Here is a 44383-nt window from a genome sequence, read left to right as displayed (position 1 = left end):
CCTGCACCGCCCCGGGCTCGTGGCGGGCGGCGCCGCCCGGGACCACGGCGGTGCGCGCCCTACCGGTCGCGCAGTTCCCGGCGGAGGATCTTGCCGGTGACCGTCTTGGGCAGTTCGTCGACGACGACCACGCTGCGCGGGTACTTGTAGGCGGCCATGCGCTGCTTGCAGTGCGCGATGAGCTCCTCCTCGGTGGCCGTGGCACCAGGGCGGAGGCTGACGAACGCCTTGACCGTCTCGCCGCGCTTCTCGTCGGGCACGCCGACGACCGCGGACTCCCGGACGGCGGGGTGCTCGGCCAGCACGTCCTCGACCTCGCGCGGCCACACCTTGTAGCCCGACGCGTTGATCATGTCCTTCTTGCGGTCGACGATGAACACCCAGCCGTCGGGGTTCATGAACCCGACGTCGCCGCTCTTGAGCGCACCGCCGGGCAGGTTCGCCGCCGTCTCCTCGGGCTTGCCCCAGTAGCCGGCGACGACCTGCGGCCCTTCCGCGACGATCTCCCCGATCTCGCCGAGCGGCAGGTCGCGGCCGTCGTCGTCCTGGATGCGGACGACCGTGTTCGGCGCCGGGACCCCGACCGACAGCGCCCCCGAGGTCGGGTCGACCGGTGAGGCCGAGCCGAACGGCGTCACCGTCATCGGCGACGTCGTCTCGGTCAGCCCGTAGGCGTTGTGCACCTGCTTGCCGGTGGCGGCGAGGAAGCCCTGCTCCGCCGTGGGGCTGATCGCCGCACCGCCGGAGTAGATGGACGTGAACGACGTGAAGGCATCGCGGCTGAACCCCGGCGCGTTGAGCAGCGCGCTGAACGCGGTGATGGCACCGATGGTGAACGTCGGGCGGTGCTCGGCGAACGCGTCGAGCACCACCTGCGGCTCGAACCGGTAGGCCAGGACCAGCGGCGCCGGTGCCAGCAGGCTCACCGCGATGTGCCCGATCAGCCCGGTGATGTGGAACAGCGGGGCGACGCCGAAGATGGCGCCGCCGTCCTGCCCGGCGTGCACCCAGTCGCGGTAGACCTGCGCGGTGAACACCACGTTCCGGTGGGTGTTCATCGCCCCCTTGGGCACGCCGGTGGTGCCCGACGTGTAGGTCAGGAAGGCGACGTCGTCGGCCCGGAGGCCGACCGGCGGCGGGACCTCGCCGCGGTGGGCCGCGATGAGCTCCAGGAGGTCGGTCGTCCCCTCGTGCCGCTGCCGGGTCGTGCCGGCGAACAGCCGCTCGTCGTCGCGGGTCTGGAACTCCAGCTCGCTGGTGGTCAGCACCAGGCGCACGTCGGTGTCGGGCACCACCTCGCGGGCCACCTGGTCGTAGAGGGTCTCCAGCGACAGCAGCACCGCGGCCCCGGAGTCCTTGAGCAGGTAGGACAGCTCGCGCTGCCGGCTCATCGGGTTGATCGAGACCATGGTGCCGCCGGCCTTCCAGGCGGCCACCATCGCGATGACGAACTGGGGCACGTTCTGCAGGTAGACCGCGAGCCGGTCACCGGGGCCGAACCCGTGCGCGAGCAGGCCGGTGGCCAGCCCGTCGCTGAGCTCGTCGAGCTCCTGCCGGGTGATCATGCCGTCGAAGTACCGCAGCGCCACCGCGCCCGGGTCGCGCGTGACCCCGGCACGGAACATCTCCAGGGCGGTCTCGAACTCGATGGTGTAGTCGGCGGGCTGGTCCCCGTAGAGCTTCAGCCAGGGCCGCTCGTCGTAGGCGCTCATGCCGGCCGGCCTACTTGATGACGACGGGGTTGACCGGCGTGCCCGCCGCCTTCGCCACCTTGAGCGGAGCGGCGACGTAGAGGAAGGCGTACCGCCCGTCCTCCGCGCAGTCGGCCGCCAGCTGCTCCAGGTCGGCGATCTCGGTCAGGGTGACGCCGAGGTTGCGCATCAGGGCGCTGTGCAGCACCAGGGCGACGCCGGTGTTCGGGTCGAAGGTGACCTCGTTGGCGATCGTGTCGGTGACCAGGTTGGGGATCTCCATGTCCTGGAACCACTGCACGAGCTCGGGGGAGTAGACCAGCCCGGGCTCGTTGAAGCCCTCGTAGAACGCCTCGCCCTGCTCGTGGAACAGCTGCAGGAAGTTGGTGCGGATGACCAGGATGTCCCGCTTCTGGATCGGGGTGCCCTGGGCCTCCGCGCAGGCGACGAGGTCCTCGTGGGTGAAGGTCTCGCCCTTGTCGAGGGTGGTCCTGCCGCGGAAGCGGGCCATGTCGAGCAGCACCGCCCGGCCGACGACGCCGCGCTGGGCGATCGGCTCCACGCTGGCCTTCTCCAGGCCGCCGACGGTGGTGCGGGCGTCGTAGCCGTTGTAGATCTTGCCGTCGTACCAGAGGTGGCCGAGGGCGTCGTACTGCGTCGAACCCTGCAGGTAGGCGTCGATCTTGTCGTCGGCGTAGTGCAGGCCGCCGGGGTACTCGGCCCCCTTGCCGCCCTCGTCCCAGTCGCTCTCGTCCAGCACCTGGGTCCGGACGGCGGGGGTGCGGCCCGGCCACACCGGGTCGCCCTTGGGGTCGCCGATGAGGCGCTGCAGCGTGAAGACCTTGCCCGAGCTGACCAGCTTGACGGCGGCGAGCACCTGCTCCGGGCCGAGGTAGTTCAGCGCGCCGACCTCGTCGTCGGGCCCCCACTTGCCCCAGTTGGTGGGCGCGTCCTTGAGGAGCTCACCGAGGTAGGGCGCGGTCGCGGGGGTGTCGGTCACAGAGGCCTCCAGGGCTGGTCGAGGGCCCGTCCGTCGACGGGCGGGGCGATGTCCTGGACTATTCGCCGGTGTGGTGTCGACCACAACCACCGTGCAACATTCGCTGCAACCGATCAGCGCCCCCGACCACCCCGAGCAGCCCAGGGAGATCCCATGACCAGCACCGTGCCCGGCAACCCGGAGTCGGTGTTCACCTACGGCGCGCCGCAGCTGAAGTTCGGCAGCGGCGCCTCCGACGAGATCGGCTACGACCTCAGCCGCTACGGCGTGCGCCGGGTGCTGGTCGTCACCGACCCCGGCGTCGCGGCCACCGGCCATCCCCAGCGGGTGGCCGAGCAGATGGACAAGTTCGGCATCGAGGCGCGCGTCTACGACGGCGTCCACGTCGAGCCGACCGACCTCAGCCTGATCGCGGCGATCGACGAGGCCCGCGCCTCGGGGCCGTGGGACGCGTTCGTCGCCGTCGGTGGCGGATCGAGCATCGACACCGCGAAGGCGATCAACCTGCTCACCACCAACCCCGGTGAGCTGATGGACTACGTCAACGTCCCGGTCGGCAAGGGACAGGCGCCGCCGGAGCCGCTCAAGCCGCTGGTCGCCGTCCCGACGACGACCGGCACCGGGGCGGAGAGCACGACGATCTGCGTGATGGACGTGATCTCGGCCCGGGTGAAGACCGGCATCAGCCACGCGCGCCTCCGGCCGACCCTGGCTGTCATCGACCCCGACCTCACCCGCAGCCAGCCCTCGGGCGTCACCGCGGCGTCGGGCATGGACATCCTGTGCCACGCGCTGGAGAGCTACACCGCCCGCTGGTACACCACCTACGACCACAAGTCGCCCGAGCAGCGGGTGCCCTACTGCGGCTCCAACCCCATCTCGGACATGTGGTCGGAGAAGGCGCTCACCCTGCTCGCCGGGTCCTTCCGCACCGCCGTCCGCAACGGCGACGACGTCCAGGCCCGGTCGGACATGGCGATGGCGGCCACTTTCGCCGGCATGGGCTTCGGCAACGCCGGCGTGCACATCCCGCACGCCAACGCCTATCCCATCGCCGGGCAGGTCAAGGGCTTCCACCCCAAGGACTACCCGGGCGACGAGGCGATGGTGCCGCACGGGATGTCGGTGGCCCTCACCGCGCCGGAGGCCTTCCGGTTCACCTTCGAGGCCTCCCCGGAGCGGCACGTCCGGGCGGCCGAGCTGCTCGCGCCGGGCGCCGAGCGCCCCTCGGACCTGGCGGAGTTCCTGCCCACCGTGCTCGCCGACCTGATGCGGGACATCGACATCCCCAACGGCGTCGGCGCGGTCGGCTTCGCCGAGGGCGACATCCCCGACCTCGTCGACGGCGCGATGAAGCAGCAGCGGCTGCTGGCCACCTGTCCCCGCGCGGTCACCGAGGACGACCTCGCCGGCATCTTCCGGCGGTCGATGGCCCTCTGGTGAGCGGGCTCAGCGGGGGGCGATGACCGTCTTCGTCACCTGCCCGGTGGCGACCAGCTGGCCGTCGACCGTGGCTTCGGCCCGCATGAAGGCCACGGCGCGGCCGCGGCGCAGCACGGTGCCGACGACGTCGACGGTGGCCCCGGCGCGCACCGGCCGCAGCAGCGACGCGGCGACGTCGTGGGTGACCGCGTGCTCGCCCTCGCCGAGGCCGGGCAGCAGGGCCACGAACGAGGCGACGTCGAGCAGCGCGTAGACGATGCCGCCGTGCAGCATCCCGGCCGGGTTCTGCGCGGCCGGGCCGACGGGGAACCGGATGCCGGCCGAGGGGTCGGCCTCGTCGCGCAGCTCCACCTCGAGGAACCGGTGCAGGGGGATGTCGAGCACCGCCTGGATGCGGGGATCACGAGCGCTGTCGGAGGGCACGGGCGGAACTCCTCGGGGTGGGGCGCGGCAGGCTAGCGGCCGGGGCCGGGGGCCGTCGGCGACGCTGTGGAGACCTCCGATCGTCCACAGGCCCCTCCGCGCGGCTCCCGGCGGGTGCCCGCGCCGCCATACGCTCGCCGCCGGTCCGGGAGTCGGAGAGGCGGTGGTGGGCCGTGTACGGAGATCCGGCGGCCCTGGACGCGCTGGCCGACGAGCTGTCCGGGCGGGCCCGGCAGGTCCGCGCCGCGGCCGACGAGCACCGGCGCGACGGGGACCGGGCCCGCTGGGTGTCGGACGCGGCCACCGCCTACCGCCGGCAGCTGGCGGCCGACTGCGCGGCGGTCGACGCCGCGGCCGAGGGGGTGGACGCCGCCGCCGAGCTGCTGCGCCGGCACGCCGACGAGGTCCGCGAGCGGCTCGCGGCCATCGCCCGCGCCGAGCGCGAGGTCCGCGCCTGGCTCGCGGAGCAGGCCGCCCACGGCGGCGAGCTGCTCGAGGAGGTGGGCGGCGTGCTCGGCGAGCTGCCGGAGGCCGGGGCCGACGCGTGGCGGCAGGCGTCGTCGCGGCTGAGCCGGCTGGGTCTGTGGTGACCGGGACCGTGCGCATCACCGTGCGCACCGGGACGGCGCCCCCGGCCCCGTCCGCACCGCCGCGGCGCCTGGTCCTGACCGCCGCGGAGTGGGCCGTGCTGGTCGAGGGCCGGCCGGGTGACCTGCCGCCGGCGTTCCGTCCGCACCCGGTCGGGCTCGCGGAGCGGGACGCCGCCGTCGCCGCGCTGACCGGGCGCGGGGTGCTGCGCTCTCCGGGCGGCGCGGCCGAGCCGGTGCCCGCCGTCGCGGCCGACCTGGCCGTGCTGCACCACCCGCTGCTCACCGTGCGGCTGGCGGTCGACGGCCGGGGCGGGGCGCGGCACGGCTGGTTCGCCGTCGGGGCCGGGGGAGTGGTGGTCGTGCTGACCCTGCCCGACGGCGGCGTCGAGCTCTCCCTCGCACCGGCCGCGCGCCTCGGGGCGGAGCTGTCCCGGGCGGTCCCGGAGGCCGCCGTCGTCACCGGGTCGGCCACCGAGGGCGGCTCTCCGCCGGCCGAGGTGCTGCCGGCCGGGGTGCTGCCGCTGCACCTGCTGGACGGCGCAGTCGCGGGAGGACAGCCGCCGACCCCGGAGGAGGCGGCGCTGGCCGACGAGCTCCTGCGGCGCACCGCCGGGTCGCTGCGCTGCCTGGTGCTGGGGCGGACCGGGAGCTCGCTCGGGGCCGGGCAGGTGTCGTGGCTGGCCACGGACGGGGGCTGGGCCACCCTGCGGCCCCGCCCCGCGACCGCGTCGCCGCGGCTCGTCGAGGTGGTGCCGGTGCGGCCGGCCGACCTCGGGGTGGAGATCGCACCGACGGTGGCCGCGCTCCTGGCGGCCGGGTCGTGACCGCACCGGGGATCACGGTGAGCGGCGGGGCCGGCGGCATCGAGGCCGACCTGACCGACCTGGCGACCCTCGCCCGCGGCAGCACCGGCCTGGCCGAGGAGCTCGCGCTCACCAGCGCCCGCTGCCACCCGGTGCTCATCGACCCGGACCTGCTGGCCTCCGCGGCGCTCGATCCGGTCGGGGTGGCCCGGATCGAGGCCGCGCTCATCGAGGCGCTGGACGGGCCGGACGGGCTGACCGTGCTCGCCGCCCGGTTCGCCGCCCGGGCGGTGGGTCTGCAGGCGGCGGCCGGCGCCTACGAGGCGGCCGACCGCGCACTGGCCGAGCTGGCCGACGACCTGGAGTGGGCTGCCGGCTTCTTCTGGCCCGCCACGGTCGGGGGGCTGCTCGTCAGGGGGGTCGCCCGGGTGGCCGCCGACCCCACCGGTGCCGCCGTCGACGTCGCCGTCCTGCTCGCGGACCCCGAGCGCTGGCTGACCGAGCACCCCGGCCTGGTCGACGACGTCATGGGCGCCGTGCCCGGGGTCGGCAGCCACGTCGGCGTGCTGACCGGCGGGCTGGCCGGAGGGTGGCTCGGCGGGGGCGACGTCGGCGTCGCGGCCCGTCGGCTCGGCCGGTTGTGGCCGGACGGGAGCCCGGTGGTGACACCGCTGCCCGCCGAGGTCTCCGGCCCGGCGGTGGTCGCGCCGCGGGGGGTCGACGACCTGCTGGGTTCGCTGGAGGTCCGCGCCCGCCGTTCGGGCTCCGGGCCGGACACGATCGCCGTCCGGGTGGTCACCCGCGCGGACGGCAGCACCGCCTACGTCGTCGACATCCCGGGCACCGCCGATTGGAACGCCCCGCTCGGGCCGGTGAACCCGGAGACCCACGACCTGGGCACCAACGTCCGGGTGCTGGGCGGCGAGGCCACCACCCGCCAGCGGGCGATCGCCGAGGCGCTCCGGCGGTCGGGGGCCGGGCCCACGGACCCGGTGATGCTCGTCGGCCACAGCCAGGGCGGGATGGTCGCCGCCCAGGCGGCTGCCGACGCCGGCACGGCCGACTTCGACTTCGACGTGCGCACCGTGGTCACCGCCGGCTCGCCCATCGCGCGCGCCGACGTGCCGCCGTCGGTGCAGGTGCTGGCGCTGGAGAACGTGCACGACGTCGTCCCGCAGCTCGACAGCCGTGCCAACGACGACAGCCCGAACATCACCACGGTCACCTTCGCGGGGCAGCACGGCAGCATCGGGGACAACCACGGCATCGGGACGGCGTACCGGCCGGCGGCCCGGGCCGTCGACGCGGGCGACGATCCCTCGCTGGCCGCCTTCCGGGCCGCCGCGGCGCCCTTCCTCGTCCGGCCGGGCGAGGAGGCGGCGGTGGTCGCGCACGTCTACGAGATCGGGCGGAGGTGACCCGGTGCACGCTCCGCACAGCCGGGCCGGGACGCGGCGTGCCGCCCGGCCCGCTCCGGCGTCGCGGACGGCGGAACAAGGCGGGCCACTAGCGTTGGGTCATGTCGCGGAGGCGGGTGGTCGCGGTCGTCGGGGGAGCCGTCGTGCTCCTGGTCGCCCTGTCGGTCCTGGTCCCGGGCAGCCCCACGCGGGCCTTCGTCCGGGGTGCCGTCCACGCGCAGTGCCACACCTGGGTGGGCGACGAGGGGGACCGCTCCCTGGCGGTCTACGGGGATTCGATCAGCCACGCGGACAGCGAGCCCCGGTTCGGCTTCCACGGCCGCCGCTCCTGGTACTCCGCTCTCGTCTGCTCCGACCGGTTCACCGACGGCGGCAACGCGGCCGTCCCGGGGGAGACGTCGGCGGAGGTCCTGGCCCGCCTGGCGGCGGATGCACCGCAGGTCGACGTCCTGGTCGTGCAGGCCGGCACGAACGACCTCCGCCTCGGGGTGCCGACGGAGGAGACCGTGGCGAACCTCCGCGAGGCCGTCCGGCTCGCGCAGGAGGCCGCGGGCACGGTCGTGCTGACCACGGTGCAGCCCTGGCACGACACGGACGCCACGGAGCTCAACGACGCGGTCCGCCGGCTGGCCGCCGAGGCGGACGTCGAGCTGGTGGACTTCGCCGGCGTGCTGGGCGACCGCAGGCTGACCCGGGACGGCGTCCACCCCTTGCCGGCGGGCGCCCACGAGCTGGCCCGGCTGGTGGCGGAGGCCACGACGTAGGAGACCCCGCGTCACTCCCCGAGGACGTCGGTGTTGCCGGCCCGGGCGGCCTGGAGGCGGAGCAGCTCGAGCTCGGCCCGCACGGCCGACAGGTCGCCCGACGAGCGCAGCAGGTGCGCGAGCGCGCCGGCGTTGTCCGCCCGCGCCGCGCGGGCGAGCTCGTCGAGGAGTTCGCGCAGCGCGCCCTCGTCCTCGCCGTGCCGCACCAGCCGGGCGACCCCGTTCACGGTGCTGCGTACGTCCTGCAGGAGCGGGGGGAGCTGGCGGACGGCGTAGTCCAGCAGGACCACGAGGTCGAAGGGCAGCCGCACCAGCGCGACCAGGGCGGGCAGCGGCCCGAACCGGGCCGGGGGCGGCGGGGTGGCGGGACCGAGCTCATCGGGGGTCATGCACCCCGGCTACCCCGGACCCCGACGAGGTACGGGTGGGCGAGCCGGGCCGTGCCGACGGTGAGCACGACGCCGATGGTCATGCCCAGGGTGTTCATCGCCCAGTCGTTGGTGTCGCAGGCCCGCCCGGCGGCCGGTACCAGGGCCTGGAGGGCCTCGATGACGGCCGATGCCCCCGAGCCGACCGCCAGGACCGACCACGGACGCCGCGAGGCCAGCGCGGCGAAGAGGACCACGGGCAGGAACAGCGCCACGTTGGCCAGCAGCTCGACGCGGGTGAGCGTGGGGAGGGCGAACTGCACCGTGCAGACCACCTGGTCCGGGCGGCTCGTGGCGGACGGCGCCAGGGTCAGGGCCAGGACCGGGAGCGCCGCCAGCGCCGCCAGCGTCCACAGGATCCGGCGTCCGTACCGCCGGCAGCGCAGGGCCGGGCGACGACCACGACGCTGCCCAGGGCGATGACCCCCAGCACCACGGGCACGAGAGCCGACTGGTCCAGCAGGACGTCGGTGATCATGAGGCGGCGATCGTAGGCCGCCGGCACCGTCACCTCGCGGCGAACGCGCGGGCCCGGGTCCGGGTCCTGCCGAGCGATGAGTTCCGCGTCTGCGGAAGGTCAGAGCCGCGAGGACCGCAGGGGACCGACGCGCGCGCACCCGGAGGGCACGCATGGCCAAGCTCGTCTACTCGATGATCACCTCGCTCGACGGCTACGCCGAGGCCGCGGAGGGGGACCTCGGCTCCGGGGCCGACGACGAGGAGGTGCACACCTTCATCGGTGACGTCTTCCGATCCCTCGGCACGTACCTGTACGGCCGGCGGATGTACGAGACGATGGTCTTCTGGGAGACCGCGCACACCCTCCCCGACGTGCCGCCGTACATCCTGCAGTACGCCCGCGACTGGCAGGCCGCGGAGAAGGTCGTCTACTCCACGACGCTGGAGTCGGTGTCCAGCGCGAGGACCAGGATCGAGCGGACCTTCGATCCCGACGCGGTGCGCAGGCTCAAGGCCGAGGCCGACCACGACCTCAGCATCGACGGCCCGAACCTCGCCGCCCAGGCCATCGCGGCCGGCCTGGTGGACGAGTACCACCTCTTCATGACGACGAGCGTCGTCGGCGGCGGGAAACGGTTCTTCCCGGACGGGGTCCGGCTCGACCTCGAGCTGCTCGAGGAGCGGGCCTTCGACAGCGGGCTGATCTACGCCCGGTACCGGACCCGCTGAGCCGTCGCCGGACTGGTTCCTGCCGGGCACTGCGCCGGTGGCCGGGGCGCCCGGCGGGTGGGCAGCGGACGGGTGAATTCTCCCGTGAGCCTCGGCACGCCCGACCTGGCGAACCCGCGGTCCGTGGTCCGGGACAGATCGCGCCGCCGTCGACGCCGTGGCCGCCGCTGCCGGGACGGCCGGCGCCCGGGACGTCGGTGCGCCGGTGGAGCCGGGTGCGGCGCATCTTGCCTGGTGGTGGGGCGGGTGGGGCTCGAACCCACGACCCAGGGATTATGAGTCCCATGCTCTGACCGGCTGAGCTACCGCCCCGGTGCGGACAGCCTGCCAGATGGCGGCGACACGCCGCGCGGACGCGCCCGTGTCTGGAGGGGCATCTCGTTACCGGCCTGTGACATCTGGCCGAATCGCTTGTACTGTCTCCCGCGGTCCACCCGATGCCGCTCCCGAACCCGGGAGCACGGGCGGATCCCGCCGAACCGTGCGGCCACCTGGCCGGACGGACCGGGGACCCATGTTCTCTGGGGTGAATCCCGCCTGCGCCTCCACGGGCAGGTGGGTAGGGCCACGTTCCGGCCCGAACCCGTCAGCTGACCTGGTAGGCGGACCGAGGAACGGAGACCGTCGCCTTGGCGACCTTGCACGACCAGCACCACCCCACCGTGCCCACCCGCGGGGGCCTCCGCCGGATCGGGCGGGCAGCCACCGCCCTCACCGCCCTGCTGGCTCTCTCCCTGCTCGGGACGACGGCCGCCACGGCCGCACCCGGCGACGCGAAGAGCGAGCACGACCGCGTGGCCCAGGAGGTCGCCTCCCTCGGGCAGCGGGTCACCGACGCCGAGGCCCGGCTGCAGCAGATGACGCTCCGCGCCGAGGAGGCCAGCGGCGCGGTGCTCCAGGCGGAGGCCGAACTGGCGACCGCCCAGCAGCACGCCGACGCCATCGCCGCCGAGCTCGCCGCCGTCCGCGCAGCCGTGGGGCAGACCCAGGACGACGTCGCGACCCTCGGCCGGGAGGCCTACATGGGCGGCGACGAGACGTTCAGCGAGGTGGAGATGGTGCTGCACGCCGAGGGCCCGGGCGAGCTGCTCCAGCAGGCCGCCACCCTCGAGATCCTCGGCAAGGACCGGGCCGAGGTGCTCGAGGAGCTGCGGGTGGTCGAGGCGCGCGAGGCGCGCCTGGACCAGGAGGCGAAGGCCGCCGTCGCCGAGCGCGACGCCGCCGCCCGCACCGCCCAGGAGGCCCAGGTGGCCGTCGACGCGCTGCTGGTCGAGGCGCAGGCCGAGTTCGACGCGCTCAGCGCGGAGAGGGCAGCCCTGGACGAGCAGCTGCGCGACGCGGAGATCCGCATGCTGAGCATGCAGGGCACCCCCGAGCCGGCGGCCGCCTGGAACCAGCTGCAGGCCGCCGAGCAGGCCGTCGGGGCGGTCGCCGCGACCGGCGGCGGCACCGGGCTCACCCAGGGCCGGGTCACCTCCTGCTACGGCGCCCGCTGGGGGACCATGCACCTCGGCGTGGACATCGCGGCGCCGATCGGCACCCCGATCTTCACGCCGGAGCCGGGCGTCGTCCTGCAGGCGGGGCCGGCCAGCGGGTTCGGCCTCGCGGTCGCCATCCAGCACCACGACGGCGTGATCACCGTCTACGGGCACGTCAACCAGTTCTTCGTGTCGCCGGGTCAGGTCGTCGAGGGCGGTCAGCAGATCGCCGAGGTCGGCAACCGCGGCCAGTCCACCGGGCCGCACCTGCACTTCGAGGTGCACAAGGGCGGCCTGTACGCCGACCGGACCAACCCGGTGCCGTGGCTGGCCCAGCGCGGCATCACCCTCGGGGGCAGCTGCGGCTGACCCCGCCCAGCCGTGCCGGCCGCACGCCGTCGTCCAGGATGGCGGCGTGCGGACGCCGGGGGAGGGCACCTGGCTCCGCGCCGGGCTGCTCGTCGCGCTGCTGCTGGCCGGCGTGGTCGCAGCCCTCACCGTCGACCTGCCGTCGGTGGCGCAGGTGCGCGGCTGGGTCGACGACGGCGGTGCGGGGACGTGGGGTCTTCTCGTCGCCGGTCTGGCGGTGGCGCTGCTGGCTCCGGTCCCGCGATCGGTCCTGTCGGTCGTCGCCGGCGTCGTCCTGGGCTTCGGTCCCGGCGTCGCCCTCGCCCTCGCCGGCGGGCTCCTCTCCGCCATGGCGGCGTTCGGGCTCAGCCGGGCGCTGGGGCGTCCGGCCGCCGAGCGGCTCGCCGGACCCCGGCTCCGGCGCGCCGACCGGCTGGTCAGCGAGCGCGGCTTCGCCTCCGTGCTCGTGGGCCGGCTGGTCCCGGTCATGCCGTTCGTGGTCGTCAGCTACGGCGCCGGCCTGAGCGGCGTCCGGTTCGGTTCCTTCCTCGCGGCCACCGCCGTCGGCATCGTCCCGAGCACGGTCGTGCAGGTGGGGATCGGCGCGTCCACCGGCGTCGCCGTCGCCCGCTTCGGCGCCCTGGCCGCGGTCCCGCTCGTCGTCCTCGCGGTCGTGCTCGTCGTCGCCGGGACGGCCTGGTGGTACCGGCGGCGCACCGGGGAAGCCGCCTAGCCCCGGCCGAAGAGCCGGCCCAGCACGCCGCCGGCCCCGCCCACGGTGCGGGCGGCCAGCTGCAGGATCGGCCCGCCCGGGATGCCCGGGACCTGCTGCACGATCGGCGCCAGCTGGAGCAGCCCGCCGACGTCGTGCACCTTCAGCTGGCGGCGCGCCACGGCCGGCACCGGATTGACCCGGCCCGAGGCGGCGTCGAGCAGGAGGTCGGCCGCGGCCTCGACGGCCGGACCGTCGACGACCCCCGCCGGCACCCGCCGCACCTGCCAGCCGCCCCCGTCGGCGGTGAACCCCCACCCGCCGTCCGGGGTGACGAGGGCGACCCGCCCGGAGATGCCGGTCGAGGCCGCCAAGGCCCCGGTCACGTCGGTGAGGGCGGCCAGGCCGGACTGCAGCACGGCCGCCGGTGGCGGCTCGGCGCCGCAGGAGACGAGGTCCAGCCCGTGGACGGCGAGTTCGTAGGCCTGCCCGAGGACGACGCTCAGCAGCGGCACCCGACCCACGACGGAGACCGCCGGTGCGGTGTCCAGCTCCTCCGGCTCGTCGGCCAGGTAGCGCGCCGTCGCCTCGCGGTTGCGGCGCAGCGCGGCCAGCACCTCCTCGCGGGAGGCGCCGCGATGGGCGGCCACGACCCGGGCGTTCACCGCATCGGGGTCCGGCGGAGACCCGTGCCCGCCGGTCCGCGCCGAGGCGATGAGGTCGTGCAGCGCGGCGTGGTCGTCCCAGCAGCCCAGGTGCACGCAGATCTCGTGCGCCCGCCATCCGGGCAGGCGCGAGGACCGGTCGAGATCGACCGTCTCCGCCTGCGCCAGGAACGCGTCCCACGCGCCGAGCACCAGCCCGGCGACCTCGTCACGTCCCGCCTCCGCCATGCCCTGGTGTCCGCCCACGTCCGGCCCCTACCCGGCCTCCGGCCGGGGCAGGCATGGCGCGCGTGGCGACGTGCGGACCCGCTCACCCGCAGGGGGGAGGAGGACGTCAAGGAGGCGTCGTGAGGGACCGATCGGGAGCAGGTGAGCCACGGACCGGCACAGGACCGCCGGGCGGACGGCAACCCGCCGAGGGGACGGACGTCGCCGCGCGGCGTCCTGGCGGCGCTGCGCGACGGCCTGTACCGGCCGCTGGCCGGCGACGACGACCGGGTGGCCTACTGGGTGCACCACGTCCGGATCGGCGTCGTGGTGACGGAGCTGGCCGCGCTCGCCGTCATCGGCTACGCGCTGCTCGTCGACGGGCCGGGCCACAACCACCCCGGGCTGCTCCTGCTGACCGGCCTCACCGTCGTCACCGCGCCGACCGTCCTGCTGCTCCCGCTGCACGCGATGATCCGCGACTGGCGGGGACCGACGCTGTTCTACGGCTGGACGCTGGGGACCGCCGTCGTGGTCATCACCGCCACCCGGCTCGACGGGGGAGCGGCCAGCCCGCTGGACGCGCTGCTGTTCCTCACCCTGACCTTCATGGCCGCGGCGTACTCGCCGGTGGGGGTCATCGCCATGGGCAGCGCGATGACGGCCGGCTACCTGCTGTTCATCGAGCTCCCCGGCCTGACCACCCGCGGCCTGTTCTTCGTGTCGGTCATGAGCATCTTCACGATCGTCTGCACGATGGCCTCGGCGAACTCCTGGGCCGCCTACGACCGGCAGATGCTGCTGATCCGGACGGCGGAGATGCTCGCCTCCACCGATGCCCTGACCGGGATCCCCAACCGGCGCCTCTTCCTCGAGCGCGTGGCCCGGGCGCTGGACGACGCCGTCCGGGGGCGCCGGTCCGTCGTGTGCCTGGTGGACCTGGACGGCTTCAAGGCCGTCAACGACGCCGACGGCCACGCGGCCGGCGACGCGCTGCTCGTCGCCGTGGGGGCTTCGCTCGGGGGGGCGATCCGGGAGACCGACACCGTCGCCCGGATCGGCGGTGACGAGTTCGCCGTCCTGGCCGACGTCGTCGCCGGCCGATCCGCCCCGTCGCTCGCCGAGCGGCTGCGGGAGGCCGTCGCGCTCGCCGGTGCCCGCCACGGGGTGACCGCGAGCGTGGGTGTGGCGGAGATCGGACCGGGGGACGACCTCGAGGACCTGATGCACCGGGCCGACGTCGCCATGTACCGGGCCAAGAGCGTCGGCGGCGACCGGGTGAGCGTCCGGGAGGGCTGACCGCAGCGGTCGCACGCCTCGTGGTTCGGCGAGTACGCTCAGTGAGTGCCGCAGACGGCGGGAGCGCTCAGCTCTGCCCGTGGCCATCACTCTGCGTCACCGGTGTTCAGCGGTGCACGCTCAGGTCGCCGTCCGCATCGTGCGGCGCGCCGCCCGTCCGGCCGGGGAGCCTGTGAAATGCCTGGAGCCGCTGGACGCCGCCCCGTGGTCGTGGTAATGGCTGTCTGACCAGCGACAAGGCGCCGGGTCGTGGATCACCGACCACTTTCGTCTCATCCGTCGCACCCGGGCTGGCGCGATCGGGTCACCATCGTGCAGACTTGTCGCGGGAGCCCTGCTCCGCCACTGCCGATAACGGCGCGTCACCGAATCGATGGGTCCGTAGGGGAAGACGAGACCGATCGAGTCGATGGAGGTGCCCCGTGCAGCGACGGTCAACCCAGGGTGTCGTCTTCGTGCACGCGTGCCCGAAGGCGCTCTGCCAGCACGTCGAGTGGGCGCTGGAACGCGTCGTCGGCGCGCCGGTCTCCCTGTCGTGGGCTGAGCAGCCCGCAGCGCACGGTTCCTACCGTGCTGAGGTGGCGTGGACGGGTTCGCCCGGTACCGGCGCCAAGCTCGTCGCTGCCCTCCGGGCGTGGCCGATGCTGCGCTTCGAGGTCACCGAGGAGGCGAGCCACGGCAACGACGGCGAGCGCATGTCCTACGTGCCCGGGCACGGGGTCTTCCGCGCGCCGACCAGCGCCAACGGCGACCTCATCGTCACCGAGCAGCAGCTGCGCCACCTGGCCGCGACCACGACGTCGATCGAGGCCTTCCGGCACGGCGTCGACCAGCTGCTGGGCGCGGCCTGGGACGCCGACCTCGAGGTCTACCGCCACGCCGGCGACGGCAGCCCGGTGACCTGGCTGCACCAGGTCGTGTAGCCCGCGCGGCTGCACCGCGCGCCGGATCGGCCTGCCCGCGGGCGAGGTCACGATCCGAACACGACACTCCCGGCCGGGACCGGGAGGCGTCGTAGCCTGGAGCCGGTCGTCCGGGCGCCGTCGGGGAAGCGGCGCCCGGACGACCTACCACTGCCCGGGACGGATGCGCGGGGCGATGCCCGGCGGCGCGCCGGGAGGCCCGCCTGCGGGACGCCAACGGCCTCGGGATGCCGCGGAGGTCATGGGACCCGCAGCGCGGCCGCTCAGAGCGGGATGTTGCCGTGCGCCCCGCGGCCCAGCGGCGCGCCGGCGAGCGCCTCGATCAGCCGCTTGCGCGTCTGCGCCGGCTCGACGACCTCGTCGACGACGCCGATCTGCAGCGCCCGGTTCACCCCGCCGGCGATCCGCTCGTGCTCCTCGGCCAGCTGCGCGTGCAGCGCCTCCCGCTCGCCGGGAGGGGCGGCGGCCAGCTTCTTGCGGTGCAGGATGCCGACGGCCGCCTTCGCGCCCATCACGGCGACCTCGGCGCCCGGCCAGGCGAAGACGGCGGTGGCGCCCAGCGACCGGGAGTTCATCGCGATGTAGGCCCCGCCGTAGGACTTGCGGGTCACCAGCGTCACCCGCGGTACGACGGCCTCGGCGAAGGCGTGCAGCAGCTTGGCGCCGCGGCGGACCACGCCGTCCCACTCCTGGCCCACACCGGGCAGGTAGCCGGGGACGTCGACCAGCACCACCAGCGGGACGCCGAAGGCGTCGCACATCCGGACGAAGCGGGCCGCCTTCTCGGCGGACGCGGAGTCCAGGCAGCCGCCCAGGCGCAGCGGGTTGTTGGCGATCACGCCGACCGTCCGCCCGGCCAGCCGACCCAGTGTGGTGACCACGTTGGGTGCGAACCGCGGGTGCAGCTCCAGGCCCGGCTCGTCGAGCACCGAGGACACCAGCGGCTTGACGTCGTAGGCCCGGTTGGTCTGCTCGGGCAGCAGCGCCCCGAGGTCCGAGGCGGCCTGCGCGTCGGCGGAGGCGAAGCTGCCCTGGGCGGCGAGGAGGTCGACGGCGAGCCGGGCGGTCTCCAGCGCAGCCGGCTCGGAGTCGGTGACCACGTGCACGACGCCGCTGCGCCGGCCGTGGGTGTCCGGGCCGCCGAGGCTCTCCATGTCGACGTTCTCGCCGGTGACCGAGCGCACGACCTCCGGGCCGGTGACGAACACGCGGCCGGCCGGACCCATGATCACCAGGTCGGTGAGGGCCGGGCCGTAGGCCGCGCCACCGGCGGCCGGACCGAGCACCACCGAGATCTGCGGGATGCGCCCGGAGGCGCGGACCATGGCCGCGAACACCTCGCCGACGGCGTGCAGCGCGGTCACGCCCTCGGCCAGCCGGGCCCCGCCGGAGTGCCAGATGCCGATCACCGGCACCCGCTCGCGCAGCGCCGCGTCGATCGCGTCGACGATGTGCCGGCAGCCGTCGACACCCATGGCGCCGCCCATCACGGTGGCGTCGGTGCAGAAGGCGATGGCCGGGCTCCCGGACACCCGGCCGCGGGCGGCCAGCACCCCGGAGGTGTCCCGGGCGCCGAGCTGCTGCATCGACCCGTCGTCGAAGAAGCGGCGCAGCCGGTCCTCCGGGTCCCGCGGATCGGGTGCGGGCAGCGTCGGGGTGGCCTGAGCGGTGGTCACGGCGTCTCCAAGAGGGGGTGCGGGGCGGGCGCGCTCAGGCGGTCGTGAAGACCAGTGCGATGTTGTGCCCGCCGAAGCCGAAGGAGTCGTTGACCGCTGCGGTGAGCGTGGTCCGGCGCGGCTCGTGCCGGACGATGTCGAGGGCCTGGACGGCGGCGTCGTCGTCGGGGTCGTCGAGGTTGGCCGTCGCGGGGACGACCTGCTCGCGCAGCGCGAGGATGGTGAACACCGACTCCAGCGCCCCGGCGGCGCCGAGCAGGTGCCCGGTCTGGCTCTTGGTGGCGCTGACGAGCACCTGCTCGCCCAGCGACGAGCGGATGGCGGCGGCCTCGGCGGTGTCGCCGACCGGGGTCGAGGTGGCGTGGGCGTTCACGTGCCCGATGTCCGCGGGGGAGAGGCCGGCGTCGCGCAGCGCCGCGGTGATCGCGCGTCCGGCGCCCTCGCCCTCCGGGTGGGGGGCGACGAGGTCGTAGCCGTCGGCGGTGCCGGCGGCCCCGGCCACCTTCGCGTGCACGCGGGCCCCGCGGGCGGCGGCGGAGTCGGCGCGCTCGAGGACCAGCGCGGCCGCGCCCTCGCCGAGGACGAAACCGTCGCGGGCCTTGTCGAACGGGCGCGACGCGCGCTCGGGCTCGTCGTTGCGGGTCGACATGGCGCGCATGGCGGCGAACCCGGCCATGGGCAGCGGGTGGACGCAGGCCTCCGCACCGCCGACCAGGACGATGTCGGCGCGGTCGAGGCGCAGCAGGTCCAGCCCCCAGCGGATGGCCTCGGCCCCGGATGCGCACGCGCTCACCGGCGCGTGCACGCCGCCACGGGCGCCGACGGCCAGGCCCACCGCGGCAGCCGGTCCGTTCGGCATGAGCATCGGGATGGTGAACGGCGAGACCCGCTTGGGGCCCTTCGCCTCGAGGACGTCGTCCTGGCCGAGCAGCGTCAGTGCGCCGCCGATGCCGGTGCCGAACACGACTGCGATCCGCACGGGGTCGACGCCGGAGTCGGCGGCCCCGGACTCCGCCCAGGCCTGCTCGGCGGCGATGACCGCCACCTGCTGGCTGCGGTCCAGGCGCCGGGCGCGCACCCGGTCGATCTGCTCGGCGGGATCGGTCGCCAGGCGGGCGACCAGCTGGGCCGGGAACTCCTTCACCCAGTCGTCGGTGATCCGGCTGACGCCCGAGCGGCCGGCAAGGAGCGCCTCCCAGGTGGTGGCCACGTCGCCGCCGAGCGGCGTGGTGGCACCGAGGCCGGTGACGACGACGTCGGTGGTGGACGGGCTGCTCATGGGATCTCCTTCGCGGGCATCGGCCGGGGTCGGGCCGGGTCGGGGCGGGGACGGGTCCCGCCGGCCGTCGGCCGGCGGGACCCGAAGGCTCAGCCCTGGTTCTTCTCGATGAAGCTGATCGCGTCGCCGACCGTCTTGATGTTGGCCAGCTGGTCGTCGGGGATCGCGACGCCGAACTTGTCCTCGACGGCGGTGGCGATCTCGACCATCGACAGCGAGTCGACGTCGAGGTCGTCGGTGAAGGACTTCTCCGGGGTGGCGTCCGCAGGGGCCACCCCGGCGACCTCCTCCAGGATCTCGGCCAGACCGGACTGGATCTCCTGGGTGCTCACGCGGGTCCTCTCTCTCGGATGGAGCGGGCGGTGCCCGCCGACGTCCGGGACACGGTGTCCCGGGGATCTGGGGTGGGGCCGTTCGTGGACAGGTCGCCCAGGGGGGTGGCGGCGCTCACGGCAGGACGACGACCTGGCCGGCGAACGTCAGCCCCGCCCCGTAGCCCAGCAGCAGCGCGACGTCGCCGCTCTTGGCCTCGCCGCTCTCCAGCAGGGCCGACAGGGCAAGGGGGACCGACGCCGAGGACGTGTTGCCCGAGCGCACGATGTCGCGGGCGATCACCGTCCGCTCGGGCAGCTTGAGCCGCTTGGCCATGAGCTCGATGATCCGCAGGTTCGCCTGGTGCGGCGCGAAGACGTCGATGTCCTCGGGCCCGACGCCGGCGCGGCGCATCGCCTCCACGAGGGTGTCGGTGAGCTCCGAGGTCGCCCAGCGGTACACCGCCTGGCCGGCCATGCTCATGCCGGTCTCACCCGGGGGGACGGCGATCGCCTCGTGCAGGTCGCCGTCGCTGCCCCAGACCACCGGCCCCACGTTCGGCTCGTCGGACGGACCGACGACCGCGGCCCCTGCGCCGTCGGCGAAGATGATCGCTGTCGACCGGTCGTCGAGGTCGGTGTAGTCGGTGAGCCGTTCGCCGCCGATGACCAGGGCGTTGCGCGCCGAACCGGAGCGGATCGCGTCGGCCGCGGCACTGAGGGCGTAGCACCAGCCGGCGCAGCCGGCGTTGATGTCGAAGGCGCCGGGCCGGGGCACCCCGATCTGGTGCGCGATCCGGGGCGCGAGCCCGGGGATGGCCTCCGGTGGGCTGGTGGTCGCGAGCAGCACCAGGTCGATGTCGGCGGCGTCGAGGCCGCTGGCCGCGAGCGCCTTGCCGCCGGCGGCGACCGACATCTCGACGAGCGTCTCGTCGGGCTCGGCCCAGCGGCGTTCGGCGATGCCGACCCGGCTCTGGACCCACTCGTCGCTGGTGTCCATCCGCTCGGCCAGCTCGTCGTTGGTCACCCGGCGGCGAGGGCGGTAGCTCCCGAAGCCGAGGATGCGGGCGGCGGGGGCGCCGGCCGGCAGGTGCAGGCGGGTCACGAGGTCACCTCCGGGTAGAGCCGGGCGATCGGGTCGCCGGCGTCGACGAGGTCGCCCTCGTGCACGAGCCACTCGGCCAGCACGCCGTCGTAGGCGGCGGAGACGTTGACCTCCTCGCGCCGGCCGCGGATGCAGCCCAGTGGCGTCCCCGCCGGCAGGTGGCTGCCCTCGGCGACCTCTGCGGGGCTGACCGTGCCGCGGGCGGGGGCCACGACCATGCGCCAGTCGGGCAGGTGCTCGGCCTCCGCGCGACCGCGCTCGGCGGCGATGAGCTCCCGGGCCCGGTCGAGGTCGCCCGGGCCGCTCACGGCCAGCACCTCGATGCCCGCGTCCTTCCACTCGCGCTTGGCCAGCCCGGCCAGCGCGCCGGCCGGCGGTAGCTCGATGACGGCGGTGACGCCGAGCTGGCGCATGGTCGCCAGGCAGGAGTCGAAGCGAACCGGGCTGGTGACCTGGCTGACCAGCCGGGACAGCGCCTCGGCGCCGGAGTCGACGGCGGCGCCGTCGGCGTTCGACAGCAGCAGCCGGCTGGGGTCGGCCGGCCGCAGCCCGCCGATCAGGCCCTCGAGCTCCTCGCGCGCCGACCCCATGTACGCGGTGTGGAAGGCGCCGGCGACCGGCAGCGCCATCACCCGTGCCTTCGCGGGGGGCTCCTCCTTGAGCGCGGCCAGGCCGTCGAGCGGCCCGGCGGCGACGATCTGGCCGGCGCCGTTCATGTTGGCGGGGGTGAGCCCGCGGCGTTCGAGGGCGGCGAGCACCTCGTCGGGGTCGCCGCCGAGGACGGCGGACATCCCGGTGGGAGTCCGGGCGCAGGCGGCGGCCATGGCGCGGCCGCGGACGGCGGTCAGCGCGATCGCCGCCTCGACCGACAGCACGCCGGCGAGTGCGGCGGCGGTGAGCTCGCCGACGCTGTGACCGGTGATGACGACGTCCCGGCCGGTGTGCGGCGTGTGGGACACCGGGCCCGGCAGCCCACCCAGCTCGCGGGCGACGAAGAGGCTCATCGCGACCACGAGCGGCTGGGTGACGGCGGTGTCCTTGATGGCCTCCGCGTCTCCGGTCGTGCCGAGCGTGAGCAGGTCCGCACCGGCGATCGCCCCGGCCCAGCGGAAGAACGGCTCCGCGCCGGGTAGGTCGAGCCAGTCGGTCAGCATCCCGGGTTTCTGCGCACCCTGACCCGGGGCGAGGACGGCGAGCACACCACCACCGTGCCAGTGATCTTCGGACTCCGCGCGGCGCAGGCCAACGAAAGCACTCCGGTGATCTTTGGAGGAATCCTCCAACACATGCATGATCCACAGGCGATACGGGGCCCGATCGTGGTGGGAACCGCACGCCTCGTGGCCGCTGCGAGCGGGCTCAGTGCCAGAGCGACCGGTCGCGGTCCAGCGCGGCGAGGGCGAGGGCGACCTGCAGGGTCCAGCTGCCGCGGGGGTCGGTGGCGGACAGGCCGGTCAGCTCCGCGGCCCGCTTGAGCCGGTACCGGACGGTGTTCGGGTGCACGAAGATCGCCCGGGCGCTGGCCTCCAGGTTGCCGCCGCTGCTGAGCACCGCGCGCACCGTCTCGAGCACGCCGCCGCCTGCCGAGCGCAGCGGGGCGGCCACCTGCTCCTGCAGGGCGGCCCGGGCCAGCGGGTCGCCGTCGAGCGCCCGCTCGGCCAGCAGCGCGTCGGCCGGCACCGGGCGCGGCGCCTCCGGCCAGGCGCGGGCCGCCCGCAGCCCGGCGAGCGCCGCTGCGGCGGAGACGGCCGCCCGCCCGAGGCCGTCGACCACCGGACCGGTCACCACCGGCCCGTCGCCGAACTCGTCGCTGATCCGCTCCGCGGCCGCCTCGAGGCCCTCGATGCTGCCCAGCACGACCACCAGCTGCTCGGCGTGCACGCCCACCAGCACGTCGCAGCGCAGGCCGCGGGCGGTCCGCCGGACGGCGCCGTGCGGGTCGGCCACGTCCGTGGGGGCGGCGCCGACCACCACGAGGGCCGGGGTGCCGGCGGCCCAGCCCAGCGCCGCGGCGCGGCCGGACAGCTCCTCGGACCGGTCGCCGCGCACCAGCGCGTCGACGACGAGGGCCTCCAGGCGCGCGTCCCAGGCGCCGCGGTTCTCCGCGAAGGTCGCGTAGACGTGGGCGGTGGCGAAGGCGACCTCCCGGCTGAACTGCAGCACGGCCAGCCGCAGGGTGTCCTCGTCCCCGGGCTCGGCCACGGAGGTGACCCGCTCCTCCATCACCTCGACGGTCACCTTGATCAGGTCGACGGTCTGCTTGAGCGCCACGGCCCGCACCAGCTCCCGCGGCGCGGCGCCGAACACCTCGCCGGTGAGCCGCGGGGGGCGGCCGGGGCTGCGGCACCACTCGACCAGCGAGGCGATGCCGGCCTGGGCGACGAGGGTGACCCACGAGCGCTGGTCGGCCGGCATGGCGCGGAACCAGGGCAGGTCGTCGTCCATCCGGGCGACGGCCTGGGTGGCCAACGACCCGGATGCTCGCTCCAGCCGCCGCAACGTCGCGTCGCTCGGCGGGCGGATGGTCACCCGGTCAGCGTGTCACGTCGACCGGGGTCGGGGAGAGTGGAGCCGTGGACGTTCCCCCGGCCGGCGCCCTGCCCGCAACCCTCCCGCGCCGGTGACCGGTCCGGACTCCCGGGTGGTGCTCGCTCCCGGCGACGGTTCCCTGGGGCCGCTGCTGCGGGTCGCCGACGACCGGTTGGCCCCGGGCGAGGGCTACGGCCGGCACGAGCACCGGGCGGTCGACGTCGTCGCCGTGGTCCTGGCCGGGTCGCTGACCCACCGCTGGGGAGCCGGGGTCGCCCTGGACGCCGGTGACGTCGCGGTGCTGCGCGCCGGCACCGGCCTGGCCCACGACGAGGTGGCCGGGGAGGGGGGTGCCCGGGTGCTGCAGTGCTACCTGCGCAGCGCCACGCCGGGAGCCCCCGCGGCCCACGAGGTGCACCGGGCGGCCCGCGGCTGGCTGGAGCTCGGCCGTGCCGACGCCCGGCTGTGGCTGGGGCGCGCGGCGCCGGGGGAGGAGCTGAGCCCGCCGGCGGGCGTCGTCCTGGTGGCCGGCGCCGCGGGTCTGCGCCGGCACGGGGCCGGCCCGGTGCGCACCGACGAGGCGGCGACGGTCGTGGTGTGGCAGGTGGACGCCGGCCGGCCCAGCTGGGCGGGGTGACCCCGCGACGGGCGCGTTGCCCGCCGGGTGGGCGAGAGTGGGGGCATGCCGACCCGCCCCTCCGACCTGCTCGCCGCCGCGTACTCCGACGCCGACCGCACCATCGAGCTGCGCCGGCAGCTGCACCGCCACCCGGAGATCGGCCTGCACCTGCCCCGCACCCAGGCCGCGGTGCTGGAGGCGTTCGCGGAGCTCCCGCTGGAGGTCACCACCGGGACGACGACCAGCTCGGTCGTCGCGGTGCTGCGTGGCGCCCGCCCGGGGCCGACGTACCTGCTGCGCGCCGACATGGACGCGCTGCCCGTGCACGAGGACAGCGGCCTGCCCTTCGCCTCGCAGGTGCCCGGCGCGATGCACGCCTGCGGGCACGACACGCACGTGGCGATGCTGGTCGGCGCCGCCCGGCTGCTGGCGGCCCGCCGGGAAGAGCTCGCCGGTCAGGTCGTCTTCATGGTGCAGCCCGGCGAGGAGGGCTTCCACGGCGCCCGGTACATGCTCGACGAGGGGCTGCTCGACGTCGTCCCGGAGGCGCCGGTGAGCGGGGCGTTCGCCCTGCACGTCTCCTCGACGCTGGCCAGTGGCAGCGTCAACGTCCGACCCGGGCCGATGATGGCCGCCGCCGACCAGTGGCGGATGACGCTGCGCGGCCGGGGCGGGCACGCCTCCGAGCCGCACGCGGCCGCCGACCCGATCCCGGTGGCGGCCGAGATCGTGCTGGCCCTGCAGGCGATGGTGACCCGCCGGGTCGACGTGTTCGACCCGGCGGTGGTGACGGTGGCGCACATCGAGGCGGGCTCCACGAACAACGTCATCCCCGACACCGCGTACCTGGAGGGCACGATCCGGACGCTGTCGGCCGAGCGTCGGGCCGACGTCGTCGCCTCGGTGCGGCGGGTGGCCACCCACGTGGCCGCCGCGCACGAGCTGGAGCTGCACTGGGAGCACATCGAGGGCTACCCGGTCACGATCAACGACCCCGGCATGGCCGCCCAGGTGCTCGAGACCGCCGCCGAGCTGCTCGGCCGGCAGGCCAGCGTGCTCATGCCCGCCCCGCTGATGGGCGCCGAGGACTTCTCCTACGTGCTCCAGCGGGTGCCCGGCGTCATGGCCTGGCTCGGTGCGTGCCCGCCGGGTGTGGACGCCGCCACCGCCCCGGCCAACCACTCCAACCTCGTCGTGTTCGACGAGGAGCCACTGCCGGCCGGGGTGGCCCTCTACGCGCAGATGGCGCTGCAGGCGCTCCCCGGCTGAACGGCCGGTGCGCCGGGGCCCTCAGGCCGAGGCGCGCCGGACCAGCGTGGTGCCGCAGACACGGGTGCCGACCGCGCGCTCGCCCGCCTCGATCTGGTCGAGCAGCAGCTCCACCATCAGGCTCGTCATCTCGCCGAGGGGCTGGGCCACGGTGGTGAGCGGCGGGTCGCAGGTGGCGGCCACGGCGGCGTCGTCGAACCCGACCACGGCGACGTCCTCCGGGACCCGCCGGCCGGCCGCCCGCAGCGCCTGCAGCGCACCGACGGCCATCGGGTCCGAGGCGACGAACACGGCGTCGAGGTCGGGCGCCTCGGCCAGCAGCCGGGTCATCGCGCGCAGCCCGCCCGCCTCGGTGAAGTCCCCCTCGGCGACGAGCTCAGGGACCCCGGGCGGGGCCGCGTCGGCGAGGGCGGCGCGGTAGCCGGCGAGCCGGTCCAGCCCGGCCACCATGTCCAGCGGCCCGGTGATCGTGGCGATGCGGCGGCGGCCCAGCGACAGCAGGTGCCGGGTGGCCGCTGCGGCCCCGCCTGCGTTGTCGGCGTCGACGTAGGCCACCGGCCGGCCGTCGAGCGGGCGCCCGGAGAGGACCACCGGCACGTGGGCCCCGGCGAGGATGTCGGGCAGCAGGTCGTCGCTGTGCAGCGACATCAGGATCACGCCGTCGACGTGGCCCTGTCGCACGTAGCGGCCGATCTTCTCCTGCTCGCTCTCCCCGCGGGCGGCCAGCAGCACCAGGTTGAGGTCGGTGTCGGCGAGCCGTTCGGACAGCCCCCGGACGATGCTGGCGAAGAACGGGTCGGAGAAGACCTGGGTGTTGGACTCCGAGAGCACCAGGGCGATCGTGTCGGTGCGCCGGGTGACCAGGCTGCGGGCCGCCCGGTTGGGGACGTAGCGCAGCGTCGCGACCGCCTCCTCCACCGCCCGGCGGGCCTCCGGGCTGACCCGCGGGGAGTCGTTCACGACCCGCGAGACGGTGGCGCGGGAGACCCCGGCCAGCACGGCCACCTCGTCCAGCGTGGGCGTCGTGGGCCGCGCACCGGTGGCGGTCACGGGCATCCCTCCAGGGTTCGACTTGCACGGGGCGGGCCGCTGCGGAGCGGCCTGCCGAGCCCACAGTAGCGCCGTGGAAGCGTTTTCACGAGACCCCTTGACAGCATCGTGTGACCCGCGCCACTGTTGCCGCCACCACCCGTGAAAGCGTTCTCACACCGCGCCGCCCCACCCGCCAGCCCGGGCCGCGGCCGACGACCCAGGAGGTCCGCGATGTCCCTGTCCGGCAAGAGCAAGGCGGTGTCGGCGGCGGCGCTGGCCGTCGTCCTGACGACCGCCGCGTGCGGCGGGTCCGACGCCGACGCCAGCGACGAGCCGTACGACCCGGATGCCCCGGTCACCCTCACGCTCGGCCTGTTCGGCACCTTCGACTTCGACAACGCAGGGCTCTACGAGGAGTACATGGAGCTGCACCCGAACGTCACGATCAAGCAGAACAACATCGCCCAGTCCGCCCCGTACTACAAGTCGCTGCAGACCCGCCTCGCCGCCGGCTCCGGCCTCGACGACATCCAGGGCCTGGAGATCGGCTTCATCGCCGACGTCGTGACCAACCACGCCGACGCCTTCGTCGACTTCGCCGCCGAGGAGAACGCCGACGAGCTCGAGGGCAACTTCTACGACTGGAAGTGGGGCCAGGCGAGCACCCAGGACGGCCGGGTCGTCGGCCTGGGCACCGACGCCGGCCCGGAGGCCATGTGCTTCCGCAAGGACATGTTCGAGGCCGCCGGCCTGCCCACCGACCGCGCCGAGCTCGGCGAGCTGTGGTCCACGTGGGACGAGTACCTCGACGTCGCCCGTCAGTACGACGCCTCGCCGACCAAGCCGGCGAACAGCTCCTTCGTCGACAGCCCGGCGAGCATCTTCTCCGCCTCGGTGTACCAGGGGGAGACCGCCTACAACGACGAGGACGGCAACCCGATCCCGGCGGAGAGCGACGGCGTCGAGTCGGCCTGGGAGTACGCCAGCCAGGCGGCCGAGGAAGGCCTCACCGCCAACCTGTCGCAGTTCGGTGACGAGTGGGTCGCGGCCTTCCCCAACGGCGCGTTCGCCACGATCGCCTGCCCGGCGTGGATGCTCGGCTACATCAGCTCGCAGATGGGCGACGACGGCGCCGGCCTCTGGGACGTCGCCCCGCTGCCCGGCTCCAGCGAGTCCGCCGCCAACTGGGGCGGCTCGTGGCTCGGCGTGCCGGCCGACGGCGAGAACGTCGAGGCAGCCAAGGACCTCGTCGAGTGGCTGACCGCTCCCGAGCAGCAGGTCAAGCTCTTCACCCGCACCGGGCACTTCCCGTCGAGCCCGCAGGCCGCCGAGGACCCCGAGGTGGTCGGCCACGTCGACGAGTTCTTCAGCGGCGCCCCGACCGGGCAGATCTTCGGTGAGTCGGCCGCGGCGATCAAGCGGACGCCGATCGGGCCGTACGACACGCAGATCCAGGAGGCGTTCACCACGGCGCTGACCGACGTCGCGTCCAGCGGCACGGACCCGGACGAGGCGTTCCAGAACGCGCTCGAGGCGTCGCAGCAGGCCATCGGCCGCTGAGCCCCCGGCTCGGCGCACGCCCCACCGGACGCGGTGCCCGGGAGCGATCCCGTTCCCGGGCACCTGCACCGGCATCCCGCCGCCCCCGGCCCCCGGGGGCACCCGGTCCGCCCGTTCCCGAACACCTCGAGGCCACCGCATGACCATCGCGAGCCAGAGCACCCGCGAGGCGCTCGTCGCCGTGCCCGTCAGTCCCGCCCCGACCGCCCAGCGCCCCCCGGCCCGCCGCCGGCGGCGGCTCAGCCAGAACCGCTGGGGATACGCCTACGTCGCGCCCTTCTTCCTGGTGTTCGGGGCGTTCAGCCTCTACCCCTTCGTCTACACCGCCTGGGTCTCCCTGCACCGGACCAGCCTGTCCGACATCGACGGCGGCACCTGGGTGGGCCTGGAGAACTACCGCGACCTGCTGCAGAGCGAGTTCTTCTGGAACGCCGCCCGGAACACCCTCACGATCGGGATCCTCGCCACCGTGCCGCAGCTGTGCATGGCCCTGGGCCTGGCGCACCTGCTGAACTACAAGCTCCGCGGCCGGACCTTCTTCCGCACCCTGATGCTGATGCCGTACGCGACGAGCATCGCCGCCGCCACCTTGGTCTTCGCCCAGCTCTTCGGCCGCGACTACGGGCTGATCAACACCGCCCTCGAGGCGGTCGGCCTGGAGCGGATCGACTGGGAGAGCGGCACCTGGAGCAGCCAGTTCGCCATCGCGGTGATCGTCACCTGGCGGTGGACGGGCTACAACGCGCTGATCTACCTGGCCGCGATGCAGTCGATCCCCGGCGAGCTCTACGAGGCCGCCGAGATCGACGGCGCCAGCAGGTGGCGGCAGTTCCTGCACGTCACGGTCCCGTCGCTGCGCCCGACGATCCTCTTCACGATCGTCGTCTCGACGATCGGCGCGGTGCAGCTGTTCGGTGAGCCGCTGCTCTTCGCCGGCAACGGCACGACCTCCGGTGGCTCCTCGGGGCAGTACCAGACGCTCGGCCTGCTGATGTACCAGCAGGGCTGGAGCAACTTCCACATCGGTCAGGCAGCCACCACGGCTTGGGCCATGTTCATGATCATCCTGCTCGTCGTGGGGTTGGCCGCCGTCATCGGCCGCCTCCGCGCCCGGGCCGACCGGTAGGGGCCGGACATGACCACCACTCTTCCCGGCACCGGGACCACCGAGGTCCGCCCCGTGGACGTCCCGCGCGGCCGGGCCCGCAGGGGCAGGGGCGGCAGGTCCGGCAAGGCCGGACCGGTCACGTACACGCTGCTCACGCTCGCCGCACTGGTGTCGGTCTTCCCGCTCTACTGGACGGTGGTGGCGGGCTCGCACACCAACGCGGAGCTCGCCGAGACCCCGCCGCCGTTCCTGCCCAGCGCCGGCCTGTTCGACAACTTCGCCGCGGCGCTGGAGCAGGCGCCGATCGGCAAGGCGATCCTCAACTCGGTGCTGGTCTCCGGGGCGATCACCGTGGGCACGGTGCTCTTCTGCACGCTGGCCGGCTTCGCCTTCGCCAAGCTGCAGTTCCGCGGCAGGGGGGTGCTGCTGGCGCTGGTGATCGGCACGATGATGGTGCCGACCCAGCTGTCGGTGATCCCGCTGTTCATGATGATCGCCGAGCTGCAGTGGGTGAACCAGCTCCAGGCGGTCATCCTGCCGACGCTGGTCAGCGCCTTCGGCGTCTTCTTCATGCGGCAGTACCTGATCAGCGCGCTGCCGAACGAGCTGCTCGAGGCCGGGCGCATGGACGGCGCCTCCACGTTCCGCATCTTCTGGTCGATCGTCGTCCCGGTCGCCCGGCCGGCGATGGCCGTGCTGGCGATGCTGACCTTCCTGACCGCCTGGAACGAGTTCTTCTGGCCGCTCATCGCGCTGACCACCGCCAACCCGACGGTGCAGGTGGCGCTGGCCGGCCTCGGCTCGGGCTACGTGCCGCAGCAGGCGGTGATCATGGCCGGCACGCTGCTCGGCACCCTGCCCGTGCTGATCGTCTTCACGATCCTCGGCAAGCAGATCGTCGGCGGGATCATGCAGGGCGCGGTCAAGGGATGACGGCCCGCCTCCCACTCCACGACGCGCCGCGCCCGCACGCGACGCCGTCCCGCGCTCCCCGGCCCACCCCCTCCTCCCGAAAGAGGTCCGACCCATGGCGACCGTGACGTTCGACCAGGCGACGCGCAGCTACCCGAAGACCGACCGGCCCGCCGTCGACGCGCTGGACCTGCAGATCGACGACGGCGAGTTCCTCGTCCTGGTCGGCCCGTCCGGGTGCGGCAAGTCCACCTCGCTGCGCATGCTGGCGGGCCTCGAGGAGGTGGACAGCGGCGCCATCCGGATCGGCGGCCGCGACGTCACCGACTCCCCGCCCAAGGACCGGGACATCGCCATGGTGTTCCAGAGCTACGCCCTCTACCCGCACATGACCGTCGAGCAGAACATGGGCTTCGCCCTCCGGCTCGCCGGCGTCGCGAAGAGCGAGATCGCCCGCCGGGTCGCGGAGGCGGCGGCCATCCTCGACCTGCAGGACTACCTCGACCGCCGGCCGCGGGCGCTCTCCGGGGGGCAGCGGCAGCGGGTGGCGATGGGCCGCGCGATCGTCCGCAGCCCGCAGGTGTTCCTGATGGACGAGCCGCTGTCGAACCTGGACGCCAAGCTGCGCGTGCAGACCCGCACCCAGATCGCCGCCCTGCAGCGCCGGCTCGGCACCACCACGGTCTACGTCACGCACGACCAGGTCGAGGCCATGACGATGGGCGACCGGGTCGCGGTGCTCAAGGACGGCCTGCTCATGCAGTGCGACACCCCCGCGGCGCTCTACGAGCGGCCGGCCAACGTCTTCGTCGCCGGCTTCATCGGCTCCCCGGCCATGAACGTCCTGACCGGCGAGGTCGTCGACGGCGGCGTCCGGCTGGGGACGGCGGTGCTCCCCGTGCCGCGGGACCGGCTGGCGCGGGCGTCGGGCGGCACCGGCCGGGTGACCGTCGGGTTCCGCCCGGAGTGCCTGGAGCTCGTCCCGCCGGGGGAGGGGGTCCCGGTCGTGGTCGGCGTCGTCGAGCAGCTGGGGTCGGACGCCTACCTGTACGGGACGGTGGGGGACGAGCGCAGCGGCGCCCCGCTGCAGACCTCCGACGTCGTGGTCCGCACCGAGCCCCGCCACGCGCCGGAGCCCGGGCAGACCGTGTGGCTGCGGGTCCGGGAGGACGCCCTGCACGTCTTCGACCCCGTCTCGCAGGTCCGCGTCGACTGACCCGGCCCGCTCACTCTCCCTCCGCCGGCGTCCGCCGGCGGTCCCTCCGTCCCGCCCAGGAGCTGCGCACCCATGACCTCGACCGACACCCGACCGGAGCTCGCCGCCGGCCTCGTCTTCCCACCCGGCTTCACCTTCGGGGCCGCCACCGCCGCCTACCAGATCGAGGGGGCGGTCGACGCCGACGGCCGCGGGCCGTCGATCTGGGACACCTACAGCCACACCCCGGGCCGCACGTTCCAGGGCCACACCGGCGACGTCGCCGCCGAGCACTACACCCGCTACCGGGACGACGTCGCGCTCATGGCCGAGCTGGGCCTGTCGGCCTACCGGTTCTCCGTCGCGTGGTCCCGCGTGCTGCCCGAGGGGGCCGGCCGGGTCGAGCGCCGCGGGCTGGACTTCTACAGCCGGCTGGTCGACGAGCTGCTGGCGGCGGGCGTGGACCCCTGGCTGACGCTCTACCACTGGGACCTGCCGCAGGCGCTGCAGGACCGGGGTGGCTGGGCGGCCCGGGACACCGCCGCCCGCTTCGCCGACTACGCCGGGATCGTGCACGACGCGCTGGGGGACCGGGTGCGGCACTGGTCCACGCTCAACGAGCCGATGTGCAGCGCCCTCCTGGGCCACATGTCCGGCCAGCACGCGCCGGGTCTGCGCGACGCCGTCGCCGCGTCCCGGGCGACGCACCACCTGCTGCTGGGCCACGGGCTGGCCACCCGCGTGCTGCGCGACAGGGGCGCCGCGAGCCTCGGCATCACGCTGAACTTCACGCCCATGACACCGGCCACCGACCGGCCCGCCGACGTCGACGCCGCCCGCCGGCTGGACGGCCAGCAGAACCGGATGTTCCTGGTGCCGGTCGTGACCGGCGCCTACCCCGAGGACGTCGTCGCCGACCTCGCGGCGGCCGGCGCGCCCCTGCCGGTGCAGGACGGCGACCTGGCGACCATCGCCGCGCCGCTGGACTGGCTGGGCGTGAACTACTACTTCGAGTCCACCGTGCAGGTCGGGGTCCGGTCACCGGAGAAGCCGACGTCCTTCATCGGCGGGGAGGACGTCGTCGAGCTCGACCCCGAGGGGCCGACCACGACCATGGGCTGGGGGGTGAGCCCGGAGGCCTTCACCCGGCTGCTGCGGTGGCTGCGCGACCAGGCCCCGGGGCTGCCGCTGGTGATCACCGAGAACGGGTCGGCCTGGCCCGACGAGGTCGCCGAGGACGGCGAGGTGCACGACCCCGAGCGCACCGACTACCTGTTCCGGCACCTGGCCGCCGTGCGCGAGGCCATGGACGACGGCGCCGACGTGCGCGGCTACTTCGCCTGGTCGCTGCTGGACAACTACGAGTGGGCCCGCGGTTACGCGCAGCGCTTCGGGCTGGTGCACGTGGACTACGGGTCCCAGCGGCGCACCGTCAAGGACAGCGGGCGCGCCTACGCCGACCTCCTCCGGCGCCACCGGCAGGCTCCGGAGGGCTGAGCGGCGGCCGGCGGCGCAGGGGGGTCTGCGCCGCCGGCCGCCGTGTCCCGGGTCGCCGTGTCCCCGGGTCGCCGTGTCTCAGGTGGCCGTGTCTCAGGTGGCCGGGCTCGGGTCCGACCGGTCCTCGGCGGGCGCGGCCTGCACGTCGCGCACCTGGTACTTCTCCACGGCCTCGCGGACCTTGGCGCGGTCCACCTGCCCCTCGTCGGCCAGCGACGCCAGCGCCCGCACCACGATCGACTCGGCGTCGACGTGGAAGTGCCGCCGCAGCGCCGGCCGGGTGTCGGAGAGGCCGAAGCCGTCGGTGCCGAGGGTGGCCATGCCGCCGGGCACGTACGGCGCGATCAGGTCGGGCACGGCGCGCATCCAGTCCGAGACCGCCACGACCGGGCCGGTCGTGTCCTGCAGCCGCTCGGTCACGTACGGGGTCCGCGGTTCCTCCTCCGGGTGCAGGAGGTTCCACTCGGCGCACGCGTCGGCCTGGCGGCGCAGCTCCGTCCAGGACGTCACCGACCAGACGTCGGCCGAGATGCCCCAGTCCTGGGCCAGCAGCTCCTGCGCCCGCAGCGCCCACGGCACCGCGACGCCGGAGGCGAGCAGCTGCGCCTTGACCTCCCCGGGCTCGCCGTCGTCGGCCCGGGGGCCCTCGGCGTAGCGGTACATGCCGGCCAGCACGCCCTGCACGTCCAGGTGCTCCGGCTCGGCCGGCTGGCTGAACGGCTCGTTGTAGACGGTCAGGTAGTACATGACGTCGGGGGAGCGGGAGCCACCCAGCGGGGCGCCCGGGTCCTCGCCGTACATGCGCACCAGGGCGTCGCGGGTGATGTGCGCGACCTCGTAGGAGAACGCCGGGTCGTAGGACACCACCGCCGGGTTGGTGTGCGCCAGGAGCAGCGAGTGGCCGTCCTCGTGCTGCAGCCCCTCGCCGTTGAGCGTCGTCCGCCCGGCGGTGGCGCCCAGCAGGAAGCCGCGCGCCATCTGGTCACCGGCGGCCCAGATCGAGTCGCCGGTCCGCTGGAACCCGAACATCGAGTAGAAGATGTAGATCGGGATCATCGGCTCGCCGTGCGTGGCGTAGGAGGTGCCGACGGCGGTGAACGAGGCCACCGACCCGGCCTCGTTGATCCCCTCGTGCAGGATCACGCCCTGCTCGGACTCCTTGTAGGTGAGCATCAGCTCGCGGTCGACCGAGGTGTACCGCTGGCCCGCCGGGTTGTAGATCTTCTGCGTCGGGAAGAGGCTGTCCATCCCGAAGGTGCGGGCCTCGTCCGGGATGATCGGCACGAAGCGGGAGCCCAGCTCCGGGTCCTTGAGCAGCTCCTTCAGCAGGCGGACGAACGCCATCGTCGTCGCCACCTCCTGCTTGCCGGAGCCGCGGCGCAGGACGTCCAGCGCCTTGTCCTCGGGCGCCTTGAGGGTCTTGAACTCCGACCGCCGGCGCGGCACCGCGCCGCCGAGCGCCCGGCGCCGCTCGTGCATGTACTGCATCTCGTCGGAGTCCGGGTCGGGCTTGTAGTAGGGCGGCAGGGTCTTGTCCAGCGCCTCGTCGGGGATGTCCAGGTAGAGCCGGTCGCGGAAGGCGGCGAGGTCCTCGGCGGTCAGCTTCTTCATCTGGTGCGTGGAGTTGCGGCCCTCGAAGTGGCTGCCCAGGGTCCAGCCCTTGATGGTCTTGGCGAGGATGACCGTCGGCTGGCCCTTGTGCTCCAACGCGGCCTTGTAGGCGGCGTAGACCTTGCGGTAGTCGTGCCCGCCGCGGGCGAGGTCCCAGACCTCCTTGTCGCTCATCCCCTCGACCAGCTTGCGGGTGCGCGGGTCGCGGCCGAAGAAGTGCTCGCGGACGAAGGCGCCGTCCTCGGCCTTGTAGGTCTGGTAGTCGCCGTCGGGCGTCTCGTTCATCAGGTTGACCAGCGCGCCGTCGCGGTCGGCGGCCAGCAGCTTGTCCCAGCCACGGCCCCAGATCACCTTGATGACGTTCCAGCCGGCGCCGCGGAAGAACGACTCCAGCTCCTGGATCACCTTGCCGTTGCCGCGGACCGGGCCGTCCAGCCGCTGCAGGTTGCAGTTGACGACGAAGGTGAGGTTGTCCAGCTCCTCGCGCGCGGCCAGGCCGATGACGCCGAGCGACTCGGGCTCGTCCATCTCGCCGTCGCCCAGGAACGCCCACACGTGCTGGTCGGAGGTGTCCTTGACGCCGCGGGCGTGCAGGTAGCGGTTGAACCGCGCCTGGTAGATCGCGTTCAGCGGGCCCAGGCCCATGGAGACGGTGGGGAACTCCCAGAAGTCCGGCATCAGCCGCGGGTGCGGGTAGGACGACAGCCCGCCGCCGGGGTGGCTGACCTCCTGCCGGAAGCCGTCGAGCTGGTGCTCGGTCAGCCGGCCCTCGAGGAAGGCGCGGGCGTAGATGCCCGGGGAGGCGTGGCCCTGGAAGTAGAGCTGGTCGCCGCCGCCGGGGTGGTCCTTGCCGCGGAAGAAGTGGTTGAAGCCGACCTCGTAGAGCGAGGCCGAGGAGGCGTAGGAGGAGATGTGCCCGCCGACGCCGATCCCGGGACGCTGGGCGCGGTGCACCATGATCGCGGCGTTCCACCGGATGTAGGCGCGGATCCGCCGCTCCGCGTGCTCGTCGCCGGGGAACCACGGCTCGCGCTCGGGCGGGATCGTGTTGATGTAGTCGGTGCTGCGCAGGGCGGGCACACCGACCTGCTGCTCGCGGCTGCGCTGCAGCATGCGGAGCATCAGGTAGCGGGCCCGGCCGCGGCCGGCGTGGTCGACGACGGCGTCGAGGGACTCCAGCCACTCCTGGGTCTCGTCGGGGTCGGTGTCGACCAGCTGGCTGGGGAGCCCGTCGGTGATGACCGCGCGGGCCTGTCCTGCCCGGGCGGGGTCGCCGTCCGGCTGCTGCGATGCGCTCATGGGTCCATCGTCTCCCGCCGACGTCGCCCTCGTCACGTCCTCGGCCCATGTACCGGTGAAGTCGTGTCCGGCGGGCGCCTCGGGGACCGCGGCCGTCGCGTCGGTGAACGGGCGCTTGCGTCGTGCCCGTCATGCCCTACGCTTCCGCCTGCGGTGCCTCGTACGGACGGCGCCGCTCCGGTGCCCGGCCGCGACGGCCGGACGACGGGCGCGTCGGCGTCAGCGAGAGGGGTGACATGACCAGGGTGCGGGTGGTTCTCCCGCTGGTCGTGTCGGTCGCCGCCGCGTGCCGGTCCTGCGAACGCCCGGCATCTGCCGCCTTCTCGGTCCTCCCGTGACGCCTCCCCGCGCGATCACCGGCCCGACAGGGCAGCATCCACCCCACACCAGGTCAGCAGCAGGCCAACCCATGGAGGAGCAGCAGGGATGAGCGTCGACAGCGCCGGCATGGCGGCCCGGCTGGGCATCAAGCCGGGCATGGTCGTGCAGGAGCTCGGCTGGAGCGAGGACGCCGACGAGGACCTGCGCGACTCCATCATCGAGGCCTCGGGCAGCGAGATGGTGGACGAGGACACCGACGAGGTGGCCGACGTGGTCGTCCTCTGGTGGCGTGAGGACGACGGCGACCTGTTCGACGCCCTCACCGACGCGCTCACCTCGCTGGCCGACGAGGGCGTCGTCTGGCTGCTGGTGCCGAAGTCGGGTCGTCCCGGGCACGTGGAGCCGGGTGACGTCACCGAGGTGGCGCCGACGGCCGGCCTCTCGCAGACCAGCAGCATCTCCGCGGCCAAGGACTGGTCGGGCATCCGCCTGGTCACCCCCAAGGCCGCGCGCAGCCGCCGCTGAGGCACCCTGCGGCTGGTCTTCCGGGGCCGTGCGGCACGATCGGGCCCATGAGCCTCTCCGTCGGTGACCGCGCGCCCGAGTTCAGCCTCCCCGACCAGGACAAGCAGGTCATCTCCCTCGCGGACCTGCGGGGCACGCCCGTGCTGCTGGTCTTCTACCCCTTCGCGTTCTCCGGCATCTGCACCGGCGAGCTCTGCCAGCTGCGCGACGAGCTGGCCGCCTACACCGAGGCGGGGGTGAAGGTGCTGGCCATCAGCACCGACCCGGTGTTCAGCCTCAAGGCCTTCAAGGCGCAGGAGAACTTCGACTTCCCGCTGCTCTCTGACTTCTGGCCGCACGGCGCCACCGCCCAGGCCTACGACGTCTTCAACGAGAAGGCCGGCATGGCCGTGCGCGGCACGTTCCTGGTCGACGCCGAGGGCGCCATCGCCTTCGCCGAGGTCAACTCGCCCGGCGACGCCCGCCAGCAGTCCGGCTGGAAGGACGCCGTCGCGCAGCTGGCCTCCTGATGCCGGGCGTCCAGGGCCATACCCTGGACGCGCCGGGCGCGTAGCTCAGCGGTAGAGCTCTCGCCTTACAAGCGAGCGGTCGCAGGTTCGAACCCTGCCGCGCCCACCTCGGAAGTCGCACGACGTCCTGGACGCCCGGACCCGCGGATCGTGGGTTCGGGCGTGTGTCATCTCCGGGGGGCGACGGGTGGGTTGGTGGTCGGCCGTCGGGTCGGGGCGACGACGTGGTGGCTCAGAGGGTGTCGTCGCTGCGCGAGACGCCATCCGGCTCCCCGCCGTCTCGCGACGGCTGCTGTCCTGGATCTGGTGACTGCCCCGGGCCGGCCGAGCCGTTGGCGGAGTCGCGGGCGGTCATCGCGGCACTGAGGCGCACCAGCAGCGACGGGGAAAGACGCATGAGCCGCCACATGATCCGCGCCTGCCGGGGCGCGACGATGATCGCCTGATTGCGATCCACCCCGCGCAGTACATCGGCGGCCAGGGCGTCGGCGCTGTAGAGATGCCCTCCGCTCAACCTGGTGATCACCGCACGGATGTCGGTGGTCTCCAGGGTCGGCACTCCAGGTAGATCGGACGGCATGCCCTTGTCCAGCATCGGAGTGTCCACACCGCCCGGGCAGACCACGCTGACCCGCACTCCGCGGGATGCGGCCTCGCCGCGCAGGCTCAGCGACAGCCCGACCACCGCCCACTTCGTGGTGGCGTAGGGGGTGAAACCCGGGTTCGGCAGCAAGCCGGCCACGGAAGCGGTGTTCACGATGTGCCCGGAGCCCTGCCGGAGCATCACCGGGTAAGCGGCGTGCACCCCGTGCACAACGCCACGGAGGTTCACGTCGACGGCCCGATCCCAGTGCGCCAGAGCCAGCTCCTCGATCGGCCCGCCGATGCCGACGCCGGCGTTGTTGACCATGAGATCCAGCCGGCCGTACCGCTCTGCGGTGTCGGTCACCAGCGCGGCGACCGCCTCCGCGTCCCGCACGTCCACCGCGGCCGCACCAGCCTTCCCCGGACCCACGGCGGTGAGCTCCTCCGCGGCCCGCGCCGCGGCCGCGCCTTCGACGGCGGTGAGGACGACCTGATCCCCGCGGCGCACCAGCGCCGCACCCAGGGCCCGCCCGATCCCCGAAGCCCCACCGGTCACGATCGCCACCTGCGGCATGGCCCACCCCTGATGCAGACTGGTCCCCGGACGTCACTGGCGCCGGACAGCCTTGCGCGCCCGCCGGTCCGGGACCATGCCCGAGGCAGCCAGCGCGGCCCCGTGACATGTAGCGATGGACTTTCCCGGCGTGGAGAGCCACAGCGTCACTGGACATGACGCGCCGTCACGCGCCCCTCCACAGTGGTCCGCGCCCGTCCGGTCCGATCCCCGACTGCACATCGGTGTCTCAGGCGGGCCCCTCCGTCACAAAGGCGGCCTATGGGACACGCGCATCGTCGTCTATCCGGCCGCTATCTGGTTCCTTTCTGCAACCCTCCGCCGCTCGTCGCGGACCAACGATGGAACGATGCGAGGGACTGCGGCCACGGTGCGGTTTCGGGAAGGAAGGGCAGTTGGCGAACCCGGCGCATCGTTCTACGACCGAGTCTCGGCGGCCTGCTCAGCCTTGACCTTTTGCCACACCTTGGTGCTGATACGAGGGGCGTGTTCTTCCAGCTCGTCAATCTCCCCGAGTAGACTTGCGAACTCCTCGAGAGCGGCGTCGCGCGACCTTCGCCCATCTTTATAACGCGTTTCAAACAGCCACATGTGGCGCCATGCTCGGGCATATCCGCTTGCAGCTGCGGCATGCCGCTGAGCCTCTCCGCCGAAGTTGAAGAAGGTCTGAAGGGCAGCAAGTGCCGCGGCCATCACCGATAAGGACCCCGTTGCAATCCTCCATCCGGCAGAGGCTTCGTCCTGCAAAGTCGCGAATATGGTCGTCCCCACTATCGTGCTCAGAAGGATAACCGGGACGCCAAGCAGGCGCTCTTGACGGTCCATTCGCAAGGCCATCCGGTAGTGGGCCCTATCCCGTCTTCTAGCGAAAAACCGGGTCTGTGCGGCCATTTCTACCACATCATCGACTTCGTCCATGGTGCATCCCTTTTTTCCACATGCCGCCGAAACCACCAAGGCTCTAGGCCCGCGACTTGGAAGATGAGCATGACTGCATCGCCTTGCGAGCCGCCAGAGGCTTGCCCGCATGCCAACGTCTTGGTCGAGCTCTCGCTGTCAGCAGTCAAGGCTCACGCCCGATGACATACGTAAGGGGACGATCCTCAGCGAGAGGGCTCTACCCGCCTGCCGGCGGAAGGCGGCCCATCCCTCGCGGGGTCAAGTTGTCCCCTAGGTGCGCCGCTCAGAGTCACCCGCGGCCAGGCAGGCGCTTGGGACGGAGCGGGCTCACACTCGATGCTGAGCTGCAGACTCCTCGGAGCGCTGCTTGAGGCCGGCGGCCTCCATCTGCAAGTAGCGCCGCGTGAGACCCCCGTAGAGGAGCCCCACCGCCGAACCGAGGACGCCCCCCTGATCGATCCACAGCGTCGCCTGGGACCCGTCGGCCCGTCCGGCGACCCGGTGGGAGGCGCGGGTCCGCACGCCCGGGTTGTCGGCGATCCAGGTGAACTGCTCTCCCTCCACGAGGTCGGAGACGGTCCACACCGTCGCAGGGAGCCTGGGCTGTTCGATGCGGACACGGGAGCCCACCTGCAGGCGCTCGGAGCTCAACCGCCGTGCCGAGGTGACCGACGCCGTCCACTCCGGCCAGGACTCCACGTCGGAGAGGACCGCCCACACCACCGCGGGCGGGGCGCTGATGTCCACCGTGATGTGCTTCCGCATGGCCTTCCTCCACGTGCCGCCCGCCGAACCGGGACCAGGGCGGCCCTAGTCGTTCGGCGCAGGTGCGGGAGGAAGCTCCAGCTCGCCCACCCGTGACGGAAGACCCGAGAACGCGCTCGGTGACGTCCCGCCGAGCGGCCATCGAGCCTTCGGAGCGCAGTGCGCCGCAGTGGCGCGGCAGCACGCGAGGGCGTCAGGCGGCGACGCCCTCGGCGTGCGAGGTGCGCGGCTCGGCCGGCGTCGGAAAGGCCGGGCGCAGGAACGCCGGCGCCTTGAACGGCGCCCACTCGCCCTCGGGCTGGGCCAGCCGGTCGGCGACCGCCCAGAGCGCGGCCGGGTGGTGGCCGATGCCGAGGTGGCTGGCGGTGACCGCGATGTTCTCGCAGCGCTCGCCGGGCAGGTTGAGGCAGGTCTGCCAGTGCACGATGCCGTCGTAGTGCGAGTAGATCGACGTCGCGGGCACCGGCAGCGCGCAGCCCTCGGGCTCCAGCGGGAACTGGCGCTTCTCCACGTGCAGGTGGGCGTAGCGGTCGAACGCCTTGCCGGCCCGGGTCTGGGTCTCCCGCTCGATGCGGAACGGGCTGCCCAAGGTGATCACCTGGCGCACGGCGTCGGGGCACTGCCGGGCGAGGTCGCGGGCGAAGATGCCGCCCAGGCTCCAGCCGATGACCGTCACCTCGCGCCGGTAGCGGCCGTGCAGGTAGTCGAGCTTGTCGCGGAGGCCGTTGACGCAGGCGGCGGTCGGGCCGATGTTGCGGCCCAGCCCCCAGCCGTGCACCCGGTAGTCGAGCCGCCGGAGCGTCGCGCGGAGGATCCGGGTGGAGGAGTCGTCGGCCAGCAGGCCGGGGAGGACCAGCACGGGGTGCCCGTCGCCCTTCGGCAGCCGCTGCGCGAGCGGGCGGGCGGCCAGGTAGAGGCCGTAGTCGGCGAACGCCCGACCGGGCTCGCTGAGGTAGAGCGGGAGTGCGGGGCCGTCACCCTGCTGTCGTGCCACGTCGTCCTCCAGGCTGCCGTCCATGTGTGCAAGGGCTCTACCAAGATGCGGCCTGGCTCACACCTGGGTGTTACGAACATGCGGGCAGATGTTGCCGAACTGTGTCCTGGGTCATAGCGGACGTTCGCGTTCCGCGTATCCGCGCGGCGGGGCCGCCCTGCGCCGGCTGGCAGCACGTGCCACGGTACGGACGACCTGACGGGGAAGATGGAGCTCATGGACGACGACGACACGCCGGGCCGCAGCCGCACTGCGGACCTGGACGGCCCGGTGCACTACGTGGACTTCGGTGGTCCGGACGACGGGCCGGTGGTCGTCCTCGTGCACGGCCTGGGGGGCTCGCACCTGAACTGGGACCTGGTGGCCCCGGCGCTGCGCGCGCACGCTCGGGTGATGGCCATCGACCTGCCCGGCTTCGGCCGCAGCGAGCCCGGCGGCCGCCGGGCCAGCGTCCCGGCCAACGTTGCCGTGCTGCACCGTTTCCTCACCGAGGTCGTCGGCGAGCCCGCCGTCCTGGTGGGGAACTCGATGGGCGGCATGATCTCGATCCTCGAGACGGGGGAGCACCCCGAGGCGGTGCGCGGGCTGGTGCTGCTCGACCCCGCCGTACCCGGCCCGCGGCGCACGCTGGACCCGCTGGTGGCGGTCACCTTCGCGCTCTACGCGATTCCCTTCGTCGGGGAGCGCTTCCTGTGGTGGCGGCGGCAGCGCACGTCGGCGCTCGTCCGCGTGCACGACATGCTCGAGCTGGTGGGCGTCGACCCCGAGCAGGTGCCCGGTGAGGTCATCGACCGGTCGGTCACCCTCATCGAGGAGCGCCGCGACGTCCAGGGGATGGACAAGGCGTTCCTCGCCGCCGCCCGCTCGGTGCTGCGGGTGCTGGCCGACCCGCGCCGGTACCGCGCGGCGATGGCGTCCATCGACGTCCCCGTGCTCCTGGTCCACGGCGACCGCGACCGGCTGGTCCCGGTGCAGGCCGCCAGGGACATCGCCCAGCAGCACCCCGGCTGGCGCTACGCGGAGTGGGCCGACGTCGGGCACGTCCCGCAGCTGCAGGATCCGGAGCGCCTGGTCACCGAGGTGCTCGACTGGCTGCGCGACGCCGCGCTGACCCGCCGGCCGGCCTGACGTCCCGGGCCGCGGGGCGGACGTCGCCGCGGCCCGGCGCGGGTCAGGAGCCGAGGGTGTCGCGCAGCGCCTCCAGCCCGGTGCGCTGCGGCCGCCAGCCCAGCTCCTCGCGGGCCCGCGTGGTGTCCATGATCGCCGGGCGGCTGGCCGCCTCGATCCACTCGGCCACCGGCGGCAGGAACGGCAACCGGGAGACCGCCCGCGCGACGGCCTGCGCGGGGGCGGCGGGCAGCGGGATCGCGATCGCGCCGAACTCCCGGGCGACGTCGGCTGCGGTCAGCACACCCTCGCCGGCGATGTTGTAGGCGCCGGGCGGGCCGGCCCCCAGGATGCACAGCAGCAGCGCCTGGCCGACGTCGTCCTGGTGGACGAACTGCAGCTTGTGCTGCGGCACCAGCAGCGGCACCGGGAACGGCAGTCGCCGGGGCGTGCCGAACAGCCAGCGGCCGAGCGGTGCCAGCGGGCCGGGCAGCACGTCCTTGCCGCCGATCGCCTGCGGGCCGAGAACCACCGGCGGGCGGATCAGGTAGAGCGCCGGCTCCGGGGACATCACCGCCTCGTCCTGCAGCAGGTGCTCGAGCTCGGCCTTCTCCTGCGCGTAGAACAGCCGCGACGCCGGGCGTACCGGCCACTCCTCCGAGATCCGCTCCGGGTTGTCGCGGTGGAAGCCGTAGGCGGCGACCGAGGAGGAGTAGACGAACCGGCGGGCGCCGACGGCGGCGGCCGCGCGGAAGGCGTTGAGCGTGCCGTCGACGTTGATCGCGCGGGTCGTCTCCCGGGAGGCGTTCCCGGTGATCAGGAAGGCCAGGTGCACGACGACGTCGGCCCCGGCGAACGCCTCGCGCAGCGCGGCGGGATCGCGGACGTCCCCCTGCCGGTACTCCATCTTCGTCCAGCCCCGCTCCGCCGGGTCGAACGGGCGGCGGGCGATGCCGATGACCCGCTCGATGCGGTCGTCGTCCTGCAGCAGGGGCACCAGCCCGGCGCCGAAGGTCCCGGTGGGGCCGGTGACCGCGACGGTCAGCCCGCGTTCCCCGCCGGCGCGGTTCCCCGTCGCCCGCTTCCTGCCCGGGCTCACCGGGCGCCGGCCCGGGCGGCGGGCTCCGGGCCGGCCGGCTGGGGGGCGTCCGGGGTGGTCGCGCCGGCCCCGGCGTGCTCGAGCAGCTCCTCGATGCCGCGCCGGATCCCGCCCGAGAGGACGTCGACGTCGGGGAAGGCGTCGAAGTCGGCGTTGATGCCGAAGGTCATCGTGTTCAGGTAGCTGAAGATCCCGATGGAGCACCGGGTGCCACCGGCGATCGGCACGTAGGCGTGGGCCGAGCGCATCCGCTTGCCCAGCACGTAGAGCGGCACCCGCGGCCCCGGGACGTTGGTGGTCACCGCCTGGCACCACGTCTGCCCGGCCTGCATGCCCGCGCGGACGCTCATGGAGAGCAGGCCCGGGGCCACGAAGTCGCCCATCGCGATGATCGACGGGACGTCGACGGCCTGCATGGCGCGCTTGTACTCGTCCATCTGCCCGCGGATGGTCGCCAGCCGGGACAGCGGGTCCGGATCGCCGACGGGCAGGTCGACGAAGACGGCCGACACCTGGTTGTCCAGCGCGCCGCGCTTGCTGGCGGAGCGCACCGACACCGGCACCATCGACCGGACCACCAGGTCCTCCGAGGCCAGCTCGCCGCGGCCCTCCAGCAGGTCGCGGAAGCCCCGGGTGATGGCGGTGAGGACGACGTCGTTCACCGTTCCGCCCAGCGCCGTCCGGACGGTCTTGAACTCCTCGACCTTCCCGGCGGTCCAGGCCCACCGGCGGTGCGGACCGATGTGGCCGTTGAGGGAGCGGGCCGTCGGCGTCACCGCCTGTTTGGCCAGCGACGGCACCGTCCGCGCGAGCGTCTTCCCGGCCTCGGTGAGGCTGCGGGCACCCCGCACCGCGGTGCTCACGGTGGGCAGGCTGGTGAGAGTCCGCAGCGGCTGGGTCATCGCCTCGGTGACGGCGCCGGCGACCAGGTTCAGCGACGAGGGGTCGCGGCGCGGCGTCCAGTCGCGGGGGTCGTCGTGCGAGGCCTCGGGATCGAGGTCGAACATCAGCTGCATGAGGTCGGTGCCGGCGATGCCGTCGACCATGCAGTGGTGCACCTTGGAGATCAGCGCCCAGCGGTCGTCCGCGAGGCCCTCGACCAGCCACAGCTCCCACAGCGGCTTGGCCATGTCGAGGCGCTGCCCCAGCACCCGGCCGGCCAGGTTGCGCAGCTGCTCGTCGCCGCCCGGCGAGGGGACCGCGGTGTGCCGGACGTGGTACAGGATCTGGAAGTGCGGGTCGTCGACCCACATCGGCCGGCCCAGCTGCAGCGGCACCTCCCGGACCCGCTGGCGGTAGCGGGGCACCCGCGGAAGCTTGCTCAGCAGCAGCCGCACCACGTCGCCGTAGCTGGGTGCCGGGCCGTCGAACACGGCCAACGACCCCACGTGCATCGGGGTGTTCTCGCTCTCCGCGAAGTAGAACCCGCTGTCGAGTGCGCTCATGCGGTCCACGTCGTCACTCCTCGCCGCCCGGTCCTACTGCTAGGACCAGGGCCGTCGCACGTCCCGGATGGCCGCCGAGGTCGTGAGACCTCCGGTAGACGCAACCTGATCTCTGTGGTGGCGGCCACATTCTGGCTTGCCCGGTATCCAGCCGGTCAACCGGCCTTGCGCACGTCTCCCTCGACGCGGTCCAGCAGGTCGGAGAAGGCCTGGTCGACGACCGTGCGGCGGGTCAGGTTCACGCTGTGCCCGGCACCGGGGACGACGACCAGCTCGCAGCCGGTCCCGATCCCCTCGGCGATCCGCCGGCCGTGCGCCGCAGGCGTGAGCCGGTCGTGGGTGGCCGCGACGACGGTCACCGGTATCCGCTGCAGCACCGGCAGGGCCGCGCTCTCGTCGTGGTCGAGGAAGGTCGCGTAGAAGGCCATGGTCACCGGCAGCGGTGTCGCCTCCAGCAGCTCCTGCACCATGCGCACCGAGCGCCGGTCGGCGTCGTCCTTCCCGAACAGCAGCCGCCGGATCGCCCGCCGGCCCGCGAACCGTCCCCGCCACGGCAGCCGCTCCAGGCGCGGGGCGAGCCGCTGGAGCAGCCACAGGTACAGCGACAGCAGGCCCAGCCGGCGGCCGAGCTTGACGAGGAAGGCGAGCGGGCCGGTGTCCACCAGGCCACCGGCGGAGGTGGCCAGCAGGAAGGCCCCGACGACGCGGCTGCCGAAGAGCTCGGGCCGCTGCCGCGCCAGCGCGAGGATGCTCATCCCGCCCATCGAGTGACCGGCCAGCACCACCGGCCCGGTGGGGACGACGGCGTCGAGCACCTGACCGAGGTCGCGGCCGGTGCGGTCGATGGTGGCCTTGGTCAGCGGCGTCCAGCCGGACCGGCCGTGGCCGCGCTGGTCCCACAGCACCAGGCGGACCCGGTCGCGCAGCGTCTCCCGCTGCAGCTGCCACTCCGCCAGCCGGGCGGTGAAGCCGTGGCAGAGGACGACGGTGAGCGGTGCGCCGGTGTCTCCACCCGCCCCACCGCCCCCGGCCGGCCCGTCCACCTCCACGTGCAGGTCGACGCAGTCGTCGGTGGTCACGGTCCGGGAGCCCGGCGGCGGAGGGCCGTCGAGCGGTGGGAGGGTCAACAGCGGCGGGTCGCTGGGCACGGCGCCATCCCAGGCCGCACGGGCCGGTC

The 44383-nt window shown here is 73.9% G+C and carries 42 protein-coding genes, 2 tRNA genes and 1 riboswitch; of the genes, 21 read left to right on the top strand and 23 right to left on the bottom strand.

All coding sequences use genetic code 11. The annotated features are described in order from the left end of the window. Nucleotides 1-59: 59 nt before the first annotated feature. Both O2W17_RS01835 and O2W17_RS01830 read right to left on the bottom strand, forming a co-directional pair. Complete coding sequence (locus tag O2W17_RS01835; protein ID WP_269190687.1) at nt 60-1712, bottom strand: AMP-binding protein; 1653 nt, start codon at nt 1710-1712, stop codon at nt 60-62. A gap of 10 nt (nt 1713-1722) precedes the next feature. Next, the gene (locus O2W17_RS01830; RefSeq protein ID WP_269190686.1) at nt 1723-2691 is read right to left on the bottom strand and encodes a cyclase family protein; all 969 of its coding nucleotides are present in this window, start codon (nt 2689-2691) and stop codon (nt 1723-1725) included. Between the two features lie 153 nt (nt 2692-2844). Between O2W17_RS01830 and O2W17_RS01825 the strand changes: the two genes are divergently transcribed. Next, entirely contained in the window at nt 2845-4134 is a 1290-nt protein-coding gene (locus tag O2W17_RS01825) for a hydroxyacid-oxoacid transhydrogenase (protein ID WP_269190685.1), read from the top strand. 6 nt (nt 4135-4140) lie between these two features. Here O2W17_RS01825 and O2W17_RS01820 read toward each other — a convergent pair whose 3' ends face one another. After that, on the bottom strand, nt 4141-4557 hold the full coding sequence (locus O2W17_RS01820) for a PaaI family thioesterase (RefSeq protein WP_269190684.1): 417 nt from the start codon (nt 4555-4557) through the stop codon (nt 4141-4143). Nucleotides 4558-4730: 173 nt separating this feature from the next. Between O2W17_RS01820 and O2W17_RS01815 the strand changes: the two genes are divergently transcribed. The 4 genes from O2W17_RS01815 (at nt 4731) to O2W17_RS01800 (ending at nt 8132) form a co-directional block, all read left to right on the top strand. Further along, a complete protein-coding gene (locus tag O2W17_RS01815) occupies nt 4731-5147 on the top strand; it encodes a hypothetical protein (protein WP_269190683.1) in 417 nt (138 codons plus the stop codon). Nucleotides 5148-5155: 8 nt separating this feature from the next. Next, nucleotides 5156-5971 carry a hypothetical protein gene (locus O2W17_RS01810; RefSeq protein ID WP_269190682.1) on the top strand — a complete coding sequence of 272 codons (816 nt, stop codon included), beginning with the start codon at nt 5156-5158 and terminating at the stop codon, nt 5969-5971. After that, entirely contained in the window at nt 5968-7368 is a 1401-nt protein-coding gene (locus O2W17_RS01805; protein ID WP_269190681.1) for a PGAP1-like alpha/beta domain-containing protein, read from the top strand. Before O2W17_RS01810 ends, O2W17_RS01805 begins: the two co-directional genes overlap by 4 nt. Before the next feature lie 101 nt (nt 7369-7469). Next, entirely contained in the window at nt 7470-8132 is a 663-nt protein-coding gene (locus tag O2W17_RS01800) for an SGNH/GDSL hydrolase family protein (RefSeq protein WP_269190680.1), read from the top strand. Between the two features lie 11 nt (nt 8133-8143). Here the strand turns inward: O2W17_RS01800 and O2W17_RS01795 are convergent, their stop codons facing one another. From O2W17_RS01795 to O2W17_RS01785, 3 genes are read right to left on the bottom strand one after another with little or no spacing between them, the layout of a single operon-like run. Then, nucleotides 8144-8521: a hypothetical protein gene (locus O2W17_RS01795; RefSeq protein WP_269190679.1), complete on the bottom strand. Its 378-nt coding sequence runs from the start codon at nt 8519-8521 to the stop codon at nt 8144-8146. After that, nucleotides 8518-8823, bottom strand: coding sequence for a VanZ family protein (locus O2W17_RS01790; RefSeq protein WP_269190678.1), 306 nt, complete (start codon nt 8821-8823; stop codon nt 8518-8520). Before O2W17_RS01790 ends, O2W17_RS01795 begins: the two co-directional genes overlap by 4 nt. Before the next feature lie 47 nt (nt 8824-8870). Beyond that, nucleotides 8871-9038, bottom strand: coding sequence for a hypothetical protein (locus O2W17_RS01785; RefSeq protein ID WP_269190677.1), 168 nt, complete (start codon nt 9036-9038; stop codon nt 8871-8873). Nucleotides 9039-9190: 152 nt separating this feature from the next. On the opposite strand from O2W17_RS01785, the gene O2W17_RS01780 reads away from it, so the two are divergent. After that, a complete protein-coding gene (locus tag O2W17_RS01780; RefSeq protein ID WP_269190676.1) occupies nt 9191-9748 on the top strand; it encodes a dihydrofolate reductase family protein in 558 nt (185 codons plus the stop codon). Between the two features lie 235 nt (nt 9749-9983). On the opposite strand, the gene O2W17_RS01775 is transcribed toward O2W17_RS01780, so the two are convergent. Continuing rightward, a tRNA-Ile gene (locus tag O2W17_RS01775) sits at nt 9984-10060 on the bottom strand. Between the two features lie 150 nt (nt 10061-10210). Next, nucleotides 10211-10367, top strand: a riboswitch (cyclic di-AMP (ydaO/yuaA leader). 10 nt (nt 10368-10377) lie between these two features. Between O2W17_RS01775 and O2W17_RS01770 the strand changes: the two genes are divergently transcribed. Continuing rightward, complete coding sequence (locus O2W17_RS01770) at nt 10378-11595, top strand: peptidoglycan DD-metalloendopeptidase family protein (protein WP_269190675.1); 1218 nt, start codon at nt 10378-10380, stop codon at nt 11593-11595. Nucleotides 11596-11641: 46 nt separating this feature from the next. Further along, entirely contained in the window at nt 11642-12307 is a 666-nt protein-coding gene (locus O2W17_RS01765) for a TVP38/TMEM64 family protein (protein WP_269190674.1), read from the top strand. On the opposite strand, the gene O2W17_RS01760 is transcribed toward O2W17_RS01765, so the two are convergent. After that, a complete protein-coding gene (locus O2W17_RS01760) occupies nt 12304-13197 on the bottom strand; it encodes a maleylpyruvate isomerase N-terminal domain-containing protein (RefSeq protein ID WP_269190673.1) in 894 nt (297 codons plus the stop codon). The genes O2W17_RS01765 and O2W17_RS01760 overlap by 4 nt on opposite strands. A gap of 123 nt (nt 13198-13320) precedes the next feature. Between O2W17_RS01760 and O2W17_RS01755 the strand changes: the two genes are divergently transcribed. Beyond that, nucleotides 13321-14457 carry a GGDEF domain-containing protein gene (locus O2W17_RS01755; protein WP_269190672.1) on the top strand — a complete coding sequence of 379 codons (1137 nt, stop codon included), beginning with the start codon at nt 13321-13323 and terminating at the stop codon, nt 14455-14457. Between the two features lie 422 nt (nt 14458-14879). After that, nucleotides 14880-15380, top strand: a complete 501-nt coding sequence (locus O2W17_RS01750) for a DUF3145 domain-containing protein (RefSeq protein ID WP_269190671.1) — start codon at nt 14880-14882, stop codon at nt 15378-15380. A gap of 263 nt (nt 15381-15643) precedes the next feature. On the opposite strand, the gene O2W17_RS01745 is transcribed toward O2W17_RS01750, so the two are convergent. The 6 genes from O2W17_RS01745 to O2W17_RS01720 all read right to left on the bottom strand — a co-directional run bounded on the left by O2W17_RS01745 (nt 15644) and on the right by O2W17_RS01720 (nt 22280). Further along, entirely contained in the window at nt 15644-17056 is a 1413-nt protein-coding gene (locus O2W17_RS01745; RefSeq protein WP_269190670.1) for an acyl-CoA carboxylase subunit beta, read from the bottom strand. 34 nt (nt 17057-17090) lie between these two features. Beyond that, nucleotides 17091-18335, bottom strand: coding sequence for a beta-ketoacyl-[acyl-carrier-protein] synthase family protein (locus tag O2W17_RS01740; RefSeq protein WP_269190669.1), 1245 nt, complete (start codon nt 18333-18335; stop codon nt 17091-17093). Nucleotides 18336-18424: 89 nt separating this feature from the next. Continuing rightward, on the bottom strand, nt 18425-18667 hold the full coding sequence (locus O2W17_RS01735) for an acyl carrier protein (protein ID WP_269190668.1): 243 nt from the start codon (nt 18665-18667) through the stop codon (nt 18425-18427). A gap of 115 nt (nt 18668-18782) precedes the next feature. After that, the gene (locus tag O2W17_RS01730; protein ID WP_269190667.1) at nt 18783-19751 is read right to left on the bottom strand and encodes a beta-ketoacyl-ACP synthase III; all 969 of its coding nucleotides are present in this window, start codon (nt 19749-19751) and stop codon (nt 18783-18785) included. Next, a complete protein-coding gene (locus tag O2W17_RS01725) occupies nt 19748-20950 on the bottom strand; it encodes an acyltransferase domain-containing protein (protein WP_269190666.1) in 1203 nt (400 codons plus the stop codon). The genes O2W17_RS01730 and O2W17_RS01725 overlap by 4 nt, the downstream gene beginning before the upstream one ends. Before the next feature lie 160 nt (nt 20951-21110). Next, nucleotides 21111-22280 (bottom strand): PucR family transcriptional regulator, encoded by a 1170-nt coding sequence (locus O2W17_RS01720; protein ID WP_269190665.1) that lies wholly within the window; start codon nt 22278-22280, stop codon nt 21111-21113. Between the two features lie 91 nt (nt 22281-22371). Here O2W17_RS01720 and O2W17_RS01715 point away from each other — a divergent pair, with 91 nt between their 5' ends. Together O2W17_RS01715 and O2W17_RS01710 are read left to right on the top strand one after the other, a co-directional pair. Next, nucleotides 22372-22917: a pirin family protein gene (locus O2W17_RS01715; protein WP_269190664.1), complete on the top strand. Its 546-nt coding sequence runs from the start codon at nt 22372-22374 to the stop codon at nt 22915-22917. A gap of 45 nt (nt 22918-22962) precedes the next feature. Further along, complete coding sequence (locus tag O2W17_RS01710) at nt 22963-24168, top strand: M20 metallopeptidase family protein (RefSeq protein WP_269190663.1); 1206 nt, start codon at nt 22963-22965, stop codon at nt 24166-24168. A gap of 21 nt (nt 24169-24189) precedes the next feature. On the opposite strand, the gene O2W17_RS01705 is transcribed toward O2W17_RS01710, so the two are convergent. Beyond that, entirely contained in the window at nt 24190-25224 is a 1035-nt protein-coding gene (locus tag O2W17_RS01705; protein ID WP_269190662.1) for a LacI family DNA-binding transcriptional regulator, read from the bottom strand. A gap of 207 nt (nt 25225-25431) precedes the next feature. Between O2W17_RS01705 and O2W17_RS01700 the strand changes: the two genes are divergently transcribed. The 5 genes from O2W17_RS01700 to O2W17_RS01680 all read left to right on the top strand — a co-directional run bounded on the left by O2W17_RS01700 (nt 25432) and on the right by O2W17_RS01680 (nt 31472). Beyond that, complete coding sequence (locus O2W17_RS01700; protein ID WP_269190661.1) at nt 25432-26760, top strand: extracellular solute-binding protein; 1329 nt, start codon at nt 25432-25434, stop codon at nt 26758-26760. 139 nt (nt 26761-26899) lie between these two features. Continuing rightward, nucleotides 26900-27886 (top strand): carbohydrate ABC transporter permease, encoded by a 987-nt coding sequence (locus O2W17_RS01695; RefSeq protein WP_269190660.1) that lies wholly within the window; start codon nt 26900-26902, stop codon nt 27884-27886. 9 nt (nt 27887-27895) lie between these two features. Then, nucleotides 27896-28801 carry a carbohydrate ABC transporter permease gene (locus tag O2W17_RS01690; RefSeq protein WP_269190659.1) on the top strand — a complete coding sequence of 302 codons (906 nt, stop codon included), beginning with the start codon at nt 27896-27898 and terminating at the stop codon, nt 28799-28801. A 94-nt stretch (nt 28802-28895) separates the two neighbouring features. After that, nucleotides 28896-29996 (top strand): ABC transporter ATP-binding protein, encoded by a 1101-nt coding sequence (locus tag O2W17_RS01685; protein WP_269190658.1) that lies wholly within the window; start codon nt 28896-28898, stop codon nt 29994-29996. Nucleotides 29997-30068: 72 nt separating this feature from the next. Beyond that, nucleotides 30069-31472 (top strand): GH1 family beta-glucosidase, encoded by a 1404-nt coding sequence (locus O2W17_RS01680; protein WP_269190657.1) that lies wholly within the window; start codon nt 30069-30071, stop codon nt 31470-31472. Nucleotides 31473-31565: 93 nt separating this feature from the next. Here O2W17_RS01680 and aceE read toward each other — a convergent pair whose 3' ends face one another. Then, nucleotides 31566-34382: a pyruvate dehydrogenase (acetyl-transferring), homodimeric type gene (gene aceE / locus O2W17_RS01675; RefSeq protein WP_269190656.1), complete on the bottom strand. Its 2817-nt coding sequence runs from the start codon at nt 34380-34382 to the stop codon at nt 31566-31568. Nucleotides 34383-34808: 426 nt separating this feature from the next. Between aceE and O2W17_RS01670 the strand changes: the two genes are divergently transcribed. From O2W17_RS01670 to O2W17_RS01660, 3 genes are all read left to right on the top strand, one after another. Continuing rightward, complete coding sequence (locus O2W17_RS01670; protein WP_135145054.1) at nt 34809-35228, top strand: DUF3052 domain-containing protein; 420 nt, start codon at nt 34809-34811, stop codon at nt 35226-35228. 47 nt (nt 35229-35275) lie between these two features. Further along, the gene (locus tag O2W17_RS01665) at nt 35276-35737 is read left to right on the top strand and encodes a peroxiredoxin (RefSeq protein WP_269190655.1); all 462 of its coding nucleotides are present in this window, start codon (nt 35276-35278) and stop codon (nt 35735-35737) included. Nucleotides 35738-35771: 34 nt separating this feature from the next. Beyond that, nucleotides 35772-35843 (top strand) — tRNA-Val (locus O2W17_RS01660). A 126-nt stretch (nt 35844-35969) separates the two neighbouring features. Here O2W17_RS01660 and O2W17_RS01655 read toward each other — a convergent pair. The 4 genes from O2W17_RS01655 to O2W17_RS01640 all read right to left on the bottom strand — a co-directional run bounded on the left by O2W17_RS01655 (nt 35970) and on the right by O2W17_RS01640 (nt 39555). Continuing rightward, a complete protein-coding gene (locus O2W17_RS01655; RefSeq protein WP_269190654.1) occupies nt 35970-36878 on the bottom strand; it encodes an SDR family NAD(P)-dependent oxidoreductase in 909 nt (302 codons plus the stop codon). 435 nt (nt 36879-37313) lie between these two features. Then, the gene (locus O2W17_RS01650) at nt 37314-37814 is read right to left on the bottom strand and encodes an SLATT domain-containing protein (RefSeq protein ID WP_269190653.1); all 501 of its coding nucleotides are present in this window, start codon (nt 37812-37814) and stop codon (nt 37314-37316) included. A gap of 309 nt (nt 37815-38123) precedes the next feature. After that, entirely contained in the window at nt 38124-38561 is a 438-nt protein-coding gene (locus O2W17_RS01645; protein WP_269190652.1) for an SRPBCC family protein, read from the bottom strand. Between the two features lie 193 nt (nt 38562-38754). Beyond that, nucleotides 38755-39555 carry an esterase/lipase family protein gene (locus O2W17_RS01640; protein ID WP_269190651.1) on the bottom strand — a complete coding sequence of 267 codons (801 nt, stop codon included), beginning with the start codon at nt 39553-39555 and terminating at the stop codon, nt 38755-38757. 216 nt (nt 39556-39771) lie between these two features. Here O2W17_RS01640 and O2W17_RS01635 point away from each other — a divergent pair, with 216 nt between their 5' ends. Further along, on the top strand, nt 39772-40683 hold the full coding sequence (locus O2W17_RS01635; protein WP_269190650.1) for an alpha/beta fold hydrolase: 912 nt from the start codon (nt 39772-39774) through the stop codon (nt 40681-40683). 43 nt (nt 40684-40726) lie between these two features. Here O2W17_RS01635 and O2W17_RS01630 read toward each other — a convergent pair whose 3' ends face one another. The 3 genes from O2W17_RS01630 to O2W17_RS01620 form a co-directional block, all read right to left on the bottom strand. Continuing rightward, a complete protein-coding gene (locus O2W17_RS01630; protein WP_269190649.1) occupies nt 40727-41761 on the bottom strand; it encodes an NAD-dependent epimerase/dehydratase family protein in 1035 nt (344 codons plus the stop codon). Further along, nucleotides 41758-43206: a WS/DGAT/MGAT family O-acyltransferase gene (locus tag O2W17_RS01625; RefSeq protein WP_269190648.1), complete on the bottom strand. Its 1449-nt coding sequence runs from the start codon at nt 43204-43206 to the stop codon at nt 41758-41760. The genes O2W17_RS01630 and O2W17_RS01625 overlap by 4 nt, the downstream gene beginning before the upstream one ends. 155 nt (nt 43207-43361) lie before the next feature. Then, complete coding sequence (locus O2W17_RS01620; protein ID WP_269190647.1) at nt 43362-44285, bottom strand: alpha/beta fold hydrolase; 924 nt, start codon at nt 44283-44285, stop codon at nt 43362-43364. Nucleotides 44286-44383: the final 98 nt, after the last annotated feature.

The sequence above is a fragment of the Blastococcus sp. VKM Ac-2987 genome (genome assembly GCF_026967805.1).
Classification (GTDB): Bacteria; Actinomycetota; Actinomycetes; order Mycobacteriales; family Geodermatophilaceae; genus Blastococcus.
The sequence above is the reverse complement of the archived record's forward strand: the minus strand, read 5'-3'. Positions and strand labels throughout refer to the sequence as shown.

Excerpts from the sequence above, each read along its gene's own strand:
- O2W17_RS01740 (WP_269190669.1), bottom strand. The coding sequence starts at position 18,335 with ATGAGCAGCCCGTCCACCACCGACGTCGTCGTCACCGGCCTCGGTGCC.
- O2W17_RS01700 (WP_269190661.1), top strand. The coding sequence starts at position 25,432 with ATGTCCCTGTCCGGCAAGAGCAAGGCGGTGTCGGCGGCGGCGCTGGCC.
- aceE (WP_269190656.1), bottom strand. The coding sequence starts at position 34,382 with ATGAGCGCATCGCAGCAGCCGGACGGCGACCCCGCCCGGGCAGGACAG.
- O2W17_RS01685 (WP_269190658.1), top strand. The coding sequence starts at position 28,896 with ATGGCGACCGTGACGTTCGACCAGGCGACGCGCAGCTACCCGAAGACC.
- O2W17_RS01780 (WP_269190676.1), top strand. The coding sequence starts at position 9,191 with ATGGCCAAGCTCGTCTACTCGATGATCACCTCGCTCGACGGCTACGCC.
- O2W17_RS01690 (WP_269190659.1), top strand. The coding sequence starts at position 27,896 with ATGACCACCACTCTTCCCGGCACCGGGACCACCGAGGTCCGCCCCGTG.
- O2W17_RS01695 (WP_269190660.1), top strand. The coding sequence starts at position 26,900 with ATGACCATCGCGAGCCAGAGCACCCGCGAGGCGCTCGTCGCCGTGCCC.
- O2W17_RS01785 (WP_269190677.1), bottom strand. The coding sequence starts at position 9,038 with ATGATCACCGACGTCCTGCTGGACCAGTCGGCTCTCGTGCCCGTGGTG.
- O2W17_RS01835 (WP_269190687.1), bottom strand. The coding sequence starts at position 1,712 with ATGAGCGCCTACGACGAGCGGCCCTGGCTGAAGCTCTACGGGGACCAG.
- O2W17_RS01665 (WP_269190655.1), top strand. The coding sequence starts at position 35,276 with ATGAGCCTCTCCGTCGGTGACCGCGCGCCCGAGTTCAGCCTCCCCGAC.
- O2W17_RS01645 (WP_269190652.1), bottom strand. The coding sequence starts at position 38,561 with ATGCGGAAGCACATCACGGTGGACATCAGCGCCCCGCCCGCGGTGGTG.
- O2W17_RS01635 (WP_269190650.1), top strand. The coding sequence starts at position 39,772 with ATGGACGACGACGACACGCCGGGCCGCAGCCGCACTGCGGACCTGGAC.
- O2W17_RS01800 (WP_269190680.1), top strand. The coding sequence starts at position 7,470 with ATGTCGCGGAGGCGGGTGGTCGCGGTCGTCGGGGGAGCCGTCGTGCTC.
- O2W17_RS01705 (WP_269190662.1), bottom strand. The coding sequence starts at position 25,224 with ATGCCCGTGACCGCCACCGGTGCGCGGCCCACGACGCCCACGCTGGAC.
- O2W17_RS01625 (WP_269190648.1), bottom strand. The coding sequence starts at position 43,206 with ATGAGCGCACTCGACAGCGGGTTCTACTTCGCGGAGAGCGAGAACACC.
- O2W17_RS01650 (WP_269190653.1), bottom strand. The coding sequence starts at position 37,814 with ATGGACGAAGTCGATGATGTGGTAGAAATGGCCGCACAGACCCGGTTT.
- O2W17_RS01710 (WP_269190663.1), top strand. The coding sequence starts at position 22,963 with ATGCCGACCCGCCCCTCCGACCTGCTCGCCGCCGCGTACTCCGACGCC.
- O2W17_RS01680 (WP_269190657.1), top strand. The coding sequence starts at position 30,069 with ATGACCTCGACCGACACCCGACCGGAGCTCGCCGCCGGCCTCGTCTTC.
- O2W17_RS01825 (WP_269190685.1), top strand. The coding sequence starts at position 2,845 with ATGACCAGCACCGTGCCCGGCAACCCGGAGTCGGTGTTCACCTACGGC.
- O2W17_RS01670 (WP_135145054.1), top strand. The coding sequence starts at position 34,809 with ATGAGCGTCGACAGCGCCGGCATGGCGGCCCGGCTGGGCATCAAGCCG.
- O2W17_RS01795 (WP_269190679.1), bottom strand. The coding sequence starts at position 8,521 with ATGACCCCCGATGAGCTCGGTCCCGCCACCCCGCCGCCCCCGGCCCGG.